The organism is uncultured Rothia sp. (genome assembly GCF_963555405.1).
Lineage (GTDB): Bacteria > Actinomycetota > Actinomycetes > Actinomycetales > Micrococcaceae > Rothia.
On record NZ_CAUVVO010000013.1, the window covers coordinates 1 to 47354 of the forward strand.

Genomic DNA, 47354 nt, shown 5'->3' on the forward strand with positions numbered 1-47354 from the left:
GTGGTAACCCGGTTTCTTTGGTGGACCCGTGGGGCCTGTCGCCGGTGTCGGTGGAGGACTTCAATAAGTACCGCGAGCAGAAGGGCTCTTCTGGTATTACCGGTTGGGCACGGAATGTTGCTAGTGGTGCAGTAGCTTTGTGGAATCAAGGTAAGAAGTTGTACCAGGCTGCTACTGAGACTGCAAAGGGCCTATGGAACAAAGCAGTGGAGGGTGCAAAGGTAGCTTGGAATAACCGAGCTGTATTGGCCAAGAACGCTTGGGACAAGGCTAAGAAGTGGGTCGGGGAAAACTGGGAGTATATTGCAGGCGCCGGGCTGGTGGCAGTTGGAATAGGCATAAGTGCTCTATCTGTTGCAGGCGGTCCTTTGACGATGGTCGTATTTGGTGCTCTTGGAGGGGCAATCTCTAGCGCTGGCACGTCTATGATTACCCAAAAGGCACAGAAGGGGTCCGTTGACACTGGGGAGGTGCTGAAAGATGCGGCGATTGGCGCAGTAGTTGGTGGCATTACCGGCGGTATTGGTGGTCGTATTTTGGCTGGCGCTAGGCAGGCTGCTGGCGTGGTTACGAAACCTAATCTGTTTACTGGTACCGCTGCCAAAATCACTGATTGGAAATGGGCGAATAACCTGATTCGTAAGCCTGTTGATTACAAGCCTCTGGCAGGTTTGAAGGGAACCTCAGGGGTCGCCGATGATGTAGCCATGATGGCTCCAGCGCGAGAGGCTAAAGAGTTTATGTCGAAGCAGGTCGCACGATTCATGGCTCCCGGCGAACATACAATGTTTGTCTCTCGTGGCTGGTGGCATAATCTAGCTGTGTCGCAGGTGACTACTATGCAACCTATTAAGTTCGCAGTTAATTATGCTGTGGGTGGTCTTGTTGCTGGTGCGTCTTCTGTAGCAACATCGACGATGCATACTGCTGAGGATGTATGGCGTAACATTCATAAGAAATAGATAGATGAGATAGTAAGATGAGTACTTTTTCTGAGGTTTTAAGGATTTTATGGCTAATCTTCCTGTGGTTCTGCTTTAGCTTCATGATCTTTGTATCTCTAGCGATGGCCGTTATTGGGGGCTGGCCGTGGAGCGCGCTGTTCCTCATTATGTGTCCCGTATTCCTTGCAGTCATAGATACGGCTCACAGCGAAAACATTGGGGGTAAAGCAAACGGCGGTTCTTTCCACCTCTTCTTTCTCCTTCTTATATTCATCGGTGTGGCGGGCTTGATTGTTCTGACGGCTCTGACCGCTTTTGGGGTACTACGCACCGCGGATGCAACGCTGTGGACCCCAGAGACGAACTTCGCCTCCTGGTACATGGTTGGTGGACTGTTTATGGTCTTTGTGCTTCTCCAGCGTACCGAGCCTAATGATGAGATTCCTGACCTGCAGCGTATGGAACAGCTAGATAGGCGCTCAACCCGTGTGGGTGTTGTTTCGGCGGCTATTTTCACGGTTCTGTGCCTTGTGGTTCCTTTGACCAGTTTCATGACTGCAGGCTATGATCCGGTGGCTCTGGCGGTTGCGCTTTTCATGGCTCCGGGGTTCCTGCGTGTTGTGCGTGAGGGCCTCTTCTACCTGCAAGGTCCCCGTTTTGAGGAGGGAACCGAGGGGTACCGCATCCTGCGTGCCGTGTGCGTCGGCGTGGCTGGTTTGGCTGGGTGTATTGCGCTCGGGTACTTGGGCTATTCGCTGGTTCGCCTGGAGTTGCTGCCTGCGCTGTTCTTTGCGGCGTCGGTGGCGATGAATGGGTGGTCGGTGAAGAAGTACGTCACCGTGGGTATTACTATTCCCGAGGATGAAGAAGATGATGAAGCCCCCAAAACTACACCCGTAACTGGCTAAATAGAATGTAAGAAGCCCCTGGGTTGAGATACCACCTCTCAGCCCAGGGGCCTTCTGCATGCCAGCGGTTGCTAGCCTAGAGCGCCACCGTTAGCGGGTGATAATCGCGAAGTCGCTGCTGGACAGGTTCGTGAAATTACCAATCTGCGCGTTCAGGCGGCACTTAGACGTCACCGACAGCGCCGTCACCACCCGCTGATCCTCAGACACCAACACATGCCCCGAACAACCATCCGAAAAACTAATCAACTGAGCATCCGGAGAAATCGCCTGAACCAGCGTCGAAAACTCACCCGTACGCGGCAAAACCATCAACGGATTCAACTCATCCGCACCACTCGGCCACACCGGAACCACCGTCACCGGCAAAACACTCTGATTCACCACACGAGAAGGAACCCGCAACTCAATCGAACGCAAACGCTGAATCGGGTACGCCGTCGAACGAACCTCCCGATCAGAAATAGCCTTCGACGTCTCAGAATCAATACGGTTCACCCACTCCTCAAAAGCACGCGAATCCTTAAACTCAGCAGACACATTCGCCCGAACCTGCACCACACCATTAGCCGGGACACTCACCCCAGACAGATTCCACGAACACGGAACATCCACCGCAGTCACACTCGACTGATTCTTCGACACACCAGAAGACGCCTGACCGGCATCCCACGTCACCGAAGCACACGAACCACCCTCAACACCGGGAAGCACCTGCAAAATATCGCCCCGAAGAGCCGACTTCTGCGACGAAAACTCAAACGTCAGGCGGGCACTCTTATCCCGTGGGTTATACGTACCCTCAATACGGGTACCCAAACCACTCGGCAAAGACGCCGAACTACGGCTCGAAGCAGACCACGACTCAGCCGTCTTAGACGCCCCCTTACCGCCGCTCAAACCCACAAAAGCGAGCACACCCACAAGAATCAAAGAACCCAAGATAGCGCCCCACACCAGCGGGCGGCGCAACGGTGAACGAGCAGGCTCCTCATCCTCAACAACCTCATCAGGCACATATACCGGCTGCTCCACCACAAAAGGAGCCCGAATAACCGTCTCATTCTGCGCCTGACCCAGCGACGGCATACCCGCACCATACAGCTCCGTAACATTCTGCCCAGGCACCGCAGAAACAGCAGGCTCAGCACCATGAACCACCGTAGGCGTATAGCCCACAGCACCCGAAGACACCTCAACCCACCGAGGAAGCACCACATCAGTAGCGAAACCCTCAGCCAAAAGACGCAACTTAGCGGCAGCCTCAGCCGCCCCAGGACGCTGAGCCGGGTTCTCCGCCAACATCCCGTGAAGCACCTCAGCCATTTCAGCCGGAATCTGCGGCGACACCTGCACCGCACCACCACGCGCCGGAAGAGGACGCGCCGCCACCAACAACTCATGAAGAGTCACAGCGCACGCATAAACATCAACCGCCGGAGTAGCCACACCATGCGCAGAACGCTCCGGAGCCATATACCCCGGAGTACCAGAAAACGAACGAGAAGCCCCCGAACCCGCAGAGCCAGTAAAAGAAGCAATACCGAAATCAGCCACACGAACCTGCTGATCCAGAGACTCCCCCAAAAGACCGCTCAGCAGAACATTCTCCGGCTTAACATCCAGATGCATCACGCCCTGACGGTGAGCAAACTCCACCGCATTCAGAACCTGCACCATCAGACTCAACGCCAAACGAACCGGCAGCGGACCCTCAGAATCCAGCTTCTGACGCAACGAACCGCCATGCTGAAACTCCATCACCAGAGCTAGCACGCCACCCTCAACAACCATGTCCGTCAACGGCACAATATGAGGATGCGACAGCGCCAACAACACCGAACGCTCACGCACAAAAGACTCAAGAACCACAGGGTTCTCCGCAAGCTCCGGGCGTAGAATCTTCGCTGCATACAGAGCCCACGAGCCGCTCATCGTAGCAGCCCACACCTCACCGACCGCACCAGAACCCACCCGGCGCACCAAACGATACGAAGAGCCAAGGGGAGCGCCCGCAGCCAGACCCCCCACAGGCTGACCAGCAGCCTGCGGGGCAGGATGAGCATCACGACGCTCCGAGCCGGAGTACTGCGGCGAACCAGCAGGTACAGTCACGGGCTAACTCCTTAACATCAACTTCACAACAAGCAGGAAGACGCCCCAGACAGGGCGACCCCTACAGCAAAATAGCCGGTAAAGTTACACCATACCTCACCACACGCCAGATAAGCCCTACAGCCCGCCACGGTGCTGAGAATCCTCCGGACTCATCAGCTGCACCAGAACCGGCGACCCGGCAAGGAACGCATAACCACGACCAACACTCAGCTGAACCGGGGCGCGCCTCGGAATAGTACCGAACATGTCCATATCCGTATCAACATTCGGCTGAACCACAGCACCCGTACGGAACTTACGAATAGCCTTCGTCCAATGGCTATACAAAGGACGCAAATCAGTCGGCTTACCCGTAGCAATAATGTGAACGTCCGGGAAATCACCCTTCACAATCGCATCAAAAACGTTCATCGGGTCATCCACGCGGTCACCATCATCAATCAGCAACAGCACCGGGCCTGCGGCATCCTGCAACGCCGCCTGCACCTGAGCAGAAGCATTCTTGCTCTCAAACACCCGGTCAAAAACGCCCTCCGGCGCGTTCACCAGACCGGAACGCTGATCAAAGACAGCCCAAACCTCCGGAACCTCAGCGGCATCCATGCGTGCGTTCTCCGCTGCGGTAGCGTCACCAGACGCCAACGCCGCAGACACCGCCTGCTCCGCCGCAGCCCTCGCCCGAGAAACCAGACGAGCAAATGCAACCAGCAGAGAAGACTTACCCGAACGCGGATTACCCGCAACCATGGCGTGCTCACCCTCATACAGCTCGAAAGCACACGCCTCCAACGTAGCCTCCGCAATACCCACAGGGATACGCCACAGGCTCGGAGAAAACTCGGCGGCAGGCATGCTCTCCCACGAAACCCACGTCGGCAGCTGACCAATCACATCACGCTTAGCGGGAGCCTGCGGGAAGCGCTCACGAACCATAGAGACAGCCTCCTCCACGCCAACAGCGGGAGTAGCCACCTGCATCTGACGCAGATGCTTTGGATCAACGCAACGGCCGGGAATGGCGGCTGGCACATTTGTACCGCGAATACCGTACGACGAATAATCGTGAATATCGCTCAGCTGGAAGAACCACGTCTGCAACGAAGCATCAAGAATCTGCGAGGGGATATTCTTCGCACGGCTCGTCGACACCACGCAGTGAATACCAACAGCAGGGCCGTCCGCATACACGCGGTAGAAATTCGCCAGCAAATCCATGCTCACAGCGTCAGAGAACTCATCACGCAGCGTCGCAAAACCATCCAAAACAATGAAAAGAGGCTTACGGCGTGACGCGTCAGCACGGCGAGCATCAAGCTCCGACTTCACAAAACGCAAGAAACGAGCCTGACGCTCCCTGGCGCCCTGACCGGTACCCACAGCAGAAACAACATGCGGCAGAGAGTGTAGAGGCAGCAAACCATCAGCGCCCATGTCCACCAGAACGATATCGATGTCCTCCGGCGAATAATGCTGAGCCAAACCCAGCACCACAGACTGAATCGTCGTGGTCGTACCACTACCGGCAACACCCACCAACAGCAGGTTGCTCATCTCAATATTCCAGCCCATAGGCACCTGACGCTGCAGCTCAGGCTCATCACCCAAAGTACACATCAGAACACCGTCCTGGACACCACCCACAGTGGGAAGATCCGGGTCAGGGAAGCCACGCACACCAAAATCAGCCAAATCAACATACGAACCCAACGGCTCAGGCCACACCTTACGAGGAGCAACCGCACCACGAGCCGCGTGCGCCGCCACAACAGCATCAATCAGCAAATCCAGGTCATTCGCATCACTCGACGACACCTTCGGGCGCGCACGCTCTGAACGAGGAATACCGATACTATCGGTCGCGCGAACCTCCAGAGAAGTCACCACCTCAGTGCCACTCTGACCCGTCACCAGGGCAGTCTGCACCGGCGAAATATCATTCTGGCCCAGCTTCACATAGGCGCGACCCATCTGCGAACGCGAAATCTCCGAAGCATCCGGAACACCAATCACGTTCGAAGAATCCTCACGGCTCTGCACACGCAACGCCACACGCAAATTCGTATTCGCCAGAATGTCATCATTCACCACACCGGCAGGACGCTGAGTCGCCAAAATCATGTGCACACCCAGGGTACGACCCACCGCACCAATGCTCACCAGCGACGACAGGACATCAGGGAAGTCCTTCGCCAGCATCGCAAACTCGTCAATCACCAGCAGCAGGCGAGGCATCGGCTCCGGCGGGTTCGTCGCCAAATAATCCTTAATGTTGTCCACACCCTCGCCAGCAGCCGCAAACAGGCGCTGACGACGGTCCATCTCCGCCTCCAACGACTCAATAGCGCGGTGAGCCAACTGAGCATCCAAGTTACTCAAAGTACCAATCGTATGCGGCAGACGCTCACACGTCTTAAACGCCGCACCACCCTTAAAGTCAACCAGAATAAAGTTCAAACGGCTCGGATCATGGTGCGCAGCCAAACCCGCCACCAACGAACGCAAAAACTCACTCTTACCCGAACCAGTGGTACCACCCACCAGACCGTGAGGACCGTCCTTCACCAAGTCCAGCGTGAACGCGCCAGAGTCGCCCACACCAATCTCAGTACTGAAACCATTAGCCTGCGACCAAAACGCCTCAATATCCTCAGCACCCGGAGGGGTCGGCAAACCAACCAGCTCAGGCAGCTTCACCAGCTGCGGCAAACCACCACCCAGAAGCAGACGCTCAGGGTCCTCATGATGCGCCAAAGTACGCGCCACATGAAGAGCATCCTCAGCGCTCACACCGGCGAGCACACCGTCAGTGACCGTGTAACGGCGGCGAGGCTCCGAATAGGTCATAGAAGCCTCCTCACCAATCTCCACGACCGAAGTACACGACGCAGGAAGACGGTCAACAGAAGAAGCCAGCACAATACCGGCAACACGGCGAGCACCCGCAGCAGCAGTCTTATTCGCCATCAGACGTACTTCATCGCCATACGCCAAAAGGTCGCGTGCCGGCGACTCACGGCCCTCAGTGAGGGTATCCGAATCAACGACCACGCACAGGCCGCGGGTCGGAAGAGACTCAATGTCGTTGTATAGAGAGCGCAGCATCTGATCCGACTGCTCCTTACCAGAAGCAAACCAACGCATCTGCTGGTTCTGCGCCATATGCATGTGCGGAAGCCACGACGTCCACACCCAGTCCTGCGAGCGCGCCGAATCAGCGCAGACCGCAATCGTCATATCAGCAGGACCCGTGTGGGTCGCCGCCTGCAGCACCAGGCTACGCGCCAGGGCAAGAGACTGCTCACGCGGCCCCACAATACCGATAGCGCCGCCCTCACGCAGGTCAGCAACCAGCGGGGCATCCCACAGGGTATTGTGCTCAAGAATATGCTGAACCTCAGGCTCAGGATTGCTCGGCTTCGTCAGCTCAGGAGCCCAATGAATATGCCCAGTACCCACATGGAAAGTCAACAGGTCAGGGCTGGTGCTCCGGCGGCGCCACAGCGTCATCGCGGGAAGAAGCGCCCGCAGCTGAACGGCATCCGGTGCCGGGGCAAGGTCGTGAAGACGCTCAATTTCCTCACGGTTACTCAGAGCAATACGTTCCTTAAACTTCTCCATTTCCTGCTCAAAACGCACACGCTCCTTCACCTTATCCTTAGCGTGACGACGTTTCTGCTCCACCCACATGCCAATACTCAGAATGGGGCTGAGCATCGCGAAAAGGGCGTAACGAATCTCCTGCATAATGGCGACCATTGCCGCCGCCATAATAATCGGGCCCACCGCCATAGCGATATTGAACTTTGGCGGGTCAGAAACGTTCTTGCGGGTAGGTGCCTCCACCTTATCCGGGGCGCTCAATGCACCCTGACGCGGCGGACGGTTAAACGGTGCAGTACCCGACGCGCTCACATTCGGGGCGCTACCGGGGCGAGGCGCAGCCTTCTCCTGAGGAGCAGGCTGCAGAGTCAGAACACAATCGCCAACATGGATAGTGGTGCTCTCAGAAACAGTCAGACCCTCCTCGGGGATTTTCTGACCGTCCACAAAACTACCGTTCGTAGAACCTGGGTCAGTGATGCGCACCTTCTGAGTATTCGTCGACTCATCATGAACCACCTGCAAGTGCAGATGTTCCCACGACGCGCTCGCCGTGGGCAGCACAATATCGGCGTACGGGGAACGACCCGCCACCAGAGGACGCGAAGAGGGGATAGGACGCGGCAGGGTAACCGTCGAACCGCCGCTCAGGCAGACACTCCAGCCCTGCACCAGGGAAGGGTAGGAGAGCGGTGCCCTAGAGATGCGCATACCTTCCATCGGTTTGACCTCCGCCAGGGTGGAGGAGGCGGTCACCGGGCGGTTATCGCAATACAGCGGCTCGTCGGCAGGCAGGGAGGGACCACCGGTCGCCTGGACGAGATCAGCGATGGTCGTCTCAGGCTGCCAGGAGTCTAGTTCATAGCTCCCGTTATGCTCTTCAAGATCAAGGAAAAAGCGCATAAGGTGTTCTCCAAAATAGATAAATCATGAGCCCTGCTGGTGGACGGACTAGGAGGGAAACCCCGAAAAATCGGGGTGTGATGGGCTGGCTCTGTACAGTAGGCTCCGTGCGGAAAGGCTAGTCGCGAGATTCTGAGGTGAACGTGCGAAGCATCCACACGGGCGGATTTACCGCATCCGTTGAGGAAGACCCACCCTGAATCATCGAAGCTTCCGCGGTGGGGTAAAGAAGCCCCACTTGCCCGCCAGCGGCGTAGGAAGACGAGAAATCCAACGGATATGCGACCGTGGAATCTTTAGCGTCCAGCCGGAGAGTTCCTAGAACCCGTCGAACCGCCTCGGGAGTGTATTCACGAACCTGGCTCGTGGCATACGCAAAAGCCAAGAGCGCGTTATGGGAAGGAGCGTCCGCCCACGCTGCCGATTTCGAGAACGACTGTTCGCCTGACAAATCCTTGAGCGAAGAATCATTCTTCATACGCTCAACCGTCGATACAAATGCCGAGGAAGCACGACCGGCATCATCAGCACTTAGCGCTGCAGCACGTGCCTGAACACGCCCCACAATGCGAATATTGTCAGTCAGGGAGCCGCCGTTCTCCAGAAGAAGCCGCGTAAAAGGCTCCGTCAAAGCTTCCTCACCCGCAATCACGGGAGAAGTAATACCCGCCCTCTGAAGAGAACGAAGCACCTTCGCCTGGGTCGATGCCGAACCCGTCAAAACCAAAACAGGAGAAGAGCCCGAAGACTTGTCCCCCAGAAGGCGCGTCAGCTCCTTGAGAGTGTCCTTCATACTGTCTTCATCAGCAGAAACCTGAACGCGATGGGTATAAGGAAGGTCCGGTGCAGAACCCTCGCCCGCGTCCAACAGGATGGTGCGCACACCATCAAGCTGCTGCGAAGAACCCGTGCTAGAGACACCGGCAAGCGAACGAATAGCAGTCGTATAGACCTGCTTCTCCTGCTCAGGGTCCAGAGCAAAACTCCACACCCCATCGCCAGCATCTACCCGGTCATACGCCTCAATCACCGCAACATTGCGTTCCTTAGCGGCAGCCGTAGCACCCCGAAGATGCTCACCCCGAGAAGCAAGCACAATACCCAAAGCACCCTCAGACGAGAGCTTCTCAACCGCCTCACGGGCACCCTGCTCCGTTCCCTTATCGTTCGCATAAAGAACCTTCACAGAAGAATTACCCAAAGCCAGACGGTACTGCGCAACACGAGCACCCTGAGCATTCAGACGCCACGCAGACCCCTCAGCATCATCACCAAAAGTAGTAACAACACCAATAACAGGCTCACGGCCAGAGGCAGGAAGAGAAATAGCCTGCTGAACCGTCACCGCAGACGCAGGATTCGTACCCGTACCAAGCGGTAAAGGCTGAGGAGTCACAGCGCGCACGCCATACCAGATCCCCACCACCGCAAGGCTAAACAGCACACACAGACTGACACACCACACCACGGTGCGCTGAGTGAGCCGCCTGCCCTCGCGGCGGTGAGGACCTGAATCAGAGCCCAAATGAGGGGAAAACCCCACGGCTAATCACCAATCTGGAAGGTGTACACCGTCTTCACCTCTGCACTGCCGGCATTCGACAGATGGAAGGTCGGCAGCGAACGCAGACGCTGCAGCGACGCCTTGAACTGTGCCTGACGCTTCTGCAGAGCAGCAATGTCCTCAGAACGGAGGTTCGTGTAACCCTGAGCATTCTGCATCGCCAAAGCAAGCTGGTAATCAGCCGCACCAGCCTTCGCGCTATTGCTCTTGAGCGCGCCCAAGAGGCCAGCACCCTCAGCGTTGCTATCACCCAAATCAAGCATGAGCTTCGACAGGTCGTTATTCAGCTGAACGGATGCACCAGCCAAATCTCGGGTAGCGTTCTCAGCGCGGGTGCTCAGAGCAACCAGAGAACGCTCAGTCACCGAATCCAGAGACTGACGCAGGCCCTCAATACGATCATTCATATCCTTGTGCTGAACCTCGATGGACTCACCAGCCACCTGAACCACAGTATTCGCGGTATCAGTAATGCCAGCAATCGAAGCGGAGAATGCCTCCTTAGCAGCCGAAGCGCTAGAAGAACCATCGTTCGAAACCTTACGAATCTCCTCGCTAATCATGCCCGTCAGGGTCTCGCGAGTCTCATCGGCAGACTCCTTGAACGCTTCCTTAATAGCGGTGGAGAGGTCAGCCTGCATGTTCGTCATATCCTCAAGGTTCTTACCCAAAGCATTGACAGCATCCGAAGTCGAACGGATACGATCACGCAGAGAGACCTTAGCCTCCTCAGTAGGTTCTTCCTTCTTCTCTGCATCCTGGTTCTGCGCGTTTGCGGCATCGTTCAGGGTCTTCTCAACCTCACCCAGAGCACCATCGACCGCGTTCACGGCGTCGTTAAGGTCCTTGGCATCGCGAGCCAGACCCTCCTTGGGGTCATCCATCGAAGTGGCGGCAAGAACCTCATCCCACGCGGCTACCGCGGCAGCAATACGCTGCTCCATCGGAGTACGTGCGGCAGGAGTGTTCGAAGTGTAGGTACGCTCATTCGCGTTCTCCACCGTAATGACGCGAGTATTACCTTCAGTAGCAGTAGGCTCAGCGGAAGGTGCCTCAGAAGAAGGAGCGGCGGAAGGTGCCTCAATCTTCTTCGAGGGCTCCTCAGAAGGAGCCACAGAAGCAGACTCAGACGGCGCAGGGCTAGGAGCCTCAGAGGACGGGGCAGCAGACGGCGAAGCCGCGCCACCACAAGAAGAAGCCGTCAGGTATCCGCGCAGATGCTCCACCTGCTCAGCAGACAGAGAACCGCCACGCTCAGTAGACAGAGCGCAAAGCTGCTCTGCCAGTTCCTTATTCTGAGCGCTCATAGAACCAGAACCGTCCACTAGCTCCGCGCGAGCAGACGCCGCACGAGAATGAACGTTCTTGATGCTCTCAATCAGACGACTCGACGTTTCCTTCATCCGATTCACGTTCTGACGAGCCGCACTAACCTTCTCGCTCAAAGAACGCACAGCATCAGCATCAAGAGAAGACGGGTCCTTCTCCACCTGCTCAACAAGCTCATCCATCTGACGCTTCAACGCCGAATAGTTGTTGTTCGCACCCTTCAAATACTCCGGCTGCAGGTGATCCACAATCTTCTCACCGGTAGCAACCAGCGCAATCAAAGAGCTCTGCACCGTCACCGACGCGCCAAACAGGGCACAGGTCACCGAACCGTTAGAAGAACAAGTCTCAGCGGTCGGGTGCTCCGGGCCAACAATCTCACGAATCGAAGCCGTAAGATCCTGCTGGCAATCCGAACTTGCCTCCGCATACGCATTCAGAACAGCAGACAGCTGAGCCAAATTACCGTACACGCTACGGCTATTCGCACCCTCCTCACGATGCACAACACAACGACCGCCGCTATGCGAAACAGACACATTGGGGCGCGCCGACGTATCACCCAGCATCGAGTGAAGAGCAGCAACAGTACGCTCCAGCTGAGAAATCAGCTGAGAATTATTAGTCCGCGAAGCTTCAGAAAGATCCTTCTGCAGGCTCTCAATATTCGCCTGCAGACCCTGCATAGTCTTCGTCAACGATTCATTCTGAGTCTTCAGATGCTCGGCAGTGTCCTTACCCAAAGTTGCAGACGTATCATCCAGGCTCTGACGCACCTGAGCAACCTGCGAACTAGCGCTAGTCAGCGTCGTATTAACCTCGTTGACGGTATCAATAGTGCGCTGCAGAAGCGCCACCTGAGAGGCATCCTGAGAGGTGAAACCATTAGTAATGATTCCCGCACCAGACAAATCAGAAGCAAAACCAGGCTGCACTGAAATATTGAAGGTAGGCGCACTAAAATCCTTTGCCTTAACCTTCAACACAAAAGAAGAAGAACTACCAGTCACCGGAGGCGCCGAAATAGCACCCCACTGAACAACAGCCTTGCCCTCCTCATTGGTGCTCACCACACCATTCGTCGACGAATCAGCAGCGTCAGGGGTCGTAATAACCTGAGTAGGGGAACCCGAAAGAACAGTAGAAGCAGCAATAGAGAACGGAGTGCCAACCGGCGCAGGGCTAGTGCGGCTAGTGCCGGACGCATCGTAGGTGACGTCCTCAGTCTTCACCGTCAGGTTCTCAACCGTAACCTTAATCGTGATTTCGCCGCTGTAACCATTCAAATCATTCAGGTTAGTGCCGCTACCGCGCTCAGTAGAATACTGCAGGCTCACACGCACAGGAAGGTCATTGACGACGTCCTTCGGCTTGAACTGAACATTGCTCGAGGAGCTCGTGCGGTCCTTGTCATTAACGTAAATGTTGGTCGACTCAATCGATGAGACATCGCCGTCACGGCCCATCTGAACATTCACGTTCTGCAGAACATTAGTAGCGTTCTCCACCTGACGGGGGCTCTGAGAAGTAACAGTGCCCTTATCAGAAGGGGTGCTGTTATTGTTCGTGCCCGTGGAGCAAGACGAGAAAATAAGTGCCGTCGTGACACCCAAAATCAAAGGGAAGCGGAGTAGACGCTGACGCGCTGTGGTGTGGTTGGTCATGATGATCTTTTCGTTGAGTTATATACCGTGCAGACACACAACAGCGGCAAGTCTGAAACGCCACTGTAGAGTGCCCACCTGAGTGGAAAGGGTCAGGGGCAAAGCCGGAAAGAGAAAAAGCCCCGTACCACTTTATCAGTCCAATATGGGAAGGTTGATATTTTTTCCTCCTAGTCGGTGCCTCATCAGGATATTCAATTCAACCTTGAGGTGATAGTTAAAGGTATTTTTCATTTCGTTTCAACCTAGTGCACTTACCGAACTCTGTTCGACATAGAAAAACCCCGCGGCTGAGGTCATCCCTCAACCCGCGGGGCTTTCTCTATACAGTGCTCCACGGTTTAGCTGGCTGCAGGTTCAGCCTCCGGCTCCTCCTCGTCTTCCTTCTCGGGGATAGCGACACCCACGGTCAGGTACCTCTTCACCAGCAGGTACGAGGCGATCACCGGCACCACGTACACCAGCGACAACCCGCTACCGTACTGCACAACATCCACGGCAAGACGGGCCGCCGCCAAGCATCCACCCAAACCCACCAGGGCTATGCAGAAGCCACGCAACACACCATACCCGGCAGTGCCCTCCTCAAAGGTCGCCGCCCACAGCTTGAACAGGGCGCGGCGCACAAAAATCAGGAAGACCGGCACCAGGCACAGCACCACCGAAACACCCACAGGCTCATAACCGGCAGTGGCGAACGAAACCACCGGAATCAGCAGGCAGAAGAACGCTATCAGGGCACTCACACCCAGCACGACCGTGCGTACGTACCGGTTGATGCGCTCCATGCGGCGCAGGTTAGGGATCTCCTCGTTCGGCTCCGCGGCGTTGTAGAAGAACAGCAGAAGAACCAGCGCGGACACCGCCACATACCAGGGCGCGAAATTGATGCCGTCCGTCTGCGGGGTGAGGGCAACCTGCGGGACACCCGCGAGGGAGAGAGTAGCGAGCAGAATAATCGCAGCAACGCAGAACGTGCCCACCGTCAGCAGAAAGTAATGGTACACGCCGCCATTCTTTGCATCCTGCACACTGTGCTTGTGCGTGCCGTCAATCATCACGACGGAAAACAGCATCGTAGAAATGGGGATGACGTTCCAGGCGTACTCACCCGTTATGACAGGGACAAGCAGGAGAAGCACGGACGCGGAGAACAGAATCCACAGAAATACTCGCTGCAGGGTTGTTGAGGATGCGAGGGCCACCTCAAAAAAGCCGATGATAAAGTCGCCGATATCGTCCATGGTGGATTCCTTTCTGGGGGGGGGGAGAGGCTACTCTTTGATCTCTTCGAAGCGGAGGACGCTGAAGTCGAATTCATCGTTTCGGGTATCGAAAGACTTGTACGCCCTATATTTCTTGCCTGTCTCAAAGTTCTGGAGGTACTTGCGGATGGGGATACCATCAGGGGATTTGCTCGATGTGATGATTCCGCACTCTTCCGTTTCGAATTCACCAGAGATTGAGTAGGGGTCCTCGTGCTCAATGATTTCGACTGAGGTAACAGTGCAGATAGCGGATTCATTGCCCGGGTTGTAGTTGGTCATGAAATGTATGAACACAAGGCCCCCTAGCATGACTGCCACGAATATGACGGCGTCGCGTGCATCCCACGCAGCTTTTGCTATTTCGCGAAGATCCTCTATGAAGTCGAAATTATTCTTCTTTTTCTTGGTGTATCTCTTTTTGAGGGTCTTTTTTATAGCCCCAGTTTCGGTAATGTAATTTGCCTCTGGGTAATTCTTTTTCTTCGAGGTGTTCCTTTTCTTTGAAACATTCTTTTTCCTGGGGGAGTTATTTTTCACTGCTCTTCACCTTCTTTCTGGGCTGCAGGTTGTTATTCTGTGATGTCTTCAAAGCGGGTCGTCTCAAAAACAGTGCTCATGGTATGTACGTCCTTGTGCGGTAGTGGTTGGTGAATCGTGCTCGCTACGGTGAGGCGGCGGGCACATCCTTAGCCTATCGCACCGTATCTGACCAGAAGGTTAACTCGATGCGATGCTCGGGTGAAGACTCGGCAACCACTCCGCGGATAACGCGAATCCGTGCTTAACCACCCGATTTCCTCGGCTACTCTGAGAACGAACCCGCACCCTCCGCACCGTTGCCGGAAGGCTGCCGGTCACCGATAGATAGAAAGGCTGGTGAGCGACCATGGTCAACACCATCATGATTTTCATATGGGGCGCACTCGACTCCATACTGATCTACAAGGTTCTCCGCATCGTCGTCACGTACGAACTCAACCGACGCCGCGAAAAGAAACTACGCGCCGAAGCTGTATACGTCATGCGAACGAACCGCTTCGAAATTGCTACCTATGCCCTAGTAATTCTCTCGTTTGCGATAGGAGTCTTCGTCATTCACCTAGGGGAAGACGTAGGATTCCACTTCGCATTCGACTTTATTGGCCTCGGCATGACCGGCTTTTTTATGTTCTTCTTCTGGAACGGCGCCGGTACCTACACTAAAATCTCGCCCGAAGGAATCGAAAGGGGAGAGCCGTGCAACGATACGGTGTTCTTCCCGCTCAACGCGATTGACTCGGTCTCATACGACAACAACACCGACCGCGAATACGCAGACTCCCTCCACTTCTACACAAAATCCGGCAAACTGGTCGCAGAATTCTGTCCCGTCTTCGGCAGCTACCCCCTCCTCGCAATGACCCGATTCAGGATTGAAAACGACCGCTGGCCAGACATTGGCAACCCCGAGGACACCGCCCAGATTAATGCCTGGGCGAACCGCCGTTCTACCCTCCGGTACTTCCGCTACGGCAAAATCTCCGGTCTCGCCGAAGTCGACATGTAACCCGCACCCTCCGCATTGCTGCCGGGAGGCTGCAGGTCACCGATAAACAGAAAGGGCAGTTGACCACCATGATAATTACCTACACCATGATTGCCGTATGGGGCGTACTATGCCTAGGGCTGATGTACAAAATCTGCCGCACCACTATCGTCCATGAGATGAGTCGCCGCCACGACAAGAAGCTACGCGCCGAAAACATATACATCATCCGAGGTAAGCTTCGCAGCGTCATCCTGACCAGCGCCGCTGTTCTCGTATTTCCCGTCGCAATATTCCTGGCGCATCTACTTGGCGGCATGGGATTCCACCTTTTCTTCGACATCGCAGCGTTCTGCGCCATGTGCATCGCAATGTACTTCTTCTGCGAAGCCGTTGAAGGATACTCCGAAATCTCGCCGGAAGGAATCGAAAGGGGAGAGTCATTCACAGACACGGTCTTCTACCCGCTCAACGCGATCGACGCGGTCTCATACAAGCAGGGCTCTAACGGTAGCGACCCAGACACCGTCACTTTTAAAACAAAATCAGGCAAGACGATTACGGATTTCAGCCCCGGCGATGACTGCTACTTCCTCCTCGCAATGACCCGATTCAGGATCGAAAACGACCGCTGGCCAGATATGAACAACCCCGAAGAAGCCGCCCAGGTTAAGGCGTGGATGAACTGGAACTCCACCATCCCGCACATCAGGGACAAGAAAATCACCGGCCTCGCCGAAGTAGACATGTAGCCCGCAATTTAGGCTGTTTTCAGCCCGTATTTAGTGCGTGCCCGGTGTGTTTCTCAACCAATATTTCCGCAATTTTTCTGTCGGAAGAACGTTGACTAGCCCGCATTGTCTAACCCTCAACTAGAAGGTGCACTCTGCGCGCAAAAACATTAACGTTGAGGCTTACAATAAGAAAGGTTCAAAGCACAGCCGCAAGCCGTGCACGCACCATGTCACTTCACAGAAACACCGATCCCGAAAGGCACATCATGGCCACTAAGAAGCCCGCACGCCTCACCCGCCGCGCAGCACTCGCCGCCGCAGGCGCAGGTGCAGCAACCGCCCTCGGCGCACTGCTCACCCCCGCACAGGCAAACACCTACCGCCCGACCGTGCGCCGCACCCCCTACAATGGCTACTACTCCAACCGTTACGGCCGCCGCACCCGCATCGTCATCAGCGACTACTACGGCAACTCCTACAGCCACTACTACTATTACGGCGGCTAAACCCAGCCCCTAACCCCCCGGATGCGCGGGGGACCGGCTGGGCGGCTGACGGGGCGACCCCGCGGCGCCCAGCCACAAAACATATACTGGAAGACGGCACCACACTCGTGTAGTGCCGTCTTCCCGTTAGATGCCCCAGGCATCACCCGCACCACGGTGCGGAAAATGCACCACAGATAGAGAGAACCCATGAAGAACGTAACCCGCCGATCCGCCCTCGGCCTGCTCGCAGCAACCGGCGGCGCAACCCTCCTCGCAGCCTGCGGCGCTCAGCCCCAGGCAACCAGCGGCAACGCATCCGAGAGTGCATCCGGTAGCGCATCTGCTTCTGCGTCGGCATCTAAGACCGCACGTAGCGACTACTCCGGCGTTGCAGTCCTGGACGGATACACCTCCAAGCCTTCCGACTACCAGGCGGCAACCCGCACCGAGCCGTCCAAGAACGCCCCCGTGCCCGTGAAGCCCGCCGTCGCCAACGAGAACAGCGTAGAAGGCCTGTACCAGTCCATCGCATTCTTTGGCGCCGCCCTGGAATACTACATGCGTACCGGTAAGACTGAGCCCCTGCGTGAATGCGCACTCGACAAGTCTGAGCTGAAGAGTATGATTGAGCCGGAAAGTGGCACCCTTGGTGAGAAGCTGGTCAAGGGCGAAGCCTGGATGCACGACGCATCCGTTGTCATCACTATGCTTTCCGCGCAGCCCGAACGTGAGGGTGACACCTACAACTGGGATATTCGCCTGACCATGGATCCCGGCGAGTTCATTGCAAGCAAGGACCGCGTGCAGGAAGCTCCCTCCGAATCGGAACGTAAGGACGAGGTGGAGCGCACCCTGCACGGTGTTTACGAGAACGGTGCGTGGAAGCTGGCCGGTATGCGTGCTTCTTCCTCTTCGTCCTCGGCTTCGTCCTCGGCTTCTGCTTCCTAAAAGCTTCAGCCTAGAAGCGCATAGCTTCTAAAAGCAAAAAGGCGCCCGCTCCGTGGTTTCAACCCACGAGGCGGGCACCTTTCTTATATGCGCAATAAAGCATATACCCTTATTGGGATACTACCAGATGCGCACACGCTCCTCCGGAGCTAGGTACAGTGCATCGCCCTCAGAGACGTCAAACGCCTCATAGAACTCATCAATATTGCGCACCACACCGTTCACACGGAACTCATCCGGCGAGTGCGGATCCACCGAAATCATCACCTCGGCGTGCTGCGGGCGGGACTTCGTGCACCAGCCGCGAGCATTCGAGAAGAAGAAACGCTGAATAGCGGTCATACCGTCAATCACCGGCGCGTCAGCCAGCGACTCAATGCCCTGCTTCTTCAGAGCCAGGCGGTACGCCTTCAACGCAATCGACATGCCGGACAGGTCGCCAATGTTCTCACCCAGAGTCAGCTCGCCGTTCACGTGGAACTTCGGGTCCAGACCCACCGGAACGTACGCGTTGTACTGCTCCACCAGGGCTGCGGTGCGCTCCTTGAACTTCGCGTAATCCTCCTCAGTCCACCAGCTCTCCAGCTTGCCGTCGCCGTCGTAGCGGGAACCCTGATCATCAAAACCGTGACCAATCTCGTGGCCAATAATCATGCCGATATTGCCGTAGTTCGCCGCGTCGTCAGCATCCGGGTTGAAGTACGGCGGCTGCAGAATCGCTGCCGGGAACACAATCTCATTCGCCGGGGGCATGTAGTATGCGTTCACGGTCTGCGGAGTCATCAGCCACTCCGACTTGTCCACCGGCTGACCCTTACGGGCAATCAGCCAGTCAGCATCAAACGCACCGGTACGGCGCAGGTTCTCGAACAGGTCACCGGGCACGAGCTCCAGTGCGGAGAAGTCACGCCACTTATCGGGGTAACCAATCTTGGTGACGAACTTCGACAGCTTCTCCAGCGCCTTCTGGCGGGTTGCCTCAGTCATCCAGTCCAGCGACTCGATAGACTCGCGGTAGGCTTCCAGGAGGTTGCCGACCAGAACCAGCATCTTCTCCTTGTGCGAGGGCGGGAAGTGCACAGCCACGTACTCCTTGCCAATCTCCTCACCCAGAGCCTTCTCGACAGCGCCCACGCCGCGCTTCCAGCGCTCACGAATCTGCTGGGTACCCGAGAGGGTCTTGCCGTAGAAGTTGAAGCTCTCCTGAACCAGTTCGTCGTACATGAACGGTGCACGCGAACGCAGAACAGTCCACACAGCCCACAGCTTCCAGCTCATCAGTGGAATGGAGGTGAACAGCTTAGCCGCACCCTCAAAGAAGGACGGCTGAGCCACAATAACCTGGCCCAGGGTCTCCGGGTCGGCACCCAGCGCCAGCAGCCACTGGGAGAACGGGAAGCCGGGGAACTTCTCCTCCAGCTCGGTCGCCTGGTACGGGTTGTAGGTCGCCTCAGCGTCGCGGTTCTCCACGACGTTCCAGTGCAGGCGAGCCAGCTCAGACTCGTGAGTGAACACCAGCTGAGCTGCCTGCTCCGGAGTCAGGCCGAAGCCCTCAGCCAGACCGGTCAGCTCAAACATGCGGGCAATATGCTCAACATACGCCGCACATGCAGCCTCATGCTTCTCTTCACGGTAGTACGATTCATCCGGCAGACCCAGACCCGACTGGTACAGGAAGAAGGTGTAGTTCTTCGGGTCCTTCGGATCGTTGCTGGTGTACCAGGCGAACAGCTGAGGCAAACCCGCACGAGACAGCAGCGCCAAGGTCACAGCAAGGTGGGAGGGGGTTGCCGAGTTCAGAATCGGGGCGATTTCCTTCAGCAGCGGCTCCAGGCCGTCCGCCTCAATCTTCTCAACATCCATGAAGGAGTTGTACAGCGCGCCGATGCGGGACTCCGGCTGCTCCTTCGCGATTTTCTCCACCAGCTCACGCACGTGCTTCTCTGCGTTATCGCGGAGGGTGTACAGGCCGCCATCCTTGGGGCGATCCGCCGGGATTTCGTGGGTAGCAAGCCACTTGCCGTTGACGTGGCGGAAGAAATCGTCGCCCGGCTTGACGGTTTCGTCCACCCATTCTTTAGTGATTCCAGAGTTAGTAGTCATGGTTCCATTCTATGTTCTTACGCCCGCAAGCCACAGGATGACCGGCATGCCGTCAGATGCTGGCTCACCGGTACAGGTGCTTCTCAGAGGCGTTTTAGGCGGCAGAAAGGGCAGGTAGCCCCTCGAAGGATGCAGAAAACCCGCCCGCACGGTCACACGACCGTACAGGCGGGTTAACATCTACCCTCTGAACTTATCTCTAGTTCAGGAAAGAAGAAGCACTATTCGCTTAAGCCTGTGCCTTCGCAGCCAGCTTCTCTGCACGCTCAGCCATCATGCGCTTCTCGGCACCGTTGACCAGCCACAGGAACAGCACAGCCAGACCGGAGCACACAATCATGAAGACGAACGCGGTGCCCCAACCCCAGTGGTCAACAATGATGCCGATACCGGCAGACGCCAGGGTTGCACCCAGTGCGTAACCGAACAGGCCGGTGAATCCCGCGGCGGTACCCGCAACGTGCGAGGGGGACAGGTCAATAGCCTGCAGACCAATCAGCATGACCGGGCCGTAAATCAGGCCACCAATCAGAGCCAACGCAACGTACGCAATCCACAGGGGTGCATCCGAAGAAGGCAGCCAGTACAGCAGAATTGCGCCAACGGTCGCAACCAGGAACAGAATACCCGCGGGGGAGCGGCGACCCTTGAACATACGGTCAGAAACGTAACCGCACAGGACGGTGCCACCAATACCGGCAAGCTCCAGAATCGAGAAGCCCGCAATACCGCCCTCAAGGGAAGCGTGACGCACATCGTGCAGGTACTTCGGCGCCCACACCAGCACGCCGTAACGCAGGGTGTACACGAACACGTTCGCCAGAGCCAGGTACACCATGGTCGAGTTGGTCAGCACGTGCTTACGGATGGTGGTCCAGGTGGACTCTGCACGATCCTCAGCGGTGGACTCAACCTTGTGCGGGTCGTTGCGGTACACATCAACGGTGGGCAGACCCTCAGCCTCGGGGTTGTCACGAATCAGCAGCCACGCAACGAATGCCAGAACGAAGCTGATAACAGCCGGGAACCAGAAAGCAACCTCCCAGGTCTTGCCGAACATGGAGAAGCCCCACGCAACCAGCAGACCGGACAGCGCACCACCAACGTTGTGGGCGGTGTTCCACCAGGAAACCTTAGTACCGCGCTCGCTGGTGGAGAACCAGTTCACGAGCACACGACCCGAGGGAGGCCAACCCATGCCCTGGAAGATGCCGTTGAATACCATGATGGTCGCCATGATGGAGGCGATAGCGGCACCGTAGCCCGCCGCACCCGCACCTTCACCCATGTAGCCGGTCAGTGCCAGCAGAATGTTTGCAACACCCGAGAGCACCAGACCGATGGGCAGGAACAGACGCGCATTCGAGCGGTCAGAAATCATTGCGGTGAAGAACTTGCTGAAGCCGTATGCCAGCAGCAGTGCGGTGGACAGTGCACCAATTGCGGCGTTGCTGAAGCCAAGTTCCTTGGTCAGAATCGGGGTGACCAGCGGGACGTTGTTACGAATCAGGTAGAAGGTCGCGTAACCGATGAAAATACCCATGAAAACCTGCAGACGCATGCGCGGGTACTTTGCATTTACTTCAGCCTCGCTCAGTTGAGGCTTGGGTGCCGGAATAGCGAGCCAGCGGGGTACAGAACCCTTCTTCTTCTTTGATGAAGTGGTAGTAGTCATGCTGGAATTCTAAAAACGGATTCTTATAAAAATGCTAATCCGCTGGGCATATTTTCAGTGGATTGTTCATAGGGGTGAACGGATATTCAGAGCGATTATTCTATAAACACTGTTTTTTCCCCGGAATTACGGGGAAGTGCTAAATCTATGTGATGCAGGTCTGTCTACTGGGCAACATTGCCTCAAGTTGTGTAATGAATATAAATACTTTCTCTGTTGAGTAAGTATGTGTTTTGGTCAGACCACACTTAAATTTAGAGTAATTTATACCCTAAGTTCAAATAAAAACCACTTAAACACCAGTACATCGGCGCTCTAAAACAGCACAGAAAAGCCCGCCCGTACAGTGCAGAAGAAAAACTGTACGGGCGGGCCGTTATCTATCCCCAAAAGCTCGGCACACAGTCGGTACACATACCGGCGGGAAGCCGAACGGCCGCCACCTGCCGCAGGTCACCGCGAGCAAACCATCATCCGGTCAACCCACGGCAGGCAGCGGAGCCAAGAGGCGCCTCCTAGAGGGATGCGCGAATCGCCTTGGTGGCGTCCACCAGGTGACGCAGAGACTGCTTGGTCTCCTCGTAATCACGAGTCTTCAGACCGCAGTCCGGGTTCACCCACAGGTCAGCAATGGTGCCGTAACCAATCGCAGCCTTCAGCAGGGACTCAATCTCATCCTGCGAAGGAACACGCGGGGAGTGGATGTCCCACACGCCCGGGCCCAGACCGGAAACGAAGCTCTCCGGAATGTCAGCCAGCAGCTCCATGTGCGAACGAGCCGCCTCAATGCTGGTCACGTCAGCGTTCAGAGCGTTAATCGAGTCGATAATCTCGTTGAACTCCGAGTAGCACAGGTGGGTGTGAATCTGGGTGGAATCCTTCACCGCGCTGGTTGCCAGGCGGAAGGAGTTCACCGACCAGTCCAGGTACTGCGGCTGCTCATCGCGGCGCAGGGGCAGCAGCTCACGCAGAGCCGGCTCATCCACCTGAATGATGCGGATGCCCGCCTGCTCCAGGTCGGCAATCTCGTCGGCAAGAGCCAGAGCCACCTGGTTAGCGGTCTCGCGGCGCGGCTGGTCGTCACGCACGAAGGACCACGCCAGAATCGTCACGGGGCCGGTGAGCATGCCCTTGACGGGCTTGTCGCTCAGCGACTGTGCGTGGGAGCTCCACGGCACGGTGAACGCCTCACCGCGCAGACCCTCACCGTGACGCTTCACGTCACCGAACAGGATCGAGGGGCGGGTGCAACGCGAACCGTAGGACTGCACCCAGCCGTGGCGGGTGGTTGCGAAGCCGTCGAAGTTCTCAGCGAAGTACTGAACCATGTCGTTACGCTCAGCCTCACCGTGAACCAGCACGTCCAGGCCCAGCTCTTCCTGCAGCTTGATGACCGAGGCAATCTCGTCACGCAGGAAGCCGTTCAGCTCCTCGGCGGAAATCTTGCCCGCACGAGCCTCCGCACGGTGGCGGCGAATCTCAGCGGTCTGGGGGAAGGAGCCGATGGTGGTGGTCGGCAGCTTCGGCAGGTTCAGGTCGGCCTGAGCCGCGCGGCGAACGTCAATGGTCGGACGGTCGAAGTCCTCGGCGGTCACAGCGGCGGCGCGGGCACGAATCTCGTCGTTGTGCTTGCGCGGGTCAGCGGCGAAGCGAGCCAGCGCCTCGTCAGCAGCCTTCAGTTCGGGCTCAACAGCAGCTTCACCCTCGGCCAGGCCGCGAGCCAGCAGAGCAATCTCGGCAACCTTCTGGTCTGCGAATGCCAGGCCGTCCACGGGAACCTCGGCGGGATCCTCAAGCTCCAGGTCGTGCGGCACGTGCTGCAGGGAGGTCGAAGAGGACACCGACACGGCACCCTCGGATGCGCCGGGCAGTGCCTCCAGAGTCTTCAGGGCGGCGCGAACGTCGGCACGCCACACGTTGCGGCCGTTCACAACACCGGCAACCAGGTGCACGCCGGCGGCAGAAACGGAATCCTGCTCAGCCTTCGAGTACACGCCGTGCACCAGGTCAAGGTGCAGAGCCTCAATGCCGGTACCCAGCAGTGCCGGCAGGTTCTCACGCAGGGAACCGTAGGGGCTGGTCACCAGAATCTGCGGGCGCTTCTCGCCGGCAGCCAGGGCACGGTAGGTGCGCTCGGCAAGCTCGGCAACCTTCGCGTTGTCGGCACGGTCCACGGTCAGGCCCGGCTCATCCAGCTGAACCCACTCAACACCGCGCTCGGCCAGCTGCTCAAGCACCTGAGCGTACGCTGCAACGAACTCGTCCAGGCGGTCGATGGGTGCGAAGTCCTCAGCGGAACCCTGCTCGGCCTTAGCACCCAGCAGCAGGGTCAGCGGGCCAACAATCTGCGGGCGAACCTTTACACCAGTCTGCTTTGCGACCTCGAGCTGCTCGTCAATAGCCTCAAGGTTCAGCTTAATCTCGGTGGACGCACCAATCTCGGGCACCAGGTAGTGGTAGTTGGTGTCGAACCACTTGGTCATCTCCAGCGGGGGCAGGGTCTCGGTACCGCGCGCCAGTGCGAAGTAGCCGGGCAGATCCAGCAGGCCGCGTGCGTCCTTAGCCTCAGCCAGACGCTCGGGAACCAGGGTGAACAGGCGAACCACGTCGAGCACCTGGTCGTAGTAGGAGAAGGTCGCCGGAATCGAGTAGTTATCAGCCTTCAGGCCCGCAGCGGTTACACGCTCAAAGTAGGTGCGCTGCACGTCAGCGGCGGTGTCCTGCAGCTCCTGCAGGGTTGCCTTGCCCTTCCAGAAAGCCTCCTGAGCCTTCTTCAGCTCACGGAAGCGGCCCACGCGGGGGTAGCCAACAATGGTGGCGGCGGGGAATGCGGTGTTCGACATAATAATTTTTTCCTTTACTGGGGATAGAACTGGGAGAATCAGCGGGCCCTGCTGGCCCCGTCGATGGGGCCGAGATCCGCGGGATGCTCCCGGGGTACTTTGGGGGAAACTTAGGTGGCGCATCCGCGCCGGGTGGAGCGGGTCGCGTTTAGGCGAATTCCAGCTCGCTCAGGGGCTGGGAGAAACGGTTGCTGTATCGGGGCAGGTCCAGCTGGTCCAGAACGTCCAGCACCGCGGCATGCTCGTTGAAGGTGAAGAAGTGCAGGCCCGGTGCGCCCGCATCCATCACGGTGCGGCACTGGTTCAGCGCGTAGTCTACGCCGATGCGGTGCAGCTCTGCGCTGCTGGTTGCCGTCTCCAGGGCGTACGCGAGGTCCGCCGGGACCGACATGCCCGCCATCTGGCAGAGGTTCTGCAGGCGCTTCAGGGAGGTCACCGGCATGATGCCCGGAATAATCGGGATGTCCACACCCGCCAGGCGAGCCGAATCGACCAGGGCGCTGTAGCGCTCATCCTCGAAGAACACCTGGGTGATAGCGAAATCCGCGCCGGCACGCTGCTTCGACAGCAGAATCTCAATATCCTGCAGTAGGGATGCCGACTCCGGGTGCTTCTGCGGGTACGCCGCCACACCAATGGACACCTTGCCAGCCGCCAGGTGGGCGAAATCTTCGCGTTCCACACGGCGAATCAGCTCCACCAGGTAGCGGGCGAAAGGAAGCTCAGAAACCTGACCCTCCTGAATATCACCGCGAAGAGCCAGGAAGCCGCGCACGCCCAGACCCAGAATCAGACGGACCGCACGCTCCAGCTCATGCACCGAATGGCCTGCACAAATCAGGTGAGCCAGCGGGGTGAGGGAGGTTTCATGCACCAGGTGGTCGAGCAGCGCCAGCGTCTTCTGACGGCGCTTCGCGTCACCGGAGTAGGTGACCGAAACGTAGTCGGGGTTGGTACCCTCAAGCTCCGCAATGGTGCGGAGCAGCGACTCACAGCTCGCCTGTGAGCGCGGAGGGAACAGCTCAAAAGAAAGAGCCGGGTGAACTGTCGTCATAACCATCCTTCGTGTTCACCCGATAGATACGCACCGTGAGGATGCGCGAATTCTTCTGCAGGATGTGCTGTACCGGTTTGCGGGTACGACTCATCAAGGGGTGCCGAAGGGTATTCTTCTCTATCGGTTCTGGCGGGAGCACCTTGTCCGTACCCTGCACCGTGACGGTGGGGGATACTGGCGAGGTTGCTGCGACGTCGACGAGCCAGATCTCTCGGTCGCTCTTGATAGATAACGCTTTTACTCTACCCACCGTCTCCGAGGGCGTGCAAGGGGTGCGGCGGTTGATGCCCTAATATTTCTGGACATGACATTCGGGCGAAATATGAACTTAATATGACCGACTATGACAAAGGGCGGCTGGAGGTGTTGCGGGTAGGGCTGTCGGCTGACCCCTGAATGCCCGGCACTATCGCAGATATATCTGCTTAATATTCTTGGACACGCACGAATATGTGTGTTTTATATTTCATTGAGGGGTAGGGTAGCTAGTGAGGCACGGGTAGTGTTTCGATGTCCGCTCATCGAGGAGTTTCAGGACTCAAAGATGAGTTCAATACGACTTTGTGAGCGTGGTGAGAATGAAAAATCTATTTTCTTCTATACTCTGGTCTTTCCGCCTAGCCTGGAAAACCTGTCCCGCGACCCTAGTGAGCACTGCCCTATCGCTAGCCGTCATCGCCTGCATTCCCTTGAGCCAGTCCCTGCTGATCGGTAATACAGTATCAGCCTTGAGCGGTTCAAATGGTGGCGCAGCATGGATTTATATTATTGCTCTTGCCCTTGTTGTCGGAATTAATATCATTGCTCAACGCTGGGTAAGAAGTAACATGCGCATCCTCAAATCAAAGGTGAACTATCGGGTTCACTGCATGTTAAATAACAGGTTATCTACATTTCCGTTATCTGATATAGGTAGCACAAAATCACAGGAAGATATACGTGCTGCTAGAGAGGCAATATCGAAACAGGAATTGCAGGTTCACACCATGTCAGTTATGGCACTGGTGAGTGCCTTCGCAATGGTGTTACTTCTCTGTCTCAATATTGCGAACGTCAGCATTGTGGCAGCAATTTTTGCGGCACTGTGTTCACTACCCCTATCTATTGCAATGGTGATTCTCGCTAAACGTGATTACGCTATATACACCCTAATGTACGAGGACTATCGGGTAGAGAACTACTATCTAGACAATCTGATGGCTCAAAGTCGCGCCCAAGAACTTCACCTCATGAGAGCCTCCCGATTTTTCTCGCAACGCGTAGCGTCCTGGCGACGCCGGGCAGCCGGTAGGGAATTGAGCCTTGAAAGTGTTAGAGGAATCATCTCCATAGTTGCAGGGCTACTCTGCTCTGTCTTACTTTTTGCGTCCCTGTACTTCCTTGTGGATTCAGGCGCCGATATATCGTATGTGGCCGGATCGCTGATTGGAATCATTGCCTGTGTTAACGCGACCCAAGAGGTGGGATATTCATTCGGCCAGATTATTAATGGAGCATTATCTGTTCAGCAATTCCGAAGGGTATGCGACTCTGATACTTACGACCATGCTTCTGAGATAAAAACTTCTAACCCTAACCGTGAAAATATTTCAAAAATTATATGCAAAGATGTATCCGTTCAGTATGAGGGCGCGTCGTCTTTTGCGCTTAAAGATATTAATCTTGAGCTGATGAATAATCAAATGATTGCAGTAGTTGGTGCCTCGGGCGCGGGAAAAACAACGCTAATAAATGCAATTCTTGGAATTACACCAATTGCCCAGGGGAGCATAACGTATAAGGGTGCTTCTTCTGAGAGTAAATACAACATGTTGGCGAATGTTGGTTTGGTGAGTCAAGACTACGGCCGTTATGAACTGACTGTGCGTGAAAACCTCCTTCTGGGTTTGCCGCAGGCTGCGGTTGAGCGTCTTGGTGATGCTGATTTGTGGTCGGCTTTGTCGGTGGCTTGTGCTGATGGTTTTGTGCGTGGTCTTGAGGGTGGTTTGGATGCTCAGTTGGGTGAGTCGTTTGGTGGTGTTGGTCTTTCGGGTGGTCAGTGGCAGCGTTTAGCCTTGGCGCGTGTGGTTCTTCGGGATGCGCCGGTGTGGGTGTTGGATGAGCCGACCAGTGCTGTGGATGCTGAGACTGAGGAGGAGATTTTTGCTCGGTTGAAGGTGGCTGCTGGTGGGCGGTTGGTGGTGTTGGTGTCTCATCGTGCGTGGACGTTGCGTGGTGTTGATTCTGTGGTGGTGTTGGATGGTGGGTGTGTGGTGGAGCAAGGAACCTACCAAGACCTAACCACCGACCCCACATCACGCTTCAGGAAGCTCTTCGCCTCCCAACTGGAGGGGAAATAACCACGCAACATACCCGCACAACGTAGAGTTAAAACATGGAACGTATCGAATCTCCCGTCTACCGCAGGCTCGGCAACTCCGGCCTCGTCGTACCCAGCGTCGGCATCGGCTGCAACAACCTCGGCCGCCCCGGCACCCCCACCCGCACCCAAGAAGGCACCAACGAAGTCATCGCCGCCGCAGTCGACGCCGGCATCAGCTTCTTCGACATCGCCGACCTCTACGGCGCCGAACCCGGCCTCTCCGAAACCATGTTCGGCACCGCCCTCACCCAGCTCGGCCTCGACCGCGACGAACTGACCATCGTCACCAAATTCGGTCTGCCCGTCGGCGACCTCAACGGCAACGACCGCAACGCCCGCGGATCCCGCCGCTACATCATGCGCGCCGTCGAAGGATCCCTCCGCCGCCTCGGCACCGACTACATCGACCTGTACTTCTACCACAGCCCCGACCCCAACACCCCCATCGAAGAAACCCTCAGCGCCCTCGACCAGCTCGTACGCGACGGCAAAGTCCGCTACCTGGGCCACTCCAACTTCTCCGGCTGGCAGCTCGCCCACGCCGAACACTGCGCCCACGAGCTCGGCACCGAACGGTTCATCGTCGCAGAAAACCACTACAACCTGCTCGACCGCCGTGCAGAACTCGAAATCCTGCCCGCCGCACGGCACTTCGGCATGGGTGTGCTGCCGTACTTCCCGCTCGCTAACGGCCTGCTGACCGGCAAGTACCGCCGCGACAACATTCCCGCCGGTTCGCGCCTGTCCCACTCCAAGAAGAACGTGCTCGACGCCGCCAACTGGGACCAGCTCGAGGCCTTCCACACCTTCTGCACCGAACGCGGCATCACCGAGGTGCAGGCCGCCTTCTCCTGGCTCGCACAGCAGGCACCGGTCACCTCCGTCATTGCCGGTGCAACGAGCGCTGAGCAGGTGCGCGCCAACGCACAGGCTGCCTGCCTGCGCTTCGACGCCGACGACCTCGCCGCCCTGGACGCCATCTTCCCGGCACCAGAGAAGATCGCGCTCTTCTAAATGCGGGCTCCTTCTCAAGGGGCACTCAGGCGGTCACATATGGCGGCCGTAAAATATGCTGAAAAATGTGCGTGGTGAGAAATAAATATCACCCGCCGAGCGTTTTCGCTAGGATTAGGTGAGGTGTGTCTAACCTGACGCACCTCACCTAGCCCACTGACAGTGCTGAAGAACCACCAATGTCGGTGTACTCTCCCCCTAACTCCTCGGCATCAAAGGACACCATGAGCGCACAGAGCACCGCCTCCACCCTGCCCCCTCTGGGCACCGGGAAGCACAGCCGATACCTCGGCATCATCGCACTCATCGCCACCTTCGGCGGTCTACTCTTCGGCTACGACACCGGAGTGATCAACGGCGCGCTCGAACCCATGAGCCGCGAACTCGGCATGGACTCCACCGCCCAAGGCTGGGTCACCGGATCGCTCGCCTTCGCCGCCGCTATCGGCGCACTCGGATGCGGCCGTATCTCTGACCGATTCGGCCGCCGAACCACCATCATTGGGCTCTCCACCATCTTCTTCATTGGTGCCCTGGCGTGCGTCTTTGCACCCAACGTCGCCGTACTCATCACCGGACGCACCCTGCTCGGCCTGGCGGTCGGCGGCGCCTCCGCCGTGGTGCCCGTATTCCTCGCGGAGCTCGCACCCTACGAAATTCGCGGCTCCCTCTCGGGTCGCAACGAACTCATGGTCGTGGGCGGTCAGCTCGCCGCGTTCATCGTGAACGCCCTCATCGGCAACCTGTGGGGTGAGCATGACGGCGTGTGGCGCTGGATGTTCGCCATCTGCACCCTGCCCGCCATCGGTCTGTTCGTCGGCATGCTGCGCGTGCCCGAGTCGCCGCGCTGGCTGCTGCGCGTCGGTAAGCGTGAGCAAGCGCTGGCGGTTATGAAGCGTATTCGCTCCGCTGAGCGTGCCGAGGCCGAGATTGCCGACATTGAACGCACTCTGCAGGCGGAGGCGACCACCCAGAACACCGCGGCGGGTAAGGACAGTGCGGGCGTGCGCGGCTGGTTCGTGCGCATCCTGCTCGTCGGTATTCTCGTTGGCGCGGGTCAGCAGCTGACCGGCATCAACTCGATCATGTACTACGGCATTAAGGTGCTCAAGGAAGCTGGTTTCAGCGAGTCCGCGGCGCTCATTGCGAACATTGCGCCGGGTACGATTGCGGTGCTCGGCTCGATTCTGTCGCTGCGTCTGATGGAGCGTGTGCCGCGCCGAGTCATGGTTATTACCGGCTATAGTTCGACCGCGTTTTTCCACGTGCTGATTGCGGGTGCATCCCTGCTGCTGCCCGCCGATAACGAGGCGCGCCCCTGGATTCTGCTGGTGCTCATCGTCTGCTTTGTGGGCGCGATGCAGACCTGCCTGAACGTATCCACCTGGGTGATTATGAGCGAGCTGTTCCCGCTGCGTGTGCGTGCGGCGGGCATGGGTATTTCGGCGTTTAGCGGATGGATGATGAACGGTGCGCTGTCGCTGGCGTTCCCCATGATTCTGGGTACGGTCGGTCTGACCGGCTCCTTCATCGGTTTCGCCGTGGTGAACGTGGTCATTGCGCTGCTGATGTTCCGCAACCTGCCGGAGACTCGCGGCGTGAGCCTGGAACAGGTGGAGCGCGGCGTGATGGACGGCAGCATCTACCCCTCCGCAGGCAAGCGCTAAACCCGGCGGGTTTTTAGGCATGAGTGAGGCGGGCGGCCCCTCCCCGGTGGAGGTGCCGCCCGCCTCGCAATATGTGCTGAGAGATTAGTCTGCAGGGTTCTCTGCGAGGAACTCGTCGAGGCCGATGCGGTAGCCGTCATCTTCGGCGCGTGCCTTGCGAAGAGCCTCAATGTCGAGGAGCTCTTCGTACTCTTCAAGTAGCTTCAAATCTTCGTAGGAGATGAGCGCGGCAACAGTCTTTCCGTTGCGGCTGATGAGCGGACGTTCGCCGGAGAACACGGCTTCGTTGACTTTGGTTCCGAGGTTGTCGCGGAGTTCTTTAAGAGTCGTGACATTGGAACGAGTCCGGTGAGTGGTGACAGTCATGACTGGTTCCTTTCAGGGGTTGATGCGTTAGCTCCGAGGATAGTTCTTGTGCAGGTTCTATTCAAGGAGCTACAGAGTGAAGAAGGGTACAGGGCGCGAGTAGGGAATTACCGCATTCTATACACCATTGATAACGGGGCGTTTTTCCTGCATTGATAATTCCCTTAACGATAGAATGAGGTACGGAACACTAAAAACTCGCCTGGTCAGAAATAATATCTAAGGTATGACCTGCTGAGTTAGACAGTTTCCGGTGTTATGTATCGATGAAGACATAAGACCAAGAGTGGGATGCCAAGAGGCAACCCTCCAGAAAGGAGGGTGTCATGAACACCCTGCACGCCAATTCTTATAACTGCTCGCAGCTAGTTTGGGCTACCTATAAGAGCACGGACCCTAACGTGGACCTCGACTCTGACGGTGGCCCCGGCGTATACCCGACAGACATCCAGAAGTCACACTGGGTGCATCACTACGAAACGAGGTGGTAGCAATGACTGCATCCCGTTTTTCAGGAAGCCTGCGTCTGGGACTCATTGGTGCCCTCCTCCTGTCAGGCTGTAGTGCGACCATCCCGGTAACAAACGACCCCCGCAAAGCCCTCGACGAAAGCAGCATCGCCATATCCATTGCAGGCGACTCAAGATACCTGCCGCATGCTGGAGGAGGCGTAGCATTCTACAACTCACAAACCCAAAAATGGTCAAGAATCAAAAATGTTGGGGTTCGAAACTCGCCAATTGTATACAAAGATAAAAACCTGTATTTCACAGATACAAATTCGCTATTCACCCTCTCCGATAAACTGCACACATACCCAAAGAAAACCAAAAATGATTACAGTGAAGATGTGTACGTTGCAGACGATAGCACTATTGTAGCTATAGATAATTACGGAGGGGATGGAAATGGTGATTACCTATTCCTTGTGACAATTGTAAAAGATGGTGAGGTGAGGGAAGAGAGAATTAAAAATAATTTACTCTTCACAGCTCAGTGCGCCGACGGCAGCATATGGGGCTACGACAAAATCAGCAATTACGAAGGAACAGATAACCAATACCTACACCCAAGGAACCCCACATACCTTACCCGTGTGTACCCGAACCCTTCAAATGAAAAAATGTTCTCGAAGAGTCTCGAAAGTAACACAATGGAAGGTTCCTACATTGTGTGTGCAGGAAATAGAATTGTGAAAATCCATGATACTTACCCGCAAAGCATTACCGACTACCAATATGCAGATTTAAAAGATATTGACGGATCCATGCTCGAAGTAATTAATGTGCAAACAGGCGAGCATACAGAACGCCAAATTACCGGTGAAGTGAGCAAACGTGTACATGGAAAAAATGTTCCTTCAGGTGCACCGTATGCAATACACGCATACGGGGACGACATCTGGTGGGTCCATCACGACGGGCGAATCATCTCAACCAATATTGATACCGCCCACAACACTGTACGATTCAGCCTCAAGATCCCAGAAGGAGTAAAGGAAGTCTCTACATACTACTGGACCGAGAAGAACCTCTACGCCATGTACGAGCTGCAAGGAGAAACCTATATTCAAGCCTATTCCGTTGAGTCCGGTGAACTCATCAAAACCCAGAAAATACCGCACTACAACGCTCTTCTGAACGGGCGCGAATACCCCTCATACTTCGTTATTACAAACGAAGAGAAATTCCTTAAAAACTAGCCCCTCGCGTTGAAATACTGCATAGAGTGAGGCGGGCGGCCCCTCCACCGGGGAGGGGCCGCCCGCCTCATGCGTCCCGTGACCCGCCGCCCCTCGCCGCGACCGCACTGTTCGTTGAATGAGAAGCAAGGAACCCCTACCCTGCGCCACCAACCCATAAGTGATACGGTCAAAGAACAAGTAATGGCTACACGTGCTGAAATGCACGCCCGACCCTGCCTCATACGCATCGCCCGGACGCCCGCATCCAGCACGCCACAACTCTATAACGAACACGGGTGAACAATGACTGAGAACGTACACAACGACTGGGACCTCCGAAGCGAAGAGGTCCAGAAGGACCAGGTAGCTGCCTACGACGCAATGCGCCGCCGTTGCCCCGTCGCCCACGACGAATTCATGGGCTACTCCGTCTTCAAAAACGCCGATGTACAGCACGTACTCGACCACCCCGAAATCTACTCCAACGTCGTCTCCACCCGCCACATCGCTGTCCCCAACGGCATGGACGCACCCGAACACACCACCTTCCGTGCCGTTAACGACAAGTACTTCACCCCCGAACGCCTCGAAAAGTTCGCACCCGTCATCCGCGACGCCGTGAAGACCCTCATCGCAGAACTGCCCCGCGGCGAAGAAGTAGACGTCATGCAGGGCTTCGGCCAGGCATACGCAATGCGCGTGCAGAACGCCTTCATGGGCTGGCCCGCATGCCTCGAAAAGCCGCTCACCGAATGGATCGAGAAGAACCGCGTCGCCACCCTGCGCCGTGACCGCGCAGAAATCGCTAAGGTCGCCCTCGAATTCGACGGCTACATCCGCCAGCTGCTCGACGAACGCCGCGAGGACGCCGCCGCCGGCAACCCCAAGGACGTCACCGCCGAACTGCTCACCGACACCGTGCAGCTGCCCGGCGAAGAACCCCGCACCATGACCGACGAAGAAATCGTCAGCCTCATCCGCAACTGGACCGTGGGCGAGCTGTCCACCGTCTCCGCAACCGTGGGCGTGTTCGTGAACTTCCTGGCACGCAACCGCGCCGAGCAGGACCGTCTGCGTGCCTCCCTCGCCGACGGCAACGCACTCGACGACCGCAGCGAAATCGCCCTCGCCGTCGAAGAAATCATGCGACTTGAAGACACCCTCGTCACCAACCGCCGCATCACCACTCGGGACACCGAACTCGGCGGCCGCACCCTGCCCGCCGGTTCCCGCGTGACCATCAACTGGGCCAGCGCCAACCGCGACGAGGACGCCTTCGAGGATGCCCTGACCTACAACCCGCACCGCGACCAGTCCCGCAACCTCGTGTACGGCGACGGCATCCACGTTTGCCCCGGTGCGCCCCTGGCACGCCTGGAGCTGCGCATCCTGCTCGAGGAGCTACTGCGCGGCACCAAGTCGATTGAGATTGCGGACGAGAGCGAGAAGCCCGCAACCGTGAACGCCGTGTACCCGGTCTCCGGCTACTCGGTCGTGCGCGCCATCTTCAACTAAGGAGTTATCGGCATCGGCGGTGCCGCTCGAGTGGAATGAGCCGGATGCCGTAGCATAACGCGAGAGGCGCCGAACCCCTTTGATAGGGGTTCGGCGCCTCTCGCTGTAAAGAGTGAATAGGGGCTAGAATACACCGCCCACTATAGACGGAACAGAATATTCTTTAATGGCTATATACACTGGTCGGTTATCTCAGTGAGCTGAGTCTAGCGGCCGGAACTCGTTGCCGAAGGCTTCGCAGAAGAACGGGCAGAACCGCTCGCAGACGGGCGAGCCGAAGCACTCGCAGACGCCGAGGCGGAAATCTCCGCCGCCGCGCTCGCCGACTCCTCAGCCGATAGCGGCGTACCATCTGCATGCACACCCGCCATTGCCGGGGTCACGCCATTCACGAAGCTCAGCTTCGCCTGCTTGAAGTGATAATCCGGGGAGCAAGTCAGCTTGTACTTGGTATCCGCCAGCTCGCGAATCGTCTTCACATAATTCTGGGTCTCGGGGAAAGGCGGAACGCCGCCGTACTTCTCCACGGCTCCGGGGCCCGCGTTATAGCCGGCGAGCACCACATCCTGTAGCTCATCCTCATTAGAAGCGTACTTCGCCAAACGGGTGCGAAGCTCGGACAGGTAGCGGGCCTGCGCCGCAATCGCATCGTGCGGGTTCAGCACGTTACCGCCGTTGCCGAAGCTGTAGTGCTCGGCGTTCCACGCCTCATCGGTAAACTGCGCGATACCCTTAGCGCCCTGGTGGGACACAACGCCCACGCGCCAGTGGCTCTCGGTCTCAATCTGCGCGGTCATCACGCCGGGGCGGAAACCCGACACCTTAGAGCCCTCCTCAAAATCGGATCGGAGAGCCGCCGGAGCATACGAAAGCTCCGTCATGCCGCAATAGTCATCGTAGGTGGCCGCCAAACCGGCGACGCCGCCGCCCAGCAGAACCGCCGAAGCGACAATCTGCCAGTGTGCAAGTACCCCGGCGAGAAAGCGCAGCGGGAAAGCCTTGCGCGGCCGAGGGGAAGAAGTCTGTGCGTCCGCCGAAGCGGAAGTGTGGTTGGAGGCGCTCGTAGCGTTACGCTCGGAAGGGGCGCCCGAAGTGCTATGTGCCATCCATCCAGACTAGCGCACCCGAGCCGCGGATGCCGACAAAATACCCGCGGATGAGGCTAAAAGCATAGTCAGCGCGGGATGCGCGCCCCGCCCCAATCCAGGCAAACGGCCTGCCCGCCCGCCTGCGAGAAGGGAAGAAACCGCCCGGAAAGGCCCCCCGGGTAGCAGAGGGCCCCGCCGCGCGCATCCGAGGATGCACCCGGCGGGGCCTCACGAATCCCGCTGCCGCGAGGGCTCGGCTCACGGGGTTGCCTAGCGGTCGGTCACCACAATCTTGCCGGCGGCGCCGCGCTCCATCTCCGAGAAGGAGTGGTTCACGAACGTGTACGTGCCGGACTCCAGGAACTGCATCTCCACGAAGCCGCCCTGGGCGGGCGCCAGATCCAGCGCCTGGCTGTGGCCGTCGCGGCTGCCGAACGCATCCGCGCCGCGGCGCATCAGGTAGCCGCCCTCCTTGTAGACCGTGTCGAATTGCGAACCGACCACGTGGAAGCTCGTGCCGTGGTTCGGGCCAGCAGCCATCACCCAAACACGGATACGCTCGCCCTTCTTCACCTGCAGCGGCTTCGCCTTGTACTGGGTTGCGTGGCCGTTGAACATGGTCAGCGTGGGGGTGCCCGCCGCGATCAGCTCCGGCGAGTTCTCCGCCAGCTTGTTGCCGTCGGAGGCGGTCTTGCCGGTGTCGTGCAGGTACGCCTCGCCCTGAACCATCACGTACTCGTGATCGACCGGGTCAAGGTCGGCAGGGTCGATAATGACCGCGCCGTACATGCCCTGGGTCATGTGCAGGCTCAGCGGGGCGGTACCGCAGTGGTACAGCCAGATGCCGGCGGCCTTCGCCTCGAAACGGTAGACGAGACGCTCACCGGGGGCGATGGTCTTCATCGTGTTATCGGGGGAGACCATGCCCGCGTGGAAGTCGAGCGAGTGGCCCATCGTGCCGTTGTTGACGAGTGTAATTTCAAAAATGTCGCCGACCTTGCCGCGCAGAATCGGTGCCATGTTCTGCCCGTTGAACGTCCACATGTGAACGGTCACGCCGGGCGCTACCTCGCGGTCGACCTCCTGCACGTCCAGGGTGACCTTGCGGACGGTCTTGCCGTTCACTTGCTCGGCGGTGTTCGGTGCCGGGATGTTCGGGTCGCGGTACTTGTAGCCGCTGCCGGGCGCTGCAGACATGTCAATCTTGCTGTTCGCAACGGTCATGAGGGTCGGGGTGTTACCCGACGCAGCATGGTTGTGGCCGCCCGCAGAACCGTGGTTGTGGCCGCCCTGCGCCACCTGGTTTGCGGAGGCGCCGGTCGCCTTCACCTTGAACACCATGCCGAGGGCGCGGTGACCCGCCACGGAGCAGTAGCCTTCCTGGTCGGCGGTAATGATACCGGCGTCAACGGTCTTCGTTTCGCCGGGGTTGATGGTGCCGGTGGTCGCGCCGTTGTCGAAGGTCAGGTCGTGGGTCATGCCCTGGTCGTCGTTGGTGACCTCGACGACCAGGCGGTTACCGGCGGGAACCTCCACCTCTGCGGGAGTGAAGCGGTAGTTGCTGGTCGCCTTCACCTGCACGGTGGTGGTCTGGCCGGTCGCCGCCACGGAACCCGACGAAGAAACCGACGGCAGGTTCAGCGCGGACGGGTTCACCGCAAAGCCCAGCAGGAACGCCATAGCCACCGCCAACGCCGCCTGGAAGCTCTGCTTGGCGTGCGGGACGGGTTCGGGGGTGAGCGCCTCCTGGGTGAAAACGGGCTTCTCGCCGCGGGCGCGTGCCGCCATCATTTCCTTGCGAGTGTTCACGGACGCCTTCACGCCGCGCACCATGAGCGGAATGAACGCCATGAGCGCCAACGCACCCACGATAGCGACGGCAATCTTAATAGACTGACCCACCACGGAGCCGGGCATCATGAAAATAACGAGCGCCAGGTTCACTGCGGTCACGCGTGCCGCCGCGAAACGGCTGAACTCCTTGTTGGAGGCGCGCACCACCGCCGGGCCGCCACCCATCAGCTGAGGCAGCAGGTAGCTCATTGCACCCAGCAGCACCTGCAGCAGGAAACCCACCACGAAGATGGGGGTGACCGCGCGAACATCCATGACGGCGAACGGGGTGGTTGCCACCATGTAGGCGGTGGTCGTCACGCCAACAATCAGCCAGAGGAAGCCCATGCCGACGCTCATCGGCGGGTACTCGGTCGGGCGCTTGGTGCGCAGGGTACGCACCATCACCCAGGCGACAATGAGCAGGCCGAGCAGGTAGACGACCAGGCCTGCGGCGGCGAGCGGACGCATCCCGAACATGGAGCCGACAAGGGACAATGCCAGACCGCCGCACATCAGGTACAGGGCGCGCAGGCTGTGAGTGAGCGCCTTATCAACCATCTTCGTGCGCAGCATGGTCGGCCAGAAAGTCACCAACGTACCCACCACGGTAATGCCAACGAAGCCGAGTACGTTCACGACCTCGTGCGCGAGCAGGAACTGGGCGTGCAGGGTGCCCTTCAGGTTCGGGTAGGCAATCATTGCGCCAAACGTCGCGCCGAGGGGCAGCATGAGCGCCGCAGTAATGTAGAAGCGAATCGTCACACCAAAGCGCGAGGGCAGGGCCTGACGCACCTGCTTCAGTAGGTACAGGGCGTGCCAGGCGACCATCGAACCGACGATGAGGGCACCCACCACCGTGGCGGCGTACAGCCCGGGTACGCTCAGCTGACCGATCATGCCGATTATGAGCACGAGAATACCGGCGTTCAGGATGAAGATGCGGCGCACCTGGGTGCCGCGGTGCTCGTCCGGGATTTTGATCTTCATGAGCGCTTCGGTGAAGTGCTGCGACCAAATCAGAATCGAGTTCGTAATCAGGCCGAGGGTGACGATGTGCACCATCAGCCAGCCGCTATTCGGGATGAACTTATGCAGCAGAAGCACGGCGATGAGGGTGAACATCCAGTGGGAGACCGGCTTGGAGGCGCGGCGGTGCCACGTACCGCGACCGGATGCACGGCGTGCAATCTCTTCGGGGGTGAGGTTCGCGCCGGGTGCCTCAGCGGGACGCATGCCAATGCTCAGGCCGGAGGAGCCGCCTCCGGAGACGTTCGCGCCTGCGGGCTTGCCGCTCGTGTTCTCGCCTTCGGGTGGGGTGCCGAGATGTTCACTCACGTGATCACTGCTTTCACTGCTGGTTGTTCGTGGACGTCGGTGTGCTGGGCACCGTCAGCCCCTGCGTTGGGGCGGGTGCCAATAAGCCCATTATATTGCCCGGTTAGTACCAATTTTGAAGACATTACGTGCATATGAAGGCGGCTTGTAGCGTGATAGTTCTGCTTGCGCACCCGAGCGAATCTGCCCCTGTGAATCTGCCCCTGTAAATCTGCCCTTAGGATTCTTCTCCCCGATGCACCCTTCACAGGTGCGCGCGATAAACTATTAGGATTCCAAAATCAGATGCCCGCCCACCCTAAGCGCGCATCCGCCGGCACCAAGGTAAGGACAAGCACCTCGTGACAAGGACTGACTCCACTACCCCCGTGTGGGGAAAAATCGCCATTGCGGCACTCATCCTCATCATTGGCGGTGGATACGTCGTCAAAATGCTCACAAACCCCTTCGCCGGTATGGATTTCTCCATCTACCGCCTGGGCGCGATGACCATTTTCGATAACGAGGGCTTCACCCAGGACCTGTACTCCCCGACTCTGAACGATCACGGCGTCATCAAGCCGCCGTTTACGTACCCGCCGTTTGCGGCGATGCTGTTCTTGCCGTTCGCGTTCCTGCCCCTGGAAGTCGGCAAGGTCATTATGGTGGTCGGTTCGGCTGTGGTGGCGTGGTGGCTTTCCACGATCATTTACAACTACGTGAATGCGCGCGGCCGCGAACTGCCCCTGCAGCAGTATTTTGGTCGTGCCGGCACGATTGCGGTGCTGACTATTCTGGTGGTTTCGGCGGGCCCGTGGCAGCGCACCCTGGATCTGATTCAGATTAACCCGTTCATTACGGCGCTGATTCTTGCCGATTTTGTGCGCCCGGCAACCCGTGTGCCGCGTGGCGTGCTGATTGGTATTGCGGGCGGCGTGAAGCTGACCCCGCTCGTGTTCGGTCTGATTCTGCTGGTTCGCCGCGATTGGAAGGGCATTGCGACCCTGGGTGCGACGTTCTTCGGCACCATTGCGTTGGGCTTCATTCTGATGCCCAAGGACGCGCCGGAATTCTGGTTCTCCGCGCTGACGAACCCCTCGCGTGTGGGCGGCCTGAACTTTGTGGATAACGTCTCGATTCAGGGCTGGCTGCTGCATTTCGGCCTCTCTGAGAGCGCCGCGAAGCCCGTCTACTACGCCCTGGCGCTGGTCACGATCGTGCTGACCGCCGCGTTGCTGTACCAGCTGGAACGCCGCGGTGCCGCGCTGGCGCAGGTGGCGGTGACCGCCTCCCTAATGGTGGCGCTGTCGCCGATTAGCTGGTCGCACCACAACGTGCTGCTGCCCCTGCTGGCGTTCGTGTTCATTATGGATGCGTTCCCGACCTATTTTGCGGTTCAGCCTGCGTGGCTGCGTGTTCCGGCGACCGTGTTCGCGGTGGTTGCGGTGCTGGGTCTGTACATTTCACCGATTAAGATTGCGTCCTGGTTCCACGGTAGTACCGATGGTTTGGAACAGTTGGCTCCGGGCGCGTTGGCGGTTTCGGCTATTCCGGCGTTCTGCCTGTGGGTGACGATGACGCTCTGGTCTATTGCCGCTCTGAGCGCGCCGGTGCGTGGCGCGAAGGTTGAGCCCGTGCAGTACGGCTCCGTGCGTAGCGATGCGCCGCTGGGCTGGTGGGGCGCTCGCGCCCTGGTGACCGAGAGCGCCGAGTCTGTGCGTGCTACTGCATCTCGTGAGGCAACCGCGTGAGCCGCGAGAAGGAACTAGAAAAGACCCCTGTGAATACTGATAAGAACACCGCGAAGAGCGCAGAGAAGACCGCTGAGAATACCGAGGCGGCTGCTCCCAGGATTCCGTGGGCTTCGGCTTCCGTTGCTGAATCTGCGGCGGTTACGGAACCGGCTGTTGAGAGCACTGAGCCCGTTGTGGAGTCCGCCGCGTCCTCTGTAGCCACCGCGGAAAAAGCGGCAAAGGAAGCCGCCGCCGAAGAAACCGCTATAGAGCCCGCAAAGCCTGCGCGTCCCGGCTTCTTTGACCGCATCCCCGGTCTGCGTAGCGGCGCTCTCTGGGCGCACCTGCTGTTCATCCTGGTTGCCCTCTACGCCTTCGACTACGTGACCCACGCGGCGGCTGACGATATTTACGTGTACCGCCTGGGTGCTGTCTCCCTCGCGGACGGCCCGGACGGCTACCAGCTGTACGGCTTCCGCACGCGCGGCCTGCCGTTCACCTACCCGCCCTTTGCGGCGCTACTCTTCTACCCGCTCGCGTTCCTCACCGAACCGCAGAGCATGCTACTGATTACCGCCATTATTTGCGCGCTCTGCTACTGGTGCGCGTACCTGCTGTACTCTTACGCGCGTAGCCGCTCGTGGCGTCTGCCGATGCAGAAGCACGTGGGTCATTGGGGTATGGTGTCGCTGATTGCGGCGCTGATTTGGATGTGCGGCCCGTGGCGTTTGACCACGCATTTCGGGCAGATTAACGCCATTATTCTGATGCTGATTCTTGCCGATTTTATACGCCCGGCAACCCGCGTTCCGCGCGGTGTGCTGCTGGGTATCGCGGCGGGTATTAAGCTGACCCCGCTCGCGTTCGGTCTGCTACTGCTCATGCGTAAGGACTGGAGGGGCATCGCGACCCTGGGCGCGAGCTTCGCCGCGACCGTGGGTATCGGCTTCCTGGTGATTCGTGAGGAGTCGTTCACGTTCTGGTTCCACGCGGTGCGTGACACTTCGCGTGTGGGCTGGTTCAGCTACTTCGATAATGTGTCGATTATGGGCACGCTGACCCACGCGGGCCTGCAACACCACCTGACGGCGACCGCCCTGTCGGTGGTGCAGGTGGCGTTGACCCTGCTGATTGTGCTGGTCACGGCGGTTCTGCTGGTTCCGCTGATTCGTGCCCGCGCGCTCATGGCGCAGCTGGCGCTGACCGCGTTCATGATGCTGCAGATTTCGCCGATTAGCTGGTCGCACCACAACACCTGGTACCCGCTGATGCTCGCCGCCGTGGTCATGGAAATCTTCCCGCTCATGTACCAGCGGGTCAGCTCCTTCGTCTTCACGCTGGCTGTTATTCTGGCGACCGCGGCGCTGGTGGGCATGTACATTTCACCGTTCTGGATCGTGCTGGCGCTCTCCCCGCACTTCAGCTCAGATCAGATTCTGCTGGTGCCGGAAGGCTCCCTGGGCCTGATGGCGGGCACCATGCCGTACCAGCTGATGTACCTGTTCATCCTCGTCACGTTCTTCGTGTACCTGGCGAATCGTCAGCTGGTGGAGCGTGCGGCACGCGCCGCAGGTGACGAGCTGGCGGAGGCGAAGTACTCCCGTTAAGGCGGCGGGCGCCTCCAGCAGGTGCACAGGCCTCACCGGGCATAAAAGTATCCCCCGCACCCATCACGGATGCGGGGGATAACTTTATGCACAACCTGCTGACCTAGTCAGCCAAGCTGTTAGTTAGTGCCGATGCTCCAGGTGATGTTGGAGTCGGTACGAACCTGCAGGTAGCTCTTGTTGCTCTGAACCCACTGTATGTTGCTCTTCACGGTCGGGATGGTCGAGGAGAAGAACGGGTCGTTCTTGGTCGCGTTCAGAACGGTGAAGCCGCGGGTGGTCGGGCCGCTGGTCTGGAACTCCATGGTTGCCTCGGTGCCTTCGTAGGTGAAAGCGTAGTAGTTCATGGTGCTCTGGAACTTCTCCCCCTTCTTGTAGTGGGGTGCGGAGTCTGCATCGTAGACGCGGATGGTCCACTCGCCCTTACCGGTCAGATCCAGCTTGCGGGTGGGGGTGGAGTGGCTGCTCGCGTCAATCCACGCGGTGCCCTTGATCTCCTTGCCGTCGCGGCTGGAGTCGAGAACGCTCACACCCGAGGTGAGGTTGCCCTTGTCGTCACGGCTGGTGATGAAGGCGTTGACCACACCCTCTGCGGGCTTGAACTCGTAGTAGATCAGGCCTGCGGACACATCGCCCTTGATCTTCTCAATGTCGATGGTGTCCTTGTTGTCGGCGACGGTCTTCTTGTATTCCTTGAACTCGCCCTCGGGCATCTTCGCTTCAGCAGCAGCGATGGGTGCTGCGGAAGAAGCGGAAGTACCTGCCGCCGCGCTTTCGGATGCGGGAGCTGCGGAAGAAGCCTCAGAGGAAGCTGCCGCGGAGGACGCCTCAGCGGAAGTAGCCGCCGCGCTCGATGCCGCCGCAGAATCGGAGGCGGGGTTCGAGTTACCGCGCGGAATCAGCATGACAATCGCCAGGATGATGACAATCAGCAGAGCCAACGCACCGCCGATAACACCCCAAATCTTGGTGCCGGAGAACAGACCCTTCTTCTCAGAGCCGTCCTCGCCGTTGCCCTGGTTGCCGGGCTCGGTCATGTAGGGGTTGCTGAGCGCCACGGTTGCCTGGTCCTGATCGGAAACCTGACCCTGGTAGGGCTGCTGAGCGTTGTACGGCTGACCCTGGTAGGGGCTGCCCTGGTACTGACCGCCCTGAGCGTTCTGACCCTGGAAACCCTGGTCCTGGTAGTTGCCACCCTGGAAGTTCTGGCCCTGGAAACCTTCAGCCGAGTTCGGCTGGAAGCCGTTCGGTGCCTGACCCGCCGGGATGAACTGTGCGTTCTGGTCGCCCTGCACGTTCTGACCGGGCTGTACGTTCTGGCCGGGCTGTTCCGAGAGGTTCACGGTGCGCTCGGACAGGTTGATGGTGCGCTCGGTCTCGGGGGTGTGGAACTCAACGAGCGGGGAGCTCTCGATAGTGTGGGCAGTCTCTTCGGTGGAGGCGGGAGCCTCAGCAACAGGTGCCTCAGCCGCGGGAGCCTCAACGACCGGCTCGACTGCCGGCTCGGATGCAACGGGTGCCTCGGGGGCAACCTCTGCGACGGGCTCAACAACCGGCTCTGCAACAGGTTCGGAAACGACCGGCTCAGAAGCGGCAGGTTCGGAAACAGCGGGCTCGGACAGTGCGGGCTCAGCAACTACAGTCTCTTCAACCGCGGAAGGCTGGGACGCAAGAACCTGCTCGGGCAGAGCGGTGCCGGTCAGCGGAACCTGAGTCAGATGACGCATCGGCTTCGGCTCAGACTCCTCAGCGGACTCCTGAACGGGCTCAACCGCGGGCGCCTCAGCCTGGGGTGCCTCTACCTGCTGTGCCTCAACGTGGGATGCCTCAGCCTGGGGAGCTGCAACCTCCGGAACCTCGACGATCTGCTCACCTTCGAGCTCAGCGGCGAGCTGCTCCAGGTCAACGTTCTCAACGGTTAGTGGCGCCGCAGCCTCGGCGGGCTGCTCAGTCTCAACAGCAGGCTCGGCAACTACGGGCTCAGCAACCTGCTCAGCCGGAGCCGCCTCAGCAGCGGGCTCCTCGGGAACCAGCGGCTCAATAGTAGCCTCTTCAACCTGAATGGGTTCGGGCTCGGGCTCTTCGACCCACAGCTGCCAACCTTCAGGAACGGGACCCCACGCGGGGTCGGGGCGCCACGTAGGAGTGGGGGCCCATCCGGCAGGAGGAGCGGGCCAGTTGGGCGGCGGATTGAAGACGAGTGCCATAAGAAAGCAGCCTTTCTGGTGCTGAAAAAACACCCCGGAAGAGCGGTCATCAGCGACTATGTATATGAGCGTATTGTCGCTACAAATTATGGCATAGGTTCAGAAAATGAACCCCGTGAATGGTGGGTTTTCAGCCTTATTCACGGCTTTTTCAATGGTTTTGAAACAATCCGTATCAATCAGCACTTGAAGGTTTCAGTATGCCCGGTCACCATCGAGCCCGCGAAGGATAGGATTAAAGAATGAACACGACACCGCCCCCCGCGCCCCCGCAGGTAGCACCCGGAACCCCCGCGACTGCTACTGTGCCTGCCGGTCTTGCCTACCACCGTCTCTCTCACGCCGACCCGAAATCCCGCTGGTTCTCACCCCTGCTGGAAGGACTGCTCGGCGTCGCCGTATTTATTGGCCTTAACCTAATCATTTCAGTTGCCTTGGCTATGACGATTATGGGTTCGGGACTTTCCCTCCAGGACGTCGCTACGAACCGCGCCGTCATTATGGAACACCCGGCGCTCTTCGCTCTGACCTTCCTCTCCCTCATTGCCATTGTGCCTTCGCTCTTTCTGGCGCGCCTGGTCGTGGGCCCGAAGCCCTGGGGTCTGATCCATTCGGTGGCGGGCCGTCTGCGCCGCTCGCTACTGCTTCCGTACCTGGGTTTGAGCTTCGCTGTCTACGGCATCTACTACGCTGTGATGCTGGCATTGAGCGGTGAGAGCCTGCCCGAATACCGCTATTTTCAACCTCCACAGGTTGAATTTTGGGTTTATGTGGCGATGATGCTGCTCCTGGTACCCGTGCAGTGCTACGCCGAAGAGCTCGCCTACCGCGGCTTCATGATGCAGATGCTGGGCCGCTGGCTCCGCACCCCCTGGCTACCGATTGTGCTGCCCGCCGTGCTGTTCATGCTCTCCCACGCTTACGACCCCTGGGGTCAGAGCACGATTCTCGCGATGGGTATTTACGCGGGTTTCCTCTGTTGGTACACCGGCGGTCTGGAAGCCTCCATCAGCCTGCACGTGGCAAATAACGTGATTCTGATGCTGCTGTCCATGGTGGCTGGTCTGGATCCGTTCGCCTCCGAGGGTGTGACCCCCGTGGATGCACTGCAGGGTATCGCTCTGGAAGGCGTGTACGTGGTGCTCGCCTGCCTGATCTTCAACGCGCGCGCTCGCCGCGGCGAGGTTTCACGTGAAACACAACCGCTCAAGGTTGATAAATAGGCCATTTGGTAGGTTGCTCTAACCCAGCTACCCCAGCCCGCCCGCCCCGCTCCATTCGAGCCTCACCAGGGCTATTACTCCACGCCGCGTGGACTACCAGCCCCGGTCACCCCGTCAACACCCAAGAAAAGGTAGGGTTAAACCATGACTGTTGATGCTGTAAAAAATATTGAAGACCTCGCCGCATTCGTGGCGGAGTCGCCGGTCTCTTACCTCGCCGCGCGCACGGTAGCGCGCCGCCTGCAAGCAGCGGGCTTCACCGAGCTTGTAGAGACCGAAGCATGGGACCCGCAGATCGCAACCGGCCGCCACTTCGTCGCTCGTGACGGCGCGATTATCGCCTGGGCTGGTGGCGCGAAGGCGCAGAAGGCAAGCGGCTACCGCGTGCTGGGTGCGCACACCGACTCGCCCTCCCTGAAGGTCAAGCCCTCCTCCTCCATCACCACCAAGGGCTGGCACCAGATTGCCGTGGAGAATTACGGTGGTGCACTGCTGAACTCCTTCCTGGACCGCGAGCTGTGCGTGGCGGGTCGCCTCACCGTCCTTGAGGGCGGGGAGTTGAAGGACCGCCTGGTGCGCACCGGCCCGATTGCGCGCATCCCGCAGTTGGCGCCGCACCTGGACCACAAGCGTAACGAACTGGTGCTGGACAAGCAGTTCAACATGTACCCCGTGTGGGGTGTGGACCCGGCGGAGAATGATGTGCTCGGCTACATGGCGAAGCACGTGATTGACGGCGAGCCGGTCGACCCGCAGAGCATTGTGGGTTACGACCTGCTGTTTGCTGATTCGCAGCCGCCGCGCCGTTTTGGTGCCGATCAGGAGCTGTTCGCTTCCGGTCGCCTGGATAATCTATCCTCGGTGCACGCTGGTTTGACCGCCCTGGAGCGTTACGTTGCCGATAACGCGGATGAGCACGCTACCGAGACTGTGATGCTTGCGGCGTTTGACCATGAGGAGCTTGGTTCGGAGTCGCGTAGTGGTGCGGCGGGCCCGTTCCTGGAGGATATTTTGGTGCGCCTGTCCGCTGCGCGCGGTGAGAGCACAGAGGAGTACCGCCGTTCGGTGGCGGCGTCGTTCTGCCTGTCGGCTGACGCCGGTCACCTGGTGCACCCGAACTATCAGGGTCACCACGACCCGACCGTGCAGCCGCTGCCCGGTGGTGGTCCGTTGCTGAAGATTAACGCAAACCAGCGTTATGCGACGGATTCGGTGGGTGCTGGCGTGTTTGCTGCGGCGTGTGCGAAGGCTGGCGTGCCGTATCAGGAGTTCGTGTCGAATAACAATATGCCGTGTGGTTCGACGATTGGCCCGATTACGGCGACTCGCCTGGGTATGCGCACTGTGGATGTGGGCATTGGTCTGCTGTCGATGCATTCGATGCGCGAGATGTGCCATGTGGACGACATGGCGTACATGACGCGCGCGGTGGAAGGCTTCTTCCGCCTCTAAATTGAACCCCGCTGAGGTATGAGTAGCTGGGGTGTGGGCGCCGGGAACGTAAGGTTCCGGGCGCCCTTATTTTTTAAAAATTTTTTCAAAATTTTTCGGGGGGGGGAGAGAGTGTTTACCTCTTGAATAGGGTCTATGCATGCTGTAAAGTAACCCACAATACGTTATGCACGTGTTGCACACTACTTATTTTTGAGAACTTTTCACCAATGATGGTGCGCCATCAGCTCGTCACCGGCGTAGCGAGCGAACCCCAACATGAAGGGCGGTTCCCATGTTCTTCGATATTTCTCTGATTCCGCTGGCGGTTTTGGTCATTGTGGGTCAGCTGAAAAAAGCACCACCAAGGTTGCTAAACAACCCCAGCTATCAGAAGCAGAAGGAGCAATCGCGAAAGCACCTGCGTGCCCTGGATGTGCTCGGCGTGGGTTTTGCTCTTGCCCTGATGATTATTCAGTGGGGTAACCCCGCGTTATCGCTTGCCTATCGGGCAGTCATTATTTGGGGGGTTCCCAGCCAGCTGTATAGGCTCTGGCAGAAGTTCAATGTGCCGCGTGGGGTACTCTTCGCGTGTGCTATTGCGCTAATCATTATTGAGTTTGGGTTGGCGCTCCT

30 protein-coding genes and 1 riboswitch are annotated in these 47354 nt (G+C 58.3%); of the genes, 16 read left to right on the plus strand and 14 right to left on the minus strand.

Features of this window, described 5'->3' with window-relative positions:
• Together RWL87_RS07985 and RWL87_RS07990 are read left to right on the plus strand one after the other, a co-directional pair.
• A partial coding sequence (locus RWL87_RS07985) for a hypothetical protein (protein ID WP_313969511.1) occupies positions 1–962 on the plus strand: 962 nt, incomplete at its 5' end.
• 17 nt (positions 963–979) lie between these two features.
• Complete coding sequence (locus RWL87_RS07990) at positions 980–1852, plus strand: hypothetical protein (RefSeq protein WP_313969512.1); 873 nt, start codon at positions 980–982, stop codon at positions 1850–1852.
• 90 nt (positions 1853–1942) lie between these two features.
• Here the strand turns inward: RWL87_RS07990 and RWL87_RS07995 are convergent, their stop codons facing one another.
• The 6 genes from RWL87_RS07995 to RWL87_RS08020 all read right to left on the minus strand — a co-directional run bounded on the left by RWL87_RS07995 (position 1943) and on the right by RWL87_RS08020 (position 14835).
• The gene (locus tag RWL87_RS07995; RefSeq protein WP_313969513.1) at positions 1943–3967 is read right to left on the minus strand and encodes a serine/threonine-protein kinase; all 2025 of its coding nucleotides are present in this window, start codon (positions 3965–3967) and stop codon (positions 1943–1945) included.
• 117 nt (positions 3968–4084) lie between these two features.
• Entirely contained in the window at positions 4085–8473 is a 4389-nt protein-coding gene (locus RWL87_RS08000) for an FtsK/SpoIIIE domain-containing protein (RefSeq protein WP_313969514.1), read from the minus strand.
• Positions 8474–8591: 118 nt separating this feature from the next.
• Positions 8592–9869 (minus strand): molecular chaperone Hsp90, encoded by a 1278-nt coding sequence (locus RWL87_RS08005; RefSeq protein WP_313969515.1) that lies wholly within the window; start codon positions 9867–9869, stop codon positions 8592–8594.
• Between the two features lie 149 nt (positions 9870–10018).
• On the minus strand, positions 10019–13030 hold the full coding sequence (locus RWL87_RS08010) for a chitinase (RefSeq protein ID WP_313969516.1): 3012 nt from the start codon (positions 13028–13030) through the stop codon (positions 10019–10021).
• Positions 13031–13371: 341 nt separating this feature from the next.
• On the minus strand, positions 13372–14274 hold the full coding sequence (locus RWL87_RS08015; protein WP_313969517.1) for a hypothetical protein: 903 nt from the start codon (positions 14272–14274) through the stop codon (positions 13372–13374).
• A 30-nt stretch (positions 14275–14304) separates the two neighbouring features.
• The gene (locus RWL87_RS08020) at positions 14305–14835 is read right to left on the minus strand and encodes a hypothetical protein (protein WP_313969518.1); all 531 of its coding nucleotides are present in this window, start codon (positions 14833–14835) and stop codon (positions 14305–14307) included.
• 349 nt (positions 14836–15184) lie between these two features.
• Between RWL87_RS08020 and RWL87_RS08025 the strand changes: the two genes are divergently transcribed.
• The 4 genes from RWL87_RS08025 (at position 15185) to RWL87_RS08040 (ending at position 17993) form a co-directional block, all read left to right on the plus strand.
• Complete coding sequence (locus RWL87_RS08025) at positions 15185–15844, plus strand: ATP pyrophosphatase (protein ID WP_313969519.1); 660 nt, start codon at positions 15185–15187, stop codon at positions 15842–15844.
• Between the two features lie 68 nt (positions 15845–15912).
• On the plus strand, positions 15913–16575 hold the full coding sequence (locus RWL87_RS08030) for a hypothetical protein (protein WP_313969539.1): 663 nt from the start codon (positions 15913–15915) through the stop codon (positions 16573–16575).
• A 248-nt stretch (positions 16576–16823) separates the two neighbouring features.
• Positions 16824–17063, plus strand: coding sequence for a transcriptional initiation protein Tat (locus RWL87_RS08035; RefSeq protein WP_313969520.1), 240 nt, complete (start codon positions 16824–16826; stop codon positions 17061–17063).
• 189 nt (positions 17064–17252) lie between these two features.
• A complete protein-coding gene (locus tag RWL87_RS08040) occupies positions 17253–17993 on the plus strand; it encodes a DUF6318 family protein (RefSeq protein ID WP_313969521.1) in 741 nt (246 codons plus the stop codon).
• Between the two features lie 120 nt (positions 17994–18113).
• Here RWL87_RS08040 and RWL87_RS08045 read toward each other — a convergent pair whose 3' ends face one another.
• The 4 genes from RWL87_RS08045 to RWL87_RS08060 all read right to left on the minus strand — a co-directional run bounded on the left by RWL87_RS08045 (position 18114) and on the right by RWL87_RS08060 (position 25668).
• Positions 18114–20096, minus strand: coding sequence for a M13-type metalloendopeptidase (locus RWL87_RS08045; protein ID WP_313969522.1), 1983 nt, complete (start codon positions 20094–20096; stop codon positions 18114–18116).
• 229 nt (positions 20097–20325) lie between these two features.
• Complete coding sequence (locus RWL87_RS08050; protein WP_313969523.1) at positions 20326–21771, minus strand: MFS transporter; 1446 nt, start codon at positions 21769–21771, stop codon at positions 20326–20328.
• A gap of 515 nt (positions 21772–22286) precedes the next feature.
• Positions 22287–24614 carry a 5-methyltetrahydropteroyltriglutamate--homocysteine S-methyltransferase gene (metE, locus tag RWL87_RS08055; RefSeq protein WP_313969524.1) on the minus strand — a complete coding sequence of 776 codons (2328 nt, stop codon included), beginning with the start codon at positions 24612–24614 and terminating at the stop codon, positions 22287–22289.
• Positions 24615–24762: 148 nt separating this feature from the next.
• Complete coding sequence (locus RWL87_RS08060; protein ID WP_313969525.1) at positions 24763–25668, minus strand: methylenetetrahydrofolate reductase; 906 nt, start codon at positions 25666–25668, stop codon at positions 24763–24765.
• A gap of 117 nt (positions 25669–25785) precedes the next feature.
• Positions 25786–25902, minus strand: a riboswitch (SAM riboswitch).
• 347 nt (positions 25903–26249) lie between these two features.
• Between RWL87_RS08060 and RWL87_RS08065 the strand changes: the two genes are divergently transcribed.
• The 3 genes from RWL87_RS08065 (at position 26250) to RWL87_RS08075 (ending at position 30714) form a co-directional block, all read left to right on the plus strand.
• Positions 26250–28010 (plus strand): ABC transporter ATP-binding protein, encoded by a 1761-nt coding sequence (locus RWL87_RS08065; RefSeq protein ID WP_313969526.1) that lies wholly within the window; start codon positions 26250–26252, stop codon positions 28008–28010.
• Positions 28011–28045: 35 nt separating this feature from the next.
• Complete coding sequence (locus RWL87_RS08070; protein WP_313969527.1) at positions 28046–29047, plus strand: aldo/keto reductase; 1002 nt, start codon at positions 28046–28048, stop codon at positions 29045–29047.
• A gap of 179 nt (positions 29048–29226) precedes the next feature.
• The gene (locus tag RWL87_RS08075) at positions 29227–30714 is read left to right on the plus strand and encodes a sugar porter family MFS transporter (RefSeq protein ID WP_313969528.1); all 1488 of its coding nucleotides are present in this window, start codon (positions 29227–29229) and stop codon (positions 30712–30714) included.
• Positions 30715–30798: 84 nt separating this feature from the next.
• Here the strand turns inward: RWL87_RS08075 and RWL87_RS08080 are convergent, their stop codons facing one another.
• Positions 30799–31080, minus strand: coding sequence for a type II toxin-antitoxin system prevent-host-death family antitoxin (locus RWL87_RS08080; RefSeq protein WP_005509047.1), 282 nt, complete (start codon positions 31078–31080; stop codon positions 30799–30801).
• A 493-nt stretch (positions 31081–31573) separates the two neighbouring features.
• Between RWL87_RS08080 and RWL87_RS08085 the strand changes: the two genes are divergently transcribed.
• Positions 31574–32782: a hypothetical protein gene (locus RWL87_RS08085; RefSeq protein ID WP_313969529.1), complete on the plus strand. Its 1209-nt coding sequence runs from the start codon at positions 31574–31576 to the stop codon at positions 32780–32782.
• Between the two features lie 285 nt (positions 32783–33067).
• Positions 33068–34279, plus strand: a complete 1212-nt coding sequence (locus RWL87_RS08090; RefSeq protein WP_313969530.1) for a cytochrome P450 — start codon at positions 33068–33070, stop codon at positions 34277–34279.
• 206 nt (positions 34280–34485) lie between these two features.
• Here RWL87_RS08090 and RWL87_RS08095 read toward each other — a convergent pair whose 3' ends face one another.
• Both RWL87_RS08095 and RWL87_RS08100 read right to left on the minus strand, forming a co-directional pair.
• Positions 34486–35385 (minus strand): lytic transglycosylase domain-containing protein, encoded by a 900-nt coding sequence (locus tag RWL87_RS08095; protein ID WP_313969531.1) that lies wholly within the window; start codon positions 35383–35385, stop codon positions 34486–34488.
• A gap of 252 nt (positions 35386–35637) precedes the next feature.
• Positions 35638–38538 carry a multicopper oxidase domain-containing protein gene (locus RWL87_RS08100; protein WP_313969532.1) on the minus strand — a complete coding sequence of 967 codons (2901 nt, stop codon included), beginning with the start codon at positions 38536–38538 and terminating at the stop codon, positions 35638–35640.
• A gap of 341 nt (positions 38539–38879) precedes the next feature.
• Between RWL87_RS08100 and RWL87_RS08105 the strand changes: the two genes are divergently transcribed.
• Positions 38880–40268, plus strand: a complete 1389-nt coding sequence (locus RWL87_RS08105; protein ID WP_313969533.1) for a glycosyltransferase family 87 protein — start codon at positions 38880–38882, stop codon at positions 40266–40268.
• Positions 40265–41857, plus strand: coding sequence for a glycosyltransferase 87 family protein (locus RWL87_RS08110; protein ID WP_313969534.1), 1593 nt, complete (start codon positions 40265–40267; stop codon positions 41855–41857). Before RWL87_RS08105 ends, RWL87_RS08110 begins: the two co-directional genes overlap by 4 nt.
• 119 nt (positions 41858–41976) lie before the next feature.
• On the opposite strand, the gene RWL87_RS08115 is transcribed toward RWL87_RS08110, so the two are convergent.
• Entirely contained in the window at positions 41977–44064 is a 2088-nt protein-coding gene (locus RWL87_RS08115; RefSeq protein ID WP_313969535.1) for a hypothetical protein, read from the minus strand.
• 242 nt (positions 44065–44306) lie between these two features.
• Between RWL87_RS08115 and RWL87_RS08120 the strand changes: the two genes are divergently transcribed.
• The 3 genes from RWL87_RS08120 to RWL87_RS08130 all read left to right on the plus strand — a co-directional run.
• Positions 44307–45287, plus strand: coding sequence for a type II CAAX endopeptidase family protein (locus tag RWL87_RS08120; protein ID WP_313969536.1), 981 nt, complete (start codon positions 44307–44309; stop codon positions 45285–45287).
• Between the two features lie 144 nt (positions 45288–45431).
• The gene (locus RWL87_RS08125; RefSeq protein ID WP_313969537.1) at positions 45432–46739 is read left to right on the plus strand and encodes a M18 family aminopeptidase; all 1308 of its coding nucleotides are present in this window, start codon (positions 45432–45434) and stop codon (positions 46737–46739) included.
• Between the two features lie 274 nt (positions 46740–47013).
• Positions 47014–47354, plus strand: a 341-nt coding sequence (locus tag RWL87_RS08130) for a hypothetical protein (RefSeq protein ID WP_313969538.1), incomplete at its 3' end; no start/stop codon positions are given.

Excerpts from the sequence above, each read along its gene's own strand:
- RWL87_RS08065 (WP_313969526.1), top strand. The coding sequence starts at position 26,250 with ATGAAAAATCTATTTTCTTCTATACTCTGGTCTTTCCGCCTAGCCTGG.
- RWL87_RS08120 (WP_313969536.1), top strand. The coding sequence starts at position 44,307 with ATGAACACGACACCGCCCCCCGCGCCCCCGCAGGTAGCACCCGGAACC.
- RWL87_RS07990 (WP_313969512.1), top strand. The coding sequence starts at position 980 with ATGAGTACTTTTTCTGAGGTTTTAAGGATTTTATGGCTAATCTTCCTG.
- RWL87_RS08035 (WP_313969520.1), top strand. The coding sequence starts at position 16,824 with ATGGCCACTAAGAAGCCCGCACGCCTCACCCGCCGCGCAGCACTCGCC.
- RWL87_RS08060 (WP_313969525.1), bottom strand. The coding sequence starts at position 25,668 with ATGACGACAGTTCACCCGGCTCTTTCTTTTGAGCTGTTCCCTCCGCGC.
- RWL87_RS08080 (WP_005509047.1), bottom strand. The coding sequence starts at position 31,080 with ATGACTGTCACCACTCACCGGACTCGTTCCAATGTCACGACTCTTAAA.
- RWL87_RS08050 (WP_313969523.1), bottom strand. The coding sequence starts at position 21,771 with ATGACTACTACCACTTCATCAAAGAAGAAGAAGGGTTCTGTACCCCGC.
- RWL87_RS08015 (WP_313969517.1), bottom strand. The coding sequence starts at position 14,274 with ATGGACGATATCGGCGACTTTATCATCGGCTTTTTTGAGGTGGCCCTC.
- RWL87_RS08000 (WP_313969514.1), bottom strand. The coding sequence starts at position 8,473 with ATGCGCTTTTTCCTTGATCTTGAAGAGCATAACGGGAGCTATGAACTA.
- RWL87_RS08090 (WP_313969530.1), top strand. The coding sequence starts at position 33,068 with ATGACTGAGAACGTACACAACGACTGGGACCTCCGAAGCGAAGAGGTC.
- RWL87_RS08095 (WP_313969531.1), bottom strand. The coding sequence starts at position 35,385 with ATGGCACATAGCACTTCGGGCGCCCCTTCCGAGCGTAACGCTACGAGC.
- RWL87_RS08075 (WP_313969528.1), top strand. The coding sequence starts at position 29,227 with ATGTCGGTGTACTCTCCCCCTAACTCCTCGGCATCAAAGGACACCATG.
- RWL87_RS08030 (WP_313969539.1), top strand. The coding sequence starts at position 15,913 with ATGATAATTACCTACACCATGATTGCCGTATGGGGCGTACTATGCCTA.
- RWL87_RS08040 (WP_313969521.1), top strand. The coding sequence starts at position 17,253 with ATGAAGAACGTAACCCGCCGATCCGCCCTCGGCCTGCTCGCAGCAACC.
- RWL87_RS08045 (WP_313969522.1), bottom strand. The coding sequence starts at position 20,096 with ATGACTACTAACTCTGGAATCACTAAAGAATGGGTGGACGAAACCGTC.
- RWL87_RS08125 (WP_313969537.1), top strand. The coding sequence starts at position 45,432 with ATGACTGTTGATGCTGTAAAAAATATTGAAGACCTCGCCGCATTCGTG.
- RWL87_RS08070 (WP_313969527.1), top strand. The coding sequence starts at position 28,046 with ATGGAACGTATCGAATCTCCCGTCTACCGCAGGCTCGGCAACTCCGGC.
- RWL87_RS08010 (WP_313969516.1), bottom strand. The coding sequence starts at position 13,030 with ATGACCAACCACACCACAGCGCGTCAGCGTCTACTCCGCTTCCCTTTG.
- metE (WP_313969524.1), bottom strand. The coding sequence starts at position 24,614 with ATGTCGAACACCGCATTCCCCGCCGCCACCATTGTTGGCTACCCCCGC.
- RWL87_RS08115 (WP_313969535.1), bottom strand. The coding sequence starts at position 44,064 with ATGGCACTCGTCTTCAATCCGCCGCCCAACTGGCCCGCTCCTCCTGCC.
- RWL87_RS08085 (WP_313969529.1), top strand. The coding sequence starts at position 31,574 with ATGACTGCATCCCGTTTTTCAGGAAGCCTGCGTCTGGGACTCATTGGT.
- RWL87_RS08025 (WP_313969519.1), top strand. The coding sequence starts at position 15,185 with ATGGTCAACACCATCATGATTTTCATATGGGGCGCACTCGACTCCATA.